General features: G+C 72.5%; 52 protein-coding genes, 1 tRNA gene, 2 pseudogenes and 1 riboswitch (2 of these 56 cut by a window edge). Of the genes and pseudogenes, 32 read left to right on the plus strand and 23 right to left on the minus strand.

All coding sequences use genetic code 11. The features are described 5' to 3' along the window. Positions 1-951, plus strand: the 3' portion of a protein-coding gene (locus ABTW95_RS00745; protein ID WP_500223443.1) for an SRPBCC family protein. It extends 147 nt beyond the left edge of the window; the window shows 951 of its 1098 coding nt (coding positions 148-1098); its start codon lies beyond the left edge, outside the window; its stop codon occupies positions 949-951. 15 nt (positions 952-966) lie between these two features. Here ABTW95_RS00745 and ABTW95_RS00750 read toward each other — a convergent pair whose 3' ends face one another. Continuing rightward, positions 967-3804 carry a helix-turn-helix transcriptional regulator gene (locus ABTW95_RS00750; protein WP_500223445.1) on the minus strand — a complete coding sequence of 946 codons (2838 nt, stop codon included), beginning with the start codon at positions 3802-3804 and terminating at the stop codon, positions 967-969. A 263-nt stretch (positions 3805-4067) separates the two neighbouring features. On the opposite strand from ABTW95_RS00750, the gene ABTW95_RS00755 reads away from it, so the two are divergent. After that, a complete protein-coding gene (locus ABTW95_RS00755; protein ID WP_500223447.1) occupies positions 4068-5330 on the plus strand; it encodes a PucR family transcriptional regulator in 1263 nt (420 codons plus the stop codon). A gap of 4 nt (positions 5331-5334) precedes the next feature. On the opposite strand, the gene bdeA is transcribed toward ABTW95_RS00755, so the two are convergent. Together bdeA and ABTW95_RS00765 are read right to left on the minus strand one after the other, a co-directional pair. Then, positions 5335-6201: a bis(hydroxyethyl) terephthalate hydrolase gene (gene bdeA / locus ABTW95_RS00760; RefSeq protein ID WP_500223878.1), complete on the minus strand. Its 867-nt coding sequence runs from the start codon at positions 6199-6201 to the stop codon at positions 5335-5337. Positions 6202-6344: 143 nt separating this feature from the next. Next, a complete protein-coding gene (locus ABTW95_RS00765; RefSeq protein ID WP_500223448.1) occupies positions 6345-7181 on the minus strand; it encodes a class I SAM-dependent methyltransferase in 837 nt (278 codons plus the stop codon). Between the two features lie 233 nt (positions 7182-7414). Between ABTW95_RS00765 and ABTW95_RS00770 the strand changes: the two genes are divergently transcribed. Further along, entirely contained in the window at positions 7415-9115 is a 1701-nt protein-coding gene (locus ABTW95_RS00770; protein WP_500223450.1) for a bis-aminopropyl spermidine synthase family protein, read from the plus strand. A gap of 8 nt (positions 9116-9123) precedes the next feature. Here ABTW95_RS00770 and ABTW95_RS00775 read toward each other — a convergent pair whose 3' ends face one another. Further along, the gene (locus ABTW95_RS00775; RefSeq protein WP_500223451.1) at positions 9124-9870 is read right to left on the minus strand and encodes an SDR family NAD(P)-dependent oxidoreductase; all 747 of its coding nucleotides are present in this window, start codon (positions 9868-9870) and stop codon (positions 9124-9126) included. Then, a complete protein-coding gene (locus ABTW95_RS00780) occupies positions 9870-10565 on the minus strand; it encodes an SDR family NAD(P)-dependent oxidoreductase (protein WP_500223453.1) in 696 nt (231 codons plus the stop codon). Before ABTW95_RS00780 ends, ABTW95_RS00775 begins: the two co-directional genes overlap by 1 nt. Before the next feature lie 192 nt (positions 10566-10757). On the opposite strand from ABTW95_RS00780, the gene ABTW95_RS00785 reads away from it, so the two are divergent. The 8 genes from ABTW95_RS00785 to hpnH all read left to right on the plus strand — a co-directional run bounded on the left by ABTW95_RS00785 (position 10758) and on the right by hpnH (position 20677). Next, entirely contained in the window at positions 10758-11825 is a 1068-nt protein-coding gene (locus tag ABTW95_RS00785) for a PucR family transcriptional regulator (protein ID WP_500223455.1), read from the plus strand. Between the two features lie 385 nt (positions 11826-12210). Beyond that, a complete protein-coding gene (gene hpnC, locus ABTW95_RS00790; RefSeq protein ID WP_396447617.1) occupies positions 12211-13068 on the plus strand; it encodes a squalene synthase HpnC in 858 nt (285 codons plus the stop codon). A 4-nt stretch (positions 13069-13072) separates the two neighbouring features. Next, positions 13073-13933 carry a presqualene diphosphate synthase HpnD gene (gene hpnD / locus ABTW95_RS00795; protein ID WP_396447616.1) on the plus strand — a complete coding sequence of 287 codons (861 nt, stop codon included), beginning with the start codon at positions 13073-13075 and terminating at the stop codon, positions 13931-13933. Next, complete coding sequence (hpnE, locus tag ABTW95_RS00800; RefSeq protein ID WP_396447615.1) at positions 13930-15291, plus strand: hydroxysqualene dehydroxylase HpnE; 1362 nt, start codon at positions 13930-13932, stop codon at positions 15289-15291. The genes hpnD and hpnE overlap by 4 nt, the downstream gene beginning before the upstream one ends. After that, complete coding sequence (locus ABTW95_RS00805; protein WP_500223458.1) at positions 15288-16298, plus strand: polyprenyl synthetase family protein; 1011 nt, start codon at positions 15288-15290, stop codon at positions 16296-16298. The genes hpnE and ABTW95_RS00805 overlap by 4 nt, the downstream gene beginning before the upstream one ends. A 28-nt stretch (positions 16299-16326) precedes the next feature. Then, entirely contained in the window at positions 16327-18195 is a 1869-nt protein-coding gene (gene shc, locus ABTW95_RS00810; protein WP_396447613.1) for a squalene--hopene cyclase, read from the plus strand. Further along, positions 18192-19676, plus strand: coding sequence for a 4-hydroxy-3-methylbut-2-enyl diphosphate reductase (gene ispH / locus ABTW95_RS00815; RefSeq protein WP_396447612.1), 1485 nt, complete (start codon positions 18192-18194; stop codon positions 19674-19676). Before shc ends, ispH begins: the two co-directional genes overlap by 4 nt. Next, on the plus strand, positions 19673-20677 hold the full coding sequence (gene hpnH / locus ABTW95_RS00820; RefSeq protein WP_500223461.1) for an adenosyl-hopene transferase HpnH: 1005 nt from the start codon (positions 19673-19675) through the stop codon (positions 20675-20677). The genes ispH and hpnH overlap by 4 nt, the downstream gene beginning before the upstream one ends. A 54-nt stretch (positions 20678-20731) precedes the next feature. On the opposite strand, the gene ABTW95_RS00825 is transcribed toward hpnH, so the two are convergent. Further along, positions 20732-21352, minus strand: coding sequence for an NlpC/P60 family protein (locus tag ABTW95_RS00825; RefSeq protein WP_396447610.1), 621 nt, complete (start codon positions 21350-21352; stop codon positions 20732-20734). An 8-nt stretch (positions 21353-21360) separates the two neighbouring features. Beyond that, positions 21361-21501, minus strand: a riboswitch (cyclic di-AMP (ydaO/yuaA leader). A 512-nt stretch (positions 21502-22013) separates the two neighbouring features. Between ABTW95_RS00825 and ABTW95_RS00830 the strand changes: the two genes are divergently transcribed. Continuing rightward, a complete protein-coding gene (locus ABTW95_RS00830) occupies positions 22014-22295 on the plus strand; it encodes a hypothetical protein (protein ID WP_500223463.1) in 282 nt (93 codons plus the stop codon). Between the two features lie 16 nt (positions 22296-22311). On the opposite strand, the gene ABTW95_RS00835 is transcribed toward ABTW95_RS00830, so the two are convergent. The 6 genes from ABTW95_RS00835 to ABTW95_RS00860 all read right to left on the minus strand — a co-directional run bounded on the left by ABTW95_RS00835 (position 22312) and on the right by ABTW95_RS00860 (position 26592). Then, complete coding sequence (locus ABTW95_RS00835) at positions 22312-23184, minus strand: NPCBM/NEW2 domain-containing protein (RefSeq protein WP_396447608.1); 873 nt, start codon at positions 23182-23184, stop codon at positions 22312-22314. 571 nt (positions 23185-23755) lie between these two features. After that, positions 23756-24442 carry a hypothetical protein gene (locus tag ABTW95_RS00840; protein ID WP_500223465.1) on the minus strand — a complete coding sequence of 229 codons (687 nt, stop codon included), beginning with the start codon at positions 24440-24442 and terminating at the stop codon, positions 23756-23758. Between the two features lie 76 nt (positions 24443-24518). Next, positions 24519-24707, minus strand: a complete 189-nt coding sequence (locus ABTW95_RS00845) for a hypothetical protein (RefSeq protein ID WP_500223467.1) — start codon at positions 24705-24707, stop codon at positions 24519-24521. Continuing rightward, complete coding sequence (locus ABTW95_RS00850; protein ID WP_500223468.1) at positions 24704-25405, minus strand: hypothetical protein; 702 nt, start codon at positions 25403-25405, stop codon at positions 24704-24706. The genes ABTW95_RS00845 and ABTW95_RS00850 overlap by 4 nt, the downstream gene beginning before the upstream one ends. Before the next feature lie 20 nt (positions 25406-25425). After that, complete coding sequence (locus ABTW95_RS00855) at positions 25426-25677, minus strand: hypothetical protein (protein WP_396447602.1); 252 nt, start codon at positions 25675-25677, stop codon at positions 25426-25428. A gap of 231 nt (positions 25678-25908) precedes the next feature. Beyond that, positions 25909-26592: a Crp/Fnr family transcriptional regulator gene (locus tag ABTW95_RS00860; RefSeq protein ID WP_396447601.1), complete on the minus strand. Its 684-nt coding sequence runs from the start codon at positions 26590-26592 to the stop codon at positions 25909-25911. 61 nt (positions 26593-26653) lie between these two features. Here ABTW95_RS00860 and ABTW95_RS00865 point away from each other — a divergent pair, with 61 nt between their 5' ends. After that, positions 26654-27961, plus strand: a complete 1308-nt coding sequence (locus ABTW95_RS00865) for a glycosyltransferase family 4 protein (protein WP_500223470.1) — start codon at positions 26654-26656, stop codon at positions 27959-27961. Positions 27962-28048: 87 nt separating this feature from the next. Here the strand turns inward: ABTW95_RS00865 and ABTW95_RS00870 are convergent, their stop codons facing one another. The 5 genes from ABTW95_RS00870 to ABTW95_RS00890 form a co-directional block, all read right to left on the minus strand. Beyond that, a complete protein-coding gene (locus ABTW95_RS00870) occupies positions 28049-30415 on the minus strand; it encodes an ATP-binding protein (RefSeq protein ID WP_500223472.1) in 2367 nt (788 codons plus the stop codon). Beyond that, the gene (locus ABTW95_RS00875; RefSeq protein ID WP_500223474.1) at positions 30402-30683 is read right to left on the minus strand and encodes a hypothetical protein; all 282 of its coding nucleotides are present in this window, start codon (positions 30681-30683) and stop codon (positions 30402-30404) included. Before ABTW95_RS00875 ends, ABTW95_RS00870 begins: the two co-directional genes overlap by 14 nt. Before the next feature lie 440 nt (positions 30684-31123). After that, positions 31124-31834 carry a Crp/Fnr family transcriptional regulator gene (locus ABTW95_RS00880; protein WP_500223476.1) on the minus strand — a complete coding sequence of 237 codons (711 nt, stop codon included), beginning with the start codon at positions 31832-31834 and terminating at the stop codon, positions 31124-31126. A gap of 72 nt (positions 31835-31906) precedes the next feature. Continuing rightward, positions 31907-32656: an SDR family oxidoreductase gene (locus ABTW95_RS00885; RefSeq protein ID WP_396447596.1), complete on the minus strand. Its 750-nt coding sequence runs from the start codon at positions 32654-32656 to the stop codon at positions 31907-31909. A gap of 207 nt (positions 32657-32863) precedes the next feature. Further along, entirely contained in the window at positions 32864-33787 is a 924-nt protein-coding gene (locus tag ABTW95_RS00890; protein ID WP_500223477.1) for an SDR family NAD(P)-dependent oxidoreductase, read from the minus strand. Positions 33788-33843: 56 nt separating this feature from the next. Between ABTW95_RS00890 and ABTW95_RS00895 the strand changes: the two genes are divergently transcribed. From ABTW95_RS00895 to ABTW95_RS00905, 3 genes and pseudogenes are all read left to right on the plus strand, one after another. Next, entirely contained in the window at positions 33844-34308 is a 465-nt protein-coding gene (locus ABTW95_RS00895) for a MerR family transcriptional regulator (protein WP_500223479.1), read from the plus strand. A 233-nt stretch (positions 34309-34541) separates the two neighbouring features. Further along, positions 34542-34729, plus strand: a pseudogene (locus ABTW95_RS00900) (helix-turn-helix domain-containing protein); the annotation flags it as partial. 447 nt (positions 34730-35176) lie between these two features. Further along, the gene (locus ABTW95_RS00905; protein ID WP_500223481.1) at positions 35177-35677 is read left to right on the plus strand and encodes a TIR domain-containing protein; all 501 of its coding nucleotides are present in this window, start codon (positions 35177-35179) and stop codon (positions 35675-35677) included. 412 nt (positions 35678-36089) lie between these two features. On the opposite strand, the pseudogene ABTW95_RS00910 reads toward ABTW95_RS00905, so the two are convergent. The 4 genes and pseudogenes from ABTW95_RS00910 to tnpC form a co-directional block, all read right to left on the minus strand. Further along, a pseudogene (locus ABTW95_RS00910) lies at positions 36090-36524 on the minus strand (HIT family protein); the annotation flags it as partial. A 1-nt stretch (position 36525) separates the two neighbouring features. Beyond that, entirely contained in the window at positions 36526-37137 is a 612-nt protein-coding gene (locus ABTW95_RS00915; RefSeq protein WP_500223483.1) for a 2'-5' RNA ligase family protein, read from the minus strand. A gap of 17 nt (positions 37138-37154) precedes the next feature. Further along, a complete protein-coding gene (locus ABTW95_RS00920) occupies positions 37155-37376 on the minus strand; it encodes a hypothetical protein (protein WP_500223485.1) in 222 nt (73 codons plus the stop codon). A 9-nt stretch (positions 37377-37385) separates the two neighbouring features. Beyond that, positions 37386-38804 (minus strand): IS66 family transposase, encoded by a 1419-nt coding sequence (gene tnpC / locus ABTW95_RS00925; protein WP_500223487.1) that lies wholly within the window; start codon positions 38802-38804, stop codon positions 37386-37388. A 279-nt stretch (positions 38805-39083) separates the two neighbouring features. On the opposite strand from tnpC, the gene ABTW95_RS00930 reads away from it, so the two are divergent. Beyond that, positions 39084-40100, plus strand: a complete 1017-nt coding sequence (locus tag ABTW95_RS00930; protein ID WP_500223489.1) for an HNH endonuclease — start codon at positions 39084-39086, stop codon at positions 40098-40100. 143 nt (positions 40101-40243) lie between these two features. On the opposite strand, the gene ABTW95_RS00935 is transcribed toward ABTW95_RS00930, so the two are convergent. Further along, positions 40244-40315, minus strand: a tRNA-Arg gene (locus tag ABTW95_RS00935). A gap of 127 nt (positions 40316-40442) precedes the next feature. Here ABTW95_RS00935 and ABTW95_RS00940 point away from each other — a divergent pair. The 13 genes from ABTW95_RS00940 to ABTW95_RS01000 all read left to right on the plus strand — a co-directional run bounded on the left by ABTW95_RS00940 (position 40443) and on the right by ABTW95_RS01000 (position 54569). Next, entirely contained in the window at positions 40443-40805 is a 363-nt protein-coding gene (locus ABTW95_RS00940) for a response regulator transcription factor (protein ID WP_396449358.1), read from the plus strand. Between the two features lie 36 nt (positions 40806-40841). After that, the gene (locus tag ABTW95_RS00945; protein WP_500223491.1) at positions 40842-41498 is read left to right on the plus strand and encodes a DALR anticodon-binding domain-containing protein; all 657 of its coding nucleotides are present in this window, start codon (positions 40842-40844) and stop codon (positions 41496-41498) included. After that, complete coding sequence (lysA, locus tag ABTW95_RS00950; RefSeq protein WP_396449324.1) at positions 41495-42886, plus strand: diaminopimelate decarboxylase; 1392 nt, start codon at positions 41495-41497, stop codon at positions 42884-42886. The genes ABTW95_RS00945 and lysA overlap by 4 nt, the downstream gene beginning before the upstream one ends. Next, a complete protein-coding gene (locus ABTW95_RS00955; protein ID WP_500223494.1) occupies positions 42883-44187 on the plus strand; it encodes a homoserine dehydrogenase in 1305 nt (434 codons plus the stop codon). The genes lysA and ABTW95_RS00955 overlap by 4 nt, the downstream gene beginning before the upstream one ends. 79 nt (positions 44188-44266) lie before the next feature. Then, entirely contained in the window at positions 44267-45334 is a 1068-nt protein-coding gene (thrC, locus tag ABTW95_RS00960) for a threonine synthase (protein WP_500223496.1), read from the plus strand. Next, on the plus strand, positions 45331-46278 hold the full coding sequence (thrB, locus tag ABTW95_RS00965) for a homoserine kinase (RefSeq protein ID WP_500223498.1): 948 nt from the start codon (positions 45331-45333) through the stop codon (positions 46276-46278). The genes thrC and thrB overlap by 4 nt, the downstream gene beginning before the upstream one ends. Positions 46279-46734: 456 nt before the next feature. Further along, positions 46735-48771 (plus strand): transcription termination factor Rho, encoded by a 2037-nt coding sequence (rho, locus tag ABTW95_RS00970; RefSeq protein WP_500223500.1) that lies wholly within the window; start codon positions 46735-46737, stop codon positions 48769-48771. A gap of 260 nt (positions 48772-49031) precedes the next feature. Then, on the plus strand, positions 49032-50435 hold the full coding sequence (locus tag ABTW95_RS00975; protein ID WP_500223502.1) for a sensor histidine kinase: 1404 nt from the start codon (positions 49032-49034) through the stop codon (positions 50433-50435). A gap of 77 nt (positions 50436-50512) precedes the next feature. Continuing rightward, complete coding sequence (locus tag ABTW95_RS00980) at positions 50513-51166, plus strand: response regulator transcription factor (RefSeq protein WP_396449330.1); 654 nt, start codon at positions 50513-50515, stop codon at positions 51164-51166. A 174-nt stretch (positions 51167-51340) separates the two neighbouring features. Further along, on the plus strand, positions 51341-51559 hold the full coding sequence (gene rpmE / locus ABTW95_RS00985) for a 50S ribosomal protein L31 (RefSeq protein ID WP_396449331.1): 219 nt from the start codon (positions 51341-51343) through the stop codon (positions 51557-51559). 117 nt (positions 51560-51676) lie between these two features. Next, entirely contained in the window at positions 51677-52741 is a 1065-nt protein-coding gene (gene prfA, locus ABTW95_RS00990) for a peptide chain release factor 1 (protein WP_396449332.1), read from the plus strand. Continuing rightward, positions 52738-53601 (plus strand): peptide chain release factor N(5)-glutamine methyltransferase, encoded by an 864-nt coding sequence (prmC, locus tag ABTW95_RS00995; protein WP_396449333.1) that lies wholly within the window; start codon positions 52738-52740, stop codon positions 53599-53601. The genes prfA and prmC overlap by 4 nt, the downstream gene beginning before the upstream one ends. Before the next feature lie 92 nt (positions 53602-53693). Then, a complete protein-coding gene (locus ABTW95_RS01000; protein WP_500223506.1) occupies positions 53694-54569 on the plus strand; it encodes an L-threonylcarbamoyladenylate synthase in 876 nt (291 codons plus the stop codon). Between the two features lie 89 nt (positions 54570-54658). Here ABTW95_RS01000 and ABTW95_RS01005 read toward each other — a convergent pair whose 3' ends face one another. Next, entirely contained in the window at positions 54659-55090 is a 432-nt protein-coding gene (locus ABTW95_RS01005; RefSeq protein WP_396449335.1) for a hypothetical protein, read from the minus strand. Positions 55091-55317: 227 nt separating this feature from the next. Here ABTW95_RS01005 and ABTW95_RS01010 point away from each other — a divergent pair, with 227 nt between their 5' ends. Together ABTW95_RS01010 and ABTW95_RS01015 are read left to right on the plus strand one after the other, a co-directional pair. Next, on the plus strand, positions 55318-56349 hold the full coding sequence (locus ABTW95_RS01010) for a DUF2207 domain-containing protein (protein WP_500223508.1): 1032 nt from the start codon (positions 55318-55320) through the stop codon (positions 56347-56349). Between the two features lie 157 nt (positions 56350-56506). Next, positions 56507-57047 carry the 5' end (the start) of an MraY family glycosyltransferase gene (locus ABTW95_RS01015; RefSeq protein ID WP_396449337.1) on the plus strand. It continues 614 nt past the right edge of the window, so 541 of the gene's 1155 nt are visible here — the first part of the coding sequence; its start codon is at positions 56507-56509; the stop codon falls past the right edge of the window.

The following is a 57047-nucleotide window of genomic DNA, read 5'->3' on the forward strand; positions in this document are numbered from 1 at the left end:
GCGGGCGGCGTCCTGCTCGGCGCCGGCGCGGCCGTCGCGGCGAGCCGGGCCCTCGGCGGGCGCGGGGGCGGGCAGGACCGGAACCCCGGCGGCAACCCCGGCGAGGAGAAGGCCGAATCTCCCGAGAAGACCGAGTCCAAGAAGCAGGACGAGGGCGGCAAGGACGAGCGCGAGAACGAGAGCAAGAACGAGAGCAAGGACAACGGGCACGGCGTGCTCGGCCAGCTCAAGAGCACGGTCGGCGGCGCCCTCCCCGGCGGCAAGGGCAAGGACGACGGCGACGGCAAGAAGGGCGGCAAGGGCGGCGGCGGCAAGAAGGTGAAGGTCACCAACATCGTCGAGCACATCGACGTGGGCGCGCCGCGCCGCCTCGTCTACGACCAGTGGACGCAGTTCCAGGACTACCCGTCCTTCATGAAGAAGGTCATCAGCGTCGACCAGGCCGACGAGACCAAGCTGAACTGGAAGGCCAAGATCTTCTGGTCCGCCCGGACCTGGGAGTCCACGATCATCGAGCAGGTCCCCGACGACCACATCGTGTGGCGCTCGAAGGGCCCGAAGGGGCACGTGGACGGGACGGTCAGCTTCCATGAGCTGTCCCCGAACCTGACCCGCGTCCTGGTCGTCCTCGAATACCACCCGCAGGGCTTCATGGAGAAGACCGGGAACCTCTGGCGCGCGCAGGGCCGCCGGGCCCGCCTCGAACTCAAGCACTTCCGCCGGTACGTGATGACGCAGTCGCTGACCCGCGCGGACGAGATCGAGGGCTGGCGCGGCGAGATCCGCGACAGCGAGGTCGTCCGGACGCACGAGGAGGCCGTGGAGGAGGAGACGTCCGCGAAGGACGGCTCCAAGGAGAGCTCGAAGTCGTCGAGCGCCTCCAAGAGCAACGCCAAGTCGTCGTCCGCCAAGAACGCCAAGGCGCGCGAGGAGGAGTACGAGGAGGTCTGACCCGCCCCGGCGGGCTCAGCGGATGAGGCGGGCCAGCTCGACGCGCGACCGGATCCCGAGCCGGGTGAAGACGTTGCGGAGATGATGGTCGATCGTCCGCGGGCTGAGCAGCAGCCGCGCCGCGATCTCCCGGTTGGTGGCGCCCTCGGCGGCCATCCGGGCGATGTGCGCCTGCTGCGCGGTCAGCTTCCCGAACCCGTTCGCGGCGCGCGGCGGCGCGGACTCCGCGCCCCGCGCGCCGCCCGTCCCCACCCCCCGCTCGGGGACGGGCGGCGCCGCGGCGGGGGGCGCGACGGTCTCGCCGGCGGCGCGCAGCTCCGCGCCGGCCTGCGCGGCCCACGGGACGGCGCCGTACCGCTCGAAGATCCGCAGCGCGGCGCGCAGGTGCCCGCGGGCGGCGCGGGGCCGCCGGCCGCGCCGCAGCCGGTGCCCGTACAGCAGCTCCGTGCGGGCGAGCTCGAACACCGCCCCGGCGGCCTCGTGCAGCCGCAGGGCCTCGGTGAAGTGCTCCTCCGCCTCGGCGTCGCGTTCCGCGAGCAGGGCGCGGCAGCGGCGGCTGAGCGCCTCCCGCCCGGGCGCCGAGCCGACGCCGTCGGTCCAGCGGCGGAAGTGCTCGTAGGCGCGCGCGGCCCGCTCGTGGTCGCCGGTGCGCACCAGCGCCTCCACCAGGTGCGGGACGGCGAACAGCCGCGACGGCGGATGGGCGAGCCCGGCCCCGCCCGGCAGCCGCAGCCGCGCGGCGGCGTCGGCGGGGCGGTCCGCGGCGAGGTCCAGGCAGGCGGGCGCCCACGTGCCGAGCGCGGCGGCGCGGGTGAGGCCGCGCCGGTCGGCGGTGCCGGTGAGCCGGGCCAGGTGCGCGTCGGCCGCCGCCGCGTCGCCGTTGAACGCGGCGGTCAGCGCGAGCGTGGCGAGCTGCTCGGTGGCGTGGCCGTGCAGCCGGGTGGCGCGGGCGAGCCGCAGCCCGTCGTGGCAGGCGGCGATGGGCGCCGGCGGGTGCCCGAGGAGCGCCTCGCACCGCCCGGCGACCAGCAGCGCGTACGACTCGGCGGGCGCGTTGCCGGCCCGCCGCGCGGACGCGACGGCCTCGGCGGCGAGGGAGCGGGTGCGCGGCCCGTCGCCCAGCGCGAACGCGGCGAGCGCCGCCCACGCCCGCGCGGCCGGGTCGGCGATGTCCGCGCCGAGCCGGGCGGCGGTGCCGAGCCGCTCCGCCGCCTCCCGGTACCGGCCGCGGACGGTGGCCGCCATGCCGCCGAGGTAGGCGAGCATCAGCTCCCCGCGCGCGTCGCCGGCGGGCGGCAGGGACGCCGCCCGGTCGGCGATCTCCAGGTAGGTGTGCGCGTCGCCGGACGCGTCGGCGGCCTCGGCGGCCCACATCAGCGCGGTCCGCGCCGCCTCCGCGTCCGACCCGGCGAGCCGCTCGGCCGCGTCCCGCAGCACGGGGACCGCCGTCGCCGGGCAGCCCGCCGCGACCTCGATCTCGCCGCGCAGCAGCGCGGCGCGGGCGGCGCGCGTCACGTCGCAGGCGGGCGGGCGGACCTGCCGGAGCATGGCGCGGGCCCGCCGGGACCGCCCGCTCGCCCACGCGTCCCCGGCGGCGCACAGGAACCGGTCGGTGCGGACGCGGTGCTCCACGGTGAGCGTCGCGGCGCGCCGCCAGAGCCGCCACGAGTCGGCGTAGCGCCCGGCGCGCTGGGCCGCGCCCGCCGCGGCCGCGAGCTCGGCGGCGACCCGGTCGTCGGGTTCGCCGGTGACGGCGGCGCGGTGCCAGATCCGGCGGGGCCGCTGCCATTCCCGGTCGAGCACCTCGGCGAGCAGCGCGTGCGCGTCCCGCCGCTCCTCCCGGGACGCGTCCGCCCACAGCGAGGACTGGACGAGCCGGTCGCGCACCGCGACGCCCTCGCCCTCGAACCGCAGCAGGCCCGACTCGCGGGCCGCGTCGAGGTCGGCCGGGTCCGCGCCGCCCCGCCGGGCGGCGCGCGCCATCGTGCCGGCGCCGATCCACTCCTCGGCCACCGCCATCAGCACGAGCCGCCGCGCACCGGCCGGCAGGTCGAGGTAGCGGCGGCGGTGCAGGGCGCGCAGGGCGCTGCCCGCGGGAAGCGCGCGCGGCGGCCGGGCGGCCCCGGACAGCTGCGCGGTCGTCAGCGCGGCGGCCAGCTCCCGGATCGCGAGGGGCCGCCCGCACGCCAGGTCGACGATCTCCTCGGCGAGGTCGCCGCCGCCGGTGCCGTCCAGGCTGCCGCCGGCGGGGCCGGAGCCGATCGCGTCCTGTAAGACGCGGCGGCTCGCCTCCTCGTCGAGCGGCGCGAGCCGCAGCCGCGGGATGCCGGCGAGCCCGCCCGCGTCGCCCGCGTCGTCGCGGGTGGCGAACAGCACGGCGATCGGCTCGTCCTGGACGCGGCGCGCCGCGAACGCCAGCACCTCCAGCGAGCCGGGGTCGAGCCACTGCACGTCGTCCGCCCAGCACAGCAGGGGGCCGCCGCGCGCGGTGAGGCTGAGCAGCTCGCACACCGCCGTGTAGAGGACGAACCGCGCGGCGCTCGGCGTGCCGTCCATGATCGTGCCGAGCGCGCCGCGGTGCGCGGGCGGCAGCTGCGCGGTCTCCGCGGCGAGCGGCCGCAGCAGCCGGTGCAGCCCCGCGTACGGGACGGACGTCTCCCCGGGGACGCCGGTGGTCCCGATCGTCCGGAAGGCGGGCCCGGCCGCGCGGACGGCCGCCTCCAGCAGCGCCGTCCGGCCGACGCCGGGGTCGCCGGCGACGGCCAGGGCTCCGCCGTGCCCGCCGCGGGCCCGGTCGAGCATCGCCTCGATCGCCCGTGTCTCGCGTTCGCGTCCGTGCAGGGGGTGGGTCATGCCGGTCCCTCCTCGACGGGGAACTGACCTCGGCCCGGGGGCCGTAGGGGGCTCCTCTATTGGACGGGGTCTCAAAAGGGAAGGGGACCATAGATCAGCACGACCACCCGCCGCGGGTCCAGAGCGAGTTTCCGTCGCGTGGCCGCGGCGCAATCCGGACCGGCCCCGGTTGTGCGCCCGCACAGTCCGGCCCCCCGAAGATGGCCCGTACGCGCCCGTGATGTCACCATGAGGCCCCCGTGTTGTGCTGGAGGTGGCCCTCGATGACGGGAGGACGGACCGAACTGGCCGGGCAGGTGGACGCCGACCGGACGATCATGCGGAAGGCGGTGCTGCGCCTCTCCGACCGGCTGCCCGACCTCGCCGACCGGCTCGCCGCCGAGATCCTGTCCGGCGACCGGGGCGGCCGCGACGACGCGTTCCGCCACGACGTGTGGGAGATGTGCCACACCGGGTTCGGGCACGGCTTCCGGACCATCCTCGATCCGAGCCGCGGCCGCGCCGACCTCGACTGGGCGCGGCGCCTCGGGCAGCGCCGGGCGCACCAGGGGCAGCCGCTCGACCAGCTGCTGCGCTCCTACCGGCTCGCCGGGCGGGTGTTCTGGGAGGCGGTCGTCGAGGTCGTCGGGCAGCACGACCCGGAGAACGTCCCGGCGCTGATCCGGCAGGCGACCCGCACGTGGGACACCATCGACCAGCAGTCCGGCGCCGCCGCGGCCGCCTACCACCGCACCGAGCTGGCGCTGGCGCGGCGCAGCGAGGAGCGGGTGCAGGCGATCGTGGACGCGCTGCTGGACGGGCAGGGCGCCGACGGCGGGCTGCTGTCGACCGCCACGTCCGTCCTCGGCCTGCCCGCGACGGGGCGGTACGCCGTCGTGATGCTGGGCGCCGAGTGCGGTTTCGGGGACGGCGTGGACCGCCGTCCCGCCGACACCGGCGGCATGCGGTTCATCTGGCGGCTGCGCACCGACGCGCAGGTCGCGCTGGTCGCGCTCGGCAGCGCCGGGCTGGACGACCTCGTCGCCGCCGTCCGCCCCTACGCGCGCTCGCACGCCGGCGTCAGCCCGGTCGTCGGGTCGCTCGCCGAGCTGGGCGGCGCGCGCTGGTTCGCCGAGCTGGCGCTGCGGACGTGCCGCGGCCCCGGCAACCAGATCGCCCGCCTGGACCGGCGCCTGCCCGACGCGCTCGTGCTGTCCCAGCCGCGCCTCGCCGGGCGGCTCGGCCATGTCGCGCTCGGCGGCCTCGGCGACGTGGACCCCGCGTTCCGGGACGTCCTGCTGACGACGCTGGAGACCTGGCTGGAGTGCGACGGCTCCGCGGCCCGCGCCGCGGACCGGCTGTTCTGCCACCGCAACACCGTCCTCAACCGGCTCCGCAAGATCGAGCAGCTGACCGGGCGCACGCTCACCCGCCCCGGCGACCTCGTCGAGCTGGCCCTCGCGCTGAGTGCGCTGCGGCTGCACGGCCCGGACGACGACGTCGAAGGGCCGCCCGTGCGGGGAGGCAGCGGGCGGCCCGGCCGGTGAGCGGCTAGGAGTTCGGGCAGGTGTCCCGGTACTCGGAGATGTTCAGGTCCCGGCCGGGGCCGGGGCACAGGAACTGGTCATAGCGGGTGTCGTTGTCGATGTACCGCTTGAGCCACGAGATGCTGTACTTCGCGATCGTCGTGTTGGAGATGTTCGGCGCGAAGTGGCTGGCGCCCGCGAGCTCCAGGTACGCCTTCTCCGACGACTCCGGGATGCTCGTGTAGAACGGCTTGGAGTGCGTGGCGACGGGCGCGATCGTGTCGGCCTGCGCACCGATGATCATGGTGGGCACGCGCACGTTCGAGAAGTTCTTCTGCAGGTCCCACGGGGTGAGCGGGATCGCCGCCTGCAGCTGCGGCCGGTCCTCGGCGGCCTCCAGCGTGCCGCCGCCGCCCATCGAGTGGCCCATCACGCCGAGCCGGGAGGCGTCGATCCGGTTGCGGACGCTGCTGCGCTGCGTGAGGTAGTCGAGCGCGGCCTCCAGCTGCCGGGCGCGGCTGTCGGGCTGGTCGAGGCGGGTGAGGGTGTCGATCGTGAAGATCACGAAGCCCTGCGAGGCGAGCCGCGGGCCGAGCCAGGCCATGCTGCTCTGGTCGGCGGTGAAGCCGGGCGCCACCGCGACCGCGCCGAACGTCCCCTCGGCGGTGCTGGTCGGGTAGTAGATCGTCCCGCCGCCGAAGCCGGAGACGCTCAGCCCGGAGACGCTCGTCTGGGACGTCGCGAACGGGCCGCGCAGCGCCTCGATGCTGCGCTCGGTCGGCGCGGGGCCGCGCTCGTAGGGGTTGTCGGCCGCCTGCGCGGCCTGCGGGACGGCGAGGGCGGTCGCGGTCAGCGCTGTGGCGAGCAGCGTTTTCGCCGCACGCCGGGGGATGGGGTGCACGTCGGTTCGCTCCTGTTCGGGGGGAGGAGCCGGGAGCCGGCTCCCCGGAAACGGGGGCGGAGCCGGGGGCCGGCTCCAGGACGCGCACATTGTCCGCACGCGGGCCGGCCCCCGGGCATCGGCGAAATCGCCGGTCATCCCGCGACGACGGCCCTCACCAGGCGGAAGTAGTCGAACGGGCGCAGGGCGTCGGCCCGCCGCCACGTCTCGGGCGGGACGGCGCGCTCCAGCGTCACGTTCTCGGCGACCTCGAAGCCGTGGTCCTTGAGCAGCGCGTCGATCTCCTCGGGGGAGAAGTGCGACCTGTAGGGCTCGGCGTTCTCCCCGACGACCTGCGCGGCGATCTCCGCGTAGGCGTCGCCCTCGGCGTCGCGCAGTCCCTCCGGGAGGGCGTAGTCCATGACGAGCTCGGTGCCGGGGGCGAGCCGGCCGATCTCGCCGAGGGTCGCCGCCACGGCGTCGCGGCTGAGGTAGAAGCTGACGCCGAGCCAGCTCACCAGGGCGGGCTTCGCCGGGTCGAACCCGGCTGCGGCGAGCTTGCGGAACGGTTCCTCCGCCTCGAAGTCGGCGGGGACGAGGGCGACCCGCTCGGGCACCTCGATGCCGGCCGCCGCCAGCAGCCCCTTCTTCCATTCCTGCGTCGCCGGGTGGTCGACCTCGAACACGTCGATGCCCGGTTCCGCGCGGTACCCGTAGGTGTCGAGGCCCGCGCCGAGGATCACGTACTGCGCGTGCCCGGCGAGCCGCTCCTCGGCGTACCGGGCCCGGACGGTGGTGATCGCCCTGGTCCCGGCCAGGATGATGTGCTCCCCCTGCGCCCGGTGGTACCCGATCATCTCGTCCGCGAGGCCGCCGAGCAGCGGCCCCGCGACCGTGTCCGTGAAGATCTTCGGCGTGCCGTCCGCCGTCAGGTGGGCCGCCCGCGCCGCCGCCGAAGCGAGCGCCGTCATGCTGGCCCGTCCCTCGTCCATCGACCCGTTCCCCTTTCGCCGACGAATTTCGTCGGCAAGGAACATACCGGCCGATAACGCAAGCATAACAGAACAAAATAAATTACCGATAAACGTGGCATCACATTCTCGGCGTCGGCGGGTATGCGCGGCCGGCGCCGGCGGCGCTGGCGTGATGCGCGCGCCGCCCTCGCGGGCCGGGTGAGCCTAGGATCGGTCCGTCAACCGTCCACTCCGAGCGAAGCAGGCGACCGATGACGAATGGCGAGCCGCCGCAGCGGCGAACGCCGGTGGAGGCCGTCCGCGCGGTGCGGGACGAATTCGGGATCGATGCCCGCCGCATCGACCAGATCGGCCGCCTGCTGGCCGCCGGAGAATTCCGCACCGTCGAAGACGTCGTCTCCCTTACCGGAACGTCGCGGCGGACGGTGGAGGCGGTTTTCCGGGCCCTGGAGCCGCATCTCGAATCGTCCGGGGACGGAAGGCGCATCGGGAAGCGGCACGTCGGGGAATACCGCGGCGTGTTCGGCGCCGGGGAGCCGTTCGGCGTCCGGGACCCGTGGGCGGAGCCCGCGCGCCGCGACCCGGCCGTCCTCGCCGCGATGGACGGGCTGATCGGCGCCGCGCCGCCGCCGGTGCAGGCGCTCGACCACGTGCCCGCCACCGCCGAGACCGTGGTCAAGCGGGCCCGGTTCATGCTCGACGGCTTCGACCTGACCGGCGCGCAGGTGCTCTTCGCCGGCGACCACGACCTGACCTCGCTGGGCCTGTTCCTCGCCGGCGGGGCGCCCGGCCTGCGGGCGAGCGTCGTGGACGTCGACGAGCGGCTGCTCGAATTCATCGACGCGGAGGCCGCGCGGCGCGGCTGGGAGGTGCGCTGCCTGTTCGCCGACCTGCGGCTGGGGCTGCCCGCCGCGCTGGGGGAGTCCGCCGACCTGGTGTTCACCGACCCGCCGTACACGCCGGAGGGCGTCCGGCTCTTCGTCGCGCGCGGCCTGCAGGGGCTGCGCGACCACCGCAACGGGCGGGTCCTGCTCGCCTACGGGTTCGGGGAGCGGCAGCCGGCGCTCGGGCTGGCCGTCCAGAAGGCGCTGAACCCGCTGCACCTCGTGTACGAGGCGGTGCTTCCGAACTTCAACCGGTACGCGGGCGCGCAGGCCGTCGGCAGCGCGGCGGCGCTCTACGTGCTGCGCCCCACCCGGCGGACGGCCGCCGCCGCCAGGGCCGCCGCCGACGACCCGAGGGCGGCCCTGTACACCCACGGCGCCCAGTCGGTGGAGGCGGTCGCGGGCCTGGACGGCGAGGCCGCCGCCCGGGTCGTCGAACTCGGCGCCGGCCCCGGGGAGCAGCCGCTGCTGGTCGGCGACGACTGGCCCGCGGGCGCCCCCGGCCGGCGGATCGGGCTGCCCGCGTTCCTGGGCGCGCCGCTGCCCCGGCCCCTGCGGGACCACGGCACCGTCCTGGTCAACCTGTATCCGGGCTTCGGGGCGTCGGCGGTCCGGGCGCTGCTCGCCGCGAACGCGCGCCGCGCCGCCCTCGTGTGCCGCAACGACCTGCCCTTCCTGAAGGACGCGGAGGGGCAGCGGGAGTTCGCCCGGCTCATCGGGCCCAAGTACCGCATCGCCCGGTTCCTGCGCGGCACGCCGGGCCCCGGCCAGGCCGTCGTCCTCGCGGAGAGGACGGCGCCGGACGACGAACCGCCGGGCGCCGGCCGCGTCCTCGGGCACATCTACGCGCGGGCGCACGGCAAGCTCGGCAACGGCTGGCGGGAGGGGCTCATCGCGCTCCAGAAGGCCGCCGGCCGGGCGCTCACCAAGAGCGAGGCCCGCGCCGCCGTCGCCTCCGCCGCGAGCCGCCCCGACATGCTGGAGCTGTCCCCGATGGACCTGCCCCGGCACCTGTTCGCCGTCCTCGAAGAGGACGTCGCGCGCTCGGTGGCGGCCCTGCCCGGCTGACCGCCGCCTCAGGCGCGGGCCCTGGTGGTGCCGCCGTTGGCGTGCAGGATCTGCCCGACGAGCGTCGGCATCCGCTCGTCGGCGAGGAACGCCACCGCCGCCGCGATCTCGTCCGGCGCCGCGATGCGCCCGAGCGGCACCCGCGCGGTCTGCGCGGCGCGGAACTCCGCGGGCGGCACCCCGGCCGCCTCCGCCTGCGCCGCCAGCCGCGGCGTGTCGATCACGCTCGGCGCGATCGCGTTCACCGCGATGCCGAGCGGCGCCAGCTCCCGGCCGAGCGACTTGGCGAGCGTGGCGATCCCGGCCTTGGCCGCCGAGCAGGCGGTCGCCCCCGGCCGGCCGATCAGCCCGCCCTCGGACGCGACCAGGACCATCCGGCCGCCGCCGCGCTCCACCATCCCGGGCATGACGGCCTGCGCGCACGCGAACGTGCCGCCGAGGTCGACGTCGATGACCCGCCACCAGTCGTCCAGGTCGTGCTCGCCGAACGGTGCCGTGGTCAGCCGGGTGGCGCCGGCGACGAGGATCCCGATGTGCCCGCCGGTCCGCTGCTCGATCTCCGCGACCATCGCGGCCACCGCGTCCGGGTCGGCGACGTCCGCGGGCACGGCCAGCCCGTCCAGCTCCCCGGCGAGGGCGGACAGGTCCAGGCCCGGGCGGTCGTTCAGCGCGACCCGGTGGCCCTCCGCGGCGAGCCGCCGCGAGACCGCGGTGCCGAGGCCGCCGCCGGCCCCGGTGACCAGCGCGACCGCCATCAGATCACCGCCCCGGAGTTGGGGGAGAGGACCTCCCCGGCGCAGAACGTCGCCTCCTCCACCAGGTACGCGGTGGCGAACGCGACCTCCTCCGGGGACGTCAGCCGCCCGGTGGGCAGCGTCTGCAGGTACGCGGGCCGCCGCCACGGCGAGTCCGGCGGCAGCATGGACGTGTCGGTCGGGCCGGGCGCCACCGCGTTCACCCGCACCCCGGACGGCGCCAGCTCGGCCGCCAGCGACCGGACGAGCCCGATCACCGCGCCCTTGGCCGCCGAGTAGTGCGCCTCGCCGTCCCCGCCGCCGATGGCGAGGTCGGACGAGACCGCGACCACGGTGCCCCGGCCGCGCTCCACCATGCCGGGCGCCACGGCCCGGCACACGTTCACGGCCCCGCCCAGGTGCACGCGCAGCATCCGGACCCAGTCCGCCCAGGCGATGTCGGACACCGGGACGATGCTGTAGTGCCCGGCCGCGCACACCGCCGCCTCGATCGGCCCCATCTCCCGCTCGATCCGCCGGACGGCGGCGGTCACCTGCTCCGGGACGGCCACGTCCACGCCCACCGTGTGGTGGGCGTCCGCCGCCGGGAGGAGGTCGAGGCCGGCCGTCGTCCAGCCGCGCCCGGCCAGCTCGCGCACCATCGCGGCGCCGATCCCGCTCGCCGCGCCGGTGACGAGTGCGACTCGCTCGCGCATCCGATCACCCCGAAGATAGCTCCGAAGTTCCAGGCAAACCCGACATAACCGCAGGCGGCAAGGGGCGCGGCGGTTTGTTGGCCGAACGCACCGCGCCGCGCCCGGACCGTCGTGCCCTTCTCCAACGCACGGTTCTGCCAAATCACGGTCACGTGCGCCGACCCCGCCGCCCCGGGGTGAGAGGGTGAGGCTGTGACCAGCGATTCCGCGGTGCCGCAGCACACCGTCCGGCAGCTCCTCGCGGTGCCGCGCTTCCGGCTCCGGCTGGTCGCCGGCGAGAGCGGCCTCGACCGGCCGCTGCGCTGGGCGCACTCGACCGAGCTGCGCGATCCCGGGCCCCACCTGCGCGGCCACGAGATCGTCCTGACGGTCGGCGCGTCGCTGCGGGAGCCGGGCGCCTGCACGGCGTTCGCCGAGTCGGTGAAGGCCGGCCGGGCGAGCGCGATCGGCTACGGGACCGGGGACGTGACCGCCGAGTCGCCGGCGGAGCTGCGCGAGGCGTGCGAGCGCCTCGGGCTGCCGCTGCTGGAGGTGCCGGCCGAGGTCCCGTTCCTCGGCTTCACCGAGTTCTTCGCCGAGTTCTTCGCCGAGCGGCTCGCGTCCACCCGGGACGAGCGGCGCGAACGGGAGGAGACCGGGCGGCTGCTGCGCATGGTCCAGCAGGGCGTCGCGTCCCCCGAGGCGCTCCGCGCCCGGATCGACGACGCCGGGCTCGACCCGGCCGCGCTGCTCGTGATCGCGATGGAGGGCGTCGAGGAGGAGCTGCCGGGCGTCCTCGGCGTGGACGGCGACACCGCGCTGCTCATCACCAACGACTCGCACGCCTGGTCCGAGCCCGCCGGCGTCGGCAGCCCCGGCCCGCTCGACCACCTGCCGGTGTCGCTCGCCGAGAGCCTCGCCGCCCTCGACTCCGCGCGCCGCCGCGGCGGCGGCGTCGTGCTCGCCTCGGACCTCGCCACCTTCCAGGCGCTGCTCGGCCGGCTCGACCAGGACCAGCTGGCGCCGTTCGTCCAGCAGATCGCCCGCCCGCTGGACGAGTACGACAGCGCGCACGGGACCCGGCTGGCCGAGACGCTCCGCACGTTCCTCGACATGGGCGGCGCGGTCGGCGCGACGTCCCGCGCCCTCTTCCTGCACCCGAACACGCTCCGCCACCGCCTGGCCCGCATCGAGGCCCTCACCGGCCGCGACCCGCTCCAGTTCGAGGACCGGGTGGCCCTCGCCATCGCCGTCTGGGCCGGCGGCCGGCGCGGCGGGTGACTCCGCCGCGGCGCACCCGGGGCGGAGTCACCCGCCCGGCGCCTGCCGAATTTTTACCACCGGCTCCGGCCGCAGGAATGAGACTCGCGTCTCGCATAAATGAGCCTTGGGGTTAGACGCGAGACTCACCTTGAGTCCAATATCACGGAACGGGAAAATCCGCTGACCAGCAGTGGTCGCCGGTCCGGCCATGACATATTCCCGCGTGACCACTTCCGGCCGGGTTCGACAAATTCCGAATATTCTGGAGGGTTCCCGGGGCTGTTCGGGGACGTACGTCACAGGGGCCTCATGATGGACCATGTTTACCGGGCCATCGCCCGGATATCGGGCATCGATGAACGCCCCAGCCGCCGCCCCGCAGGAACGTCGTCGAAGGAACGCCATGTCCGTCAGCGAGCGTTTGTGGAACGAGGCCGAGGAGCGCCGCACCCGGTTCGAACTGCAGTCCAGGGAGAACTTCCCGGTCGCGACTCGGCTGCTCCCCGCCCGGCATCGCGAGCACCTGCTGAACGTCTACGGCTACGCCCGGCTCGTGGACGACATCGGTGACGAGGCGCCGCCGGACGAGCGCGCCGGCCTGCTCGACCTGGTCGAACGCGACCTCGACCGCGTCTACGCGAGCGAGACCCCGGAGCTGCCCGTCCTGCGCGACCTGTCCCGCACCATCGCCGCGTGCCGGATCCCGGCGGAGCCGTTCCGCCGCCTCCTGGAGGCCAACCGGCGCGACCAGGAGGTCACCCGGTACGCGTCCTTCGACGACCTGGTCGGCTACTGCGCCTACTCGGCCGACCCGGTCGGGCACATCGTCCTGCACGTGTTCGGCGCCGCCACCCCCGACCGGCTCGCCCTGTCGGACAAGGTGTGCACCGCGCTGCAGATCATCGAGCACTGCCAGGACGTCGGCGAGGACTACCGCAACGGCCGGATCTACCTGCCGGCCGACGACCTCCGGCGGTTCGGCTGCGCCGAGGACGACCTGGCCGCGCGGACCACGCCCACGCGGCTGCGCGGCGTCGTCGCCCTGCAGGCCAAGCGCGCGGGAGCGCTGCTGGACGAGGGCGCCGCCCTCACCGGCCGGCTCCGCGGATTCGCCCGCGTCGCCGTCGCCGGGTACGTCGCGGGCGGCCTCGCCGCCCTCGCCGCCCTGGAACGCGGCGCCTACGACGTCCTGGGGAGCCCGCCACGGCCGAGGAAGACGCGACTGCTCGCCGAGTGGTCGCGGACATTGGGAAGGAGATGAGGGGATGGACGCTCCCAGTGCCTACCGGCACTGCGAGGACATCGTGCGCTCCCAGGCGCGCAACTTCTCGTACGGGATCCGGCTGCTTCCCGCCCCGAAGCGGCGCGCGCTGAGCGCCGTCTACGCGTTCGCCCGCCGCATCGACGACATCGGCGACGACCACGGCGCGCCGCCCGCGGCCCGGCTCGCGAGGCTCGCGGAGGAGCGCGAGCGCCTGGCCGAGGCGGACGCCCACCCGTCCGACCCGGTCCTCGTCGCGCTGTCGGACGCCGCGCGCCGCCACCCGATCCCGCTGGAGGCGTTCGGCGAGCTGATCGACGGCTGCGAGGCCGACGTCCGCGGCGAGACCTACGACACCTTCGACGACCTGCTCTGGTACTGCCGCTGCGTCGCCGGGTCCATCGGCCGGCTGTCGCTCGGCGTGTTCGGCACGTCCGACCCCGGGACGGCCGTGCCCCGCGCCGACGCGCTCGGCGTCGCGCTCCAGCTGACGAACATCCTGCGGGACGTCCGGGAGGACGGGCTGAGCGGCCGCGTCTACCTGCCCGCCAAGGACCTCGCCCGGTTCGGCTGCACGCTGGAGCGGGACGAGGCCGGCCGGCTCACCGACGACCCGGAGCGGCTGGCGGCCCTCATCCGGTTCGAGGCGGGCCGCGCCGAGGAGTGGTACGCGACCGGGCTGCGGCTGCTGCCCATGCTGGACCGGCGCAGCGCCGCGTGCGCCGGGGCGATGGCCGGCATCTACCGGCAGCTGCTGAAACGCATCAAGGCCGACCCGCTGACCGCGCTGGACACCCGCACCTCCCTGCCGACATGGGAGAAGGCCGCCGTGTCCGCGATGGCCATGTCCGGGGTGCGCCGGTGAGCGGGGCGGACGTCGCCATCGTCGGCGGCGGCCTCGCCGGGATCACCACCGCGCTGGCGCTCCAGGAGACGGGCATACGCACGACGATCTACGAGGCGCGCCCCCGGCTCGGCGGCGCCACGCACTCCTTCACCCGCGGCGGGCTGACCGTCGACAACGGGCAGCACATCTTCCTGAAGTGCTGCTCGGCCTACCGGGGGCTGCTCCAGCGGCTGGGCGCGACGGACCGGGTCCGCGTGCAGGACCGCTTCGACGTCCCCGTCCTCACGCCGGACGGCGGCGGCGGGCGGCTCCGCCGCGCCAAGGCCCCCGGCCCGCTGCACCTGCTGCCCGCGCTCGCCGGCTACCGGCTGCTGCCGCCCGCCGACCGGCTGCGCGCGGTCCGCGCGTCGCTCGCGCTCGACCGGCTCGACCCGGACGACCCGGCGCTCGACCGGTTCGGCATGGGCGGCTGGCTCGCCGCCCATGGCCAGCGGCCGCGGGCGCGCGAGGCGCTGTGGGAGCTGTTCGTCACGGCCGCGCTCAACATCCGGCTGGACGAGGCCGCGCTCGGGCCCGCCGCGATGGTGTGCCAGACCGCGCTGCTCGGCCGCTCGGACGCCGCCGACATCGGCGTGCCCGCCATCCCGCTCGGCGACCTGCACGGCACGGTCGCCGCCGCCGAGATCAAGCGGGGCGGCGGGCGGATCGAGCTGGGCGCGAAGGTCCAGGCGATCGACGCCGGGCCGAAGCTCGTCGTCAACGGCGCCCCGGTGACCGCGGACGCCGTCGTCGTCGCGGTGCCGCACCGGGTGGCGTCGTCGCTCGTCCCCGAGGAGGCGTCCCCGGAACGGGCGAAGTGGGACGGCCTCGGCTCCAGCCCCATCGTCAACGTCCACGTCGTCTACGACCGGCCCGTCCTGCGGGTCGACGGCAGGGACGAGCCGTTCGCCGCGGCCGTCGGCTCGCCCGTGCAGTGGGTGTTCGACCGCACCGAGGTGAGCGGCCTGTCCGGCGGCGGCCAGTACATCGCGGTCTCGGTCTCGGCGGCCGACCGCTGGATCGACACGCCCACCGCCGAACTGCGCGAGGTGTACCTCGCCGAGCTGGAGCGGCTGTTCCCGGCCGCCCGCCGCGCCCGCGTCACCGACTTCTTCGTGACGCGGGAACGGCACGCCACATTCCGCCAGAGCCCCGGCAGCGGCGCGCTGCGCCCCGCGTCCGCGACGCGGCTGCCGTGGCTCTACCTCGCCGGCGCGTGGACGGACACGGGCTGGCCCGACACGATGGAGGGAGCCGTGCGAAGCGGCCTTACCGCCGCCCGCCTCGTCCGGCGGCACCTGCGGCAGGTGCGGACCGACGAGGTGAGCGGCCGATGACCACCATTCCCCACTCGATCACCGACGGGCGCGCGCTCGTCGACGAGGCGATGCGCACGGCCGCGGACCGGCTGGACCCCTGGACCCGCCGCGTCGTCGCCTACCACCTCGGCTGGACCGACGAGAACGGGCACCCGGCCGAGGCGGGCGGGAAGGCGCTGCGCCCCGCGCTGGCGCTGCTGTCCGCCCGCGCCGCCGGCGCGTCCTACGAGACGGCGCTGCCCGGCGCGGTCGCCGTCGAGTTCGTGCACGCGTTCTCGCTGCTGCACGACGACATCATGGACGGCGACCGGACCCGCCGGCACCGCCCCGCCGCGTGGACGGTGTTCGGCCCGTCCGCCGCCATCCTCGGCGGCGACGCGCTGCTCGCGCTGTCGGAGGAGCTGCTGCTCGACCAGCACACGCGGGGCGCGCACTGGGCGGCGCGCGCCCTGACCGCCGCCACGCAGCGGCTCATCTCCGGGCAGGCGTCCGACCTCGGGTTCGAGCAGCGCGACGACGTGACGCTGGACGAGTGCGTCGCGATGGCCGCCGACAAGACCGGCGCGCTGCTGGCCTGCGCCTCCTCGATCGGCGCGATGCTCGGCGAGGGGCCCACCCGGCTCGTCACCGCGCTGACCGGGTTCGGCGCCGAGATGGGCCTCGCGTTCCAGCTCGTGGACGACCTGCTCGGCATCTGGGGCAGCCCGGAGACGACCGGCAAGCCCGTCCTGTCCGACCTGCGGGCCCGCAAGAAGTCGCTGCCGGTGGTGTACGCGCTGACCGCCGGGACGCCGGAGTCGGCGCGGCTCGCCGAGCTGTACGGCAAGCCCGACCAGCCGTCCGAGGACGTCCTGCACGAGATGGCGCGGCTGGTCGAGGCCGCCGGCGGCCGGGACTGGGCCTCCGCCGAGGCGGACCGGCGCATCGCGGCGGCCGAGCGGCACCTCGACGAGTCCGGGATGGACGACCTCGTCGCCGCGGAGTTCCGCGACATCGCCCTGTTCGTCACCGCCCGGGACCACTGACCCGGGCGCGCGAGAAGGAGACCGCTGAATGACCACGACGGAAGAGGCTCCGGGGCTCACCCGTGCGGCGGCCGCCGCCGTCGAGGCGGCCCGCGAGCACCTGCTCGGCCTGCAGTCCCCCGAGGGCTGGTGGAAGGGCGAGCTGGAGACCAACGTCACCATGGACGCCGAGGACCTGCTGCTGCGCCAGTTCCTCGGCATCCGCACCGCGGAGGAGACCGAGGAGGCGGCGCGCTGGATCCGCTCGCAGCAGCGCCCCGACGGGACGTGGGCGAACTTCCGCGGCGGCCCCGCCGACCTGTCCACCACGATCGAGGCGTACCTCGCGCTGCGGCTCGCCGGCGACCCCGCCGACGCCGACCACATGCTCGCCGCGGCCAAGTACGCGCGGGACGCGGGCGGCATCGAGGGCAGCCGGGTCTTCACCCGGATCTGGCTGGCGCTGTTCGGGCAGTGGTCGTGGGACGACCTGCCGGTCATGCCGCCCGAGCTGATGTTCCTGCCGAGCCGGGTGCCGCTGAACGTCTACGACTGGGCGTGCTGGGCGCGGCAGACGATCGTCCCGCTGACGGTCCTCGGTTCGCTGCGGCCCGTCCGGCCGCTGCCCGTCGACCTGGCGGAGCTGCGCACCGGCGTCGCCCCGCCGGACGACGCGAAGGGCTGGGGGCGCGTCTTCAACGCGCTCGACCGCGTCCTGCACGTGTACGAGAAGGCGCCGGTGCGCCCGCTGCGCCGGGCCGCGATGCGCCGCGCCGCCGACTGGATCATCGCCCGGCAGGAGGCGGACGGCTGCTGGGGCGGGATCCAGCCGCCCTGGGTGTACTCGCTGATGGCGCTGAACGTCCTCGGCTACGACCTCGGCCACCCGGTCGTCGAGCGCGGGCTCGCCGGTCTGGAGCGGTTCACGATCCGGGACGAGAGGGGCCGCCGGCTGGAGGCGTGCCAGTCGCCGGTCTGGGACACCGTCCTCGCGATGAACGCGCTCGCCGACGCCGGCGCCGCCCCCGACGACCCGGCGCTGGTGCGCGCGGCGCGCTGGGTCATCGGCGAGGAGGTCCGGGGCCCGGGGGACTGGTCGGTGCGCCGGCCCGGCCTCCCGCCGGGCGGATGGGCGTTCGAGTTCGACAACGACGTCTACCCCGACACCGACGACACCGCCGAGGCGATCATGGCGCTGCGCCGGGTGTCGCTGCCGGAGGCGGAGGCGCCCATCGAGCGGGCCGTCCGGTGGCTGGAGGGCATGGCGTCGAAGGACGGCGGCTACGGCGCGTTCGACGCCGACAACACCCGCGAGCTGTGCACCAAGCTGCCGTTCTGCGACTTCGGCGCCGTCATCGACCCGCCGTCCGCGGACGTCACCGCGCACGTCGTCGAGGCGCTCGCCAAGGAGGGCCTCGCCGAGTCGACCGTGGTCAAGCGCGCCGTCGTCTGGCTGCTGAAGGCGCAGGAGGCGGACGGCTCGTGGTTCGGGCGCTGGGGCGCCAACCACGTGTACGGGACGGGCGGCGTGGTGCCCGCGCTCATCGCCGCCGGGGTCCGCCCGGAGAAGCCCGCGATCCGCCGCGCCGTGGCCTGGCTGGAGGAGCACCAGAACCCCGACGGCGGCTGGGGCGAGGACCTGCGCTCCTACGACGACCCCGCGTGGATCGGGCGCGGCGAGTCGACCGCGTCGCAGACGGCGTGGGCGCTGCTGGCGCTGCTGGCCGCCGGGGAGCGCTCCGCCGCGGTGGACGCCGGCGTGCGCTGGCTCGTGGAGAACCAGCGCCCGGACGGGAACTGGGACGAGGACCAGTTCACCGGCACCGGGTTCCCCGGCGACTTCTACATCAACTACCACCTCTACCGGCTGGTGTTCCCGATCAGCGCCCTGGGCCGCTACCTGAGGGGAGCCACATGAGCGGGCTCGTGGTTTGCGCGGCGCTCGGTGTCGAGGCCCGCGCCGTCGCCCGCGGCGGCCTGCGCGTCGTCCGCACCGGGATGGGGCCGGCGAAGGCGCGGGCCGCCGCCGCGGGCCTCCCGGAGCACGACGCGCTCGCCGTCGCCGGCTGCGGCGGCGCGCTGGACGAGCGGCTCCGCCCCGGCGACCTGTTCGTCGCCACCGAGGTGCGGGGCCCGTCCGGGACGGTGCCGTGCCGGACGGCGGAGGCGCTCGCCGGGCTGCTGGAGCGGACGACCGGCGCCACCGTCCACCGGGGGCCGCTGGTCACCGTGGACCACATCGTCTCCGGGGCGGAACGCGCCCGCCTCGCCGCCGGCGGGGCGATGGTCGCCGACATGGAGTCGGCGGAGCTGGCCGCCGCGGCGGGGGACCGGCCGTTCGCGGTGGTGCGCGCCATCGTCGACACGCCCGGCCGCCCGCTGGTCAGCCCCGCCACGCTCACCGGCGGGACGGCCGCGCTGCGCCGGCTGCGCACCGTCGGCCCGGCGCTGCGCGAGTGGGCGGCCGCCGCCGGCCCGCGCCGGCTGCTGCTCGCCGGGCCGCGCTCGTTCTGCGCCGGTGTGGAACGGGCCATCGAGATCGTGGAGCGCGCGCTCGACCTGCACGGCCCGCCCGTCTACGTGCGGAAGCAGATCGTCCACAACACCCATGTGGTGGACGACCTCGCCCGCCGCGGCGCCGTCTTCGTCGACGAGCTCGACGAGGTGCCGCCCGGCTCGGTGACGGTGTTCTCGGCGCACGGCGTCGCGCCCGCCGTCCGGGACGAGGCCGGGCGGCGCGGGCTGCGGGTCATCGACGCGACCTGCCCGCTCGTGTCCAAGGTGCACGCGGAGGCCCGGCGGTTCGCCGCCTCCGGTCACCTGGTCGCGCTGATCGGGCACGCCGGGCACGAGGAGGTCGAGGGCACCCTCGGCGAGGCGCCGTCCTCGACCGTCCTGGTCGAGACGCCGGACGACGTGGCGTCCCTGCCGGCCGGCCGGCCCGTCGCCTACCTCACCCAGACCACCCTCGCCGCCGACGAGGCGGGCGAGGTGGCGGCCGCCATCACCGGCCGGTTCCCGGACGCGGTCGGCCCGCACACCGACGACATCTGCTACGCCACCACCAATCGGCAGCGGGCCGTCGCCGGCGTCGCCCGCGACAGCGACCTCGTGCTCGTCGTCGGCTCGGCGAACTCGTCCAACTCCCGCCGCCTCGTCGAGGTGGCCGAGAGCCGGGGCACGCCCGCCGTCCTCGTCGACGGTCCCGCGGACGTCCCGCTCGGGCGGCTCAGGGGCGCCCGCGTCGTCGGCCTGACCGCGGGCGCGTCCGCCCCGCCGGCCGTGCTGGACGCGGTCGTCGACGTCCTGCGCGGGCTCGGGCCGGTCGAGATCAAGGAGCACACGGTCACGGTGGAGACGACCGAATTCACCTTGCCAAAGGAGGTCCGAACACAATGAGCATGCCGCTTCGCCAGAGCCTTCGCATCGGGACCTACATCCTCCGCAACAAGCTCCGCGGCCGGGAGAAGTTCCCCCTGATCGTCGAGCTGGAACCGCTGTTCGCGTGCAACCTCGCCTGCGCGGGATGCGGGAAGATCCAGCATCCGGCCGACGTCCTGAAAAGGCGCATGCCGGTCGAGCAGGCGGTCGCCGCCATCGAGGAGTGCGGCGCGCCGATGGTGTCCATCGCCGGCGGTGAACCGCTCATGCACCCGAAGATCCACGAGATCGTGGACGAGCTCGTGAAGCGCAAGAAGTTCGTCTTCCTGTGCACCAACGCGGTGCTCATTCCCCGCCACATCGACAAGTTCAAGCCGTCGCCGTACTTCGCGTGGGCGGTGCACATCGACGGGCTGCGGGAGCGGCACGACGAGTCCGTCTGCAAGGAGGGCGTCTTCGACGCCGCCGTCGCCGCCGTGAAGGAGTGCAAGCGGCGCGGGTTCCGGGTCACCACCAACACGACGATCTTCAACACGGACACGCCGCAGAGCGTCATCGACGTGATGAACTACCTGAACGACGACCTGCAGGTCGACGAGATGATGATCTCGCCGGGGTACGCCTACGACAAGGCGCCCGACCAGGAGCACTTCCTCGGCGTCCAGGAGACCCGCGAGCTGTTCAGCAAGGCGTTCGCCGACGGGAACCGCAAGCGCTGGCGGCTCAACCACTCGCCGCTCTTCCTGGACTTCCTGGAGGGCAAGGTCGACTTCCCCTGCACGGCGTGGGCGATCCCGTCCTACTCCCTCTTCGGCTGGCAGCGCCCCTGCTACCTGATGTCGGACGGCTACGCCCAGACCTACCAGGAACTCCTCGACGAGACCGACTGGGACGCCTACGGCCGGGGCCGGGACCCGCGCTGCGCCAACTGCATGGCGCACTGCGGCTACGAGCCGACCGCGGTCATGGCCACCGTCGGCTCCCTGAAGGAGTCCATCAGGGCGATACGCGACACCTGACCGGACCGCCCGGAGAGCGGGGGATCGGCCCCACTCTCCGGGCCGGGACGCTCGTCAGGCGTCCTTGAGCTTGACCGGCCGGTAGGCCTTGTACTCGCTGCCGGGGTCCAGGCCGTAGTCGCGCGTCCGGTGGTCGGTGCCGTACCGTCCCCGCTGCTCGTACGCCCAGTACTCCGTGTGCTCCTTGTCGGCCCACTTCTCGAAGATGACGACGTGCCGCGTGGTGTTGGTGCCCTGGGCGTCCATGACGAGGTCGCCCTTCTTGAGCTCCGACATCTTGATGCGCTCGGTGTACCGCGACGACGTCAGCCCGACCGTGTTCGGCCCCGGCTTCGGCAGCCGCAGGGCCATGGAGACGAATCCCGAGCAGTCCCTCCGGTAGCCGTCGCGGTAGCCGGTCTGGCTGTAGGGCACCCGGTCCGCGGAGTGCGGGTTCCACGTCTTGGCCCGCTCGATGACCCGCGACCGCTCGTCCTTCTCCCGTTCGACGGGCGCGGCCTTGCGCGGTTTCGGAACCGTGTGGACGGCGGCGACCGCGGCGCTGCCGTCGTCCGGTGCGTCCGCCGCGTGCACGGTCGTGGCCGCCACACCGAACACGGCGAGGCCGACCAGTGCGCCGTTGGCGCTGGGGCTCAGGCCGCGACGGCCCGAACGTTTGCTGTGCTTGCCTTTCAAAGGGGGGCTCCTTCTTCCATGAGCCGCCTACCGGGTTAGCTGACGGGTTCGGGCGTGGAAGTCGCCCTACGGCCATGGGAGAGGCCGATTCACCCCAGTGAGGGTGGGTCCCCGGCTCCGCGCGACGGCGGACTCGGCGGTTGCCGCTGCGATCCTGAGGGCACGTCGGCCCCGTGCACGGGACCCCTGTCCCATGCGGCGAAAGAGCGGCGCTGATGTTGTAAGGCCCTTCCGAGGCGACCGCCTCAGGGCCGCGCGACACGTGGATCGTGTCGCCCGTCCATCCGTGTGCCGGACGGGACAAGAACGCCTGGTGAGCGCCTTGCCGGGCGCCAAGCTAACGCAGATCGCCAAGCCAAGGCAAACTCCCGCAAAATCAAACCCCCAGCTCAACCCCCTGACGCACCTGTCCGCCAACGCCTCCAAGCCCCTCGCGGCGGGCGTTCCCGGCCGCTCCCGGCTCGGCTCCGTGATCTACGCCACGGCGGGGAGCCGGACCTGCGGGACATTCAGCGGATTCCAGAGGTGTCCAGCCTTTCGTTCATAGGGAGCGGCCTCCTGGTGGGCTGGTCAGGTCCCGCCGGCCGGGACCTGAACGCCCGGGCCGGTGCCGCGTTCGGCGGCGAGAAGGGCACCTCACCCACCGATGAATGGAGCAGCCGTGGCCCATGACGACGGCAGGCAGTACCAGACGGGTGGCCGGCCGGTCCACCCGCCCGGCCCCGGTGCGCCCGCGTCCCGGCCCGCCACCACCTACATGGGGTTCTACTTCTGGTACTGGTGCGGCGTGACCGTGCTCCTCCTCATGGGGAGCCTGTTCTTCCTCGCCCACGACCTGGTCGGCACCGGTCTGCTCGGGCTCCTGATCGCCGGGCTCTCCGCCCTCTACGCCCGCTACCTCTACCGGGGCGGCCGCTACCGGATGATGTTCATCATCTTCTGAGGGGGCGGCGCCGGGCTCAGCCCGTGCTCAGGCAGCCGTCGGTCGTGCCGCCGGACGGCACGAGCTGCGCGTCGCCCCAGACCGCGTCGTGCGACTTGTCCGGCGGCTCGGTGCCGTTCTCCGCCGCGATCAGGGCGGTTCGCAGGTTGAGCGTGGTGTAGGGGGAGATGTCCTCGTCGAAGACCGCGGGCTTGCGCGGGCCGGCGTTCCTCGTCGCCACGACCTTGTCGTCGCCCAGCAGGGTGAATTCGATGGTCACGTTGGGCGGATCCTCGTCCGGGACGCCCGCCAGCGCCTTGAAGCGCGAGTATTTCGCGGCGGTCGTCAGAGTGATGGTGGCGGGTCGGCCGATCACACTGAGCGCGACGTAGACGCTCCTGGCGCAGGGCCGGCCGGTGATGCGCGCGCCGCGGCGCCTGAACCAGCCGGTCTGGGGCTCGTGCAGCTGGCTGCTCGGCAGGTCGCGCAAAAAGACCGGCGCGCGCGCCGTGGCCGGAGCGCCGACCGCCTGCACCGGTTCGGACGGCTCGTAGAACCGTCCCCCGGGAACCTGCGTCGAGACGTGCGCCACGAGCAGGCCGTCGACGACGACGATGAGCACCGCCCCCAGGACGGCGGTCACCCCGCCCGTGTTGATGTTGAGGCGGGTTTTGCGCACGTTGGTGGTGTTGATGTCGCGGCCCGCCGCGTTGACCGTTGTCTGCACCGAGGGACGGCGCGCACCGCGCCCCACGATCGCCGCGATCAGCACCATGGCGCCGGCGAACCCGCCCCAGTACCAGTCGCCGCCCAGCACCCGTCCCGCCGCGCAGGCCCCCGCGCACGCGAGCACGATGAAAGCCGCCTTCGCCATCGTGCGGCGCGGCCCGCCGCTCTTCCGACCGCTCATCGGCGCGCCCCCGTTTCTCCTCGGCTCGCACGGCCGCCGTTCCCCAGGGTCCGATCGGCCGGTGATCTCCGCGCGCGTGCGCGTCCGCTCCGCCGTGCTCGGCCGAGCAGGGGTCAACCCTGCTCAAGACCGCCGCGGGCGGTCAACGCGGAAAGGAGCCGGCGTCGACCCCGCCTCCGCACTCGGGAGTGAGCCCTTCAGCTGGAATTCACCGCGAATGCGCAGGTCAGCGGGAAATGTGCACCGCCGCACCAATGAGAGAGGCCCTGGGCGGACGTTCTGGGAGAGCCGGAACGGCGTTGCACATTACTTGCCGGTATGGCGCACGTGCGCCATTGCGGCTCTACGAGCAGACCTTCGCGGCGACGGCGGCCTCGGCCTCCGTCAGGGAGCGGAGAACGGCCGGATCGAAGCCGCCCGTCGGAAAGCCGGTCGTGCCGACGGAATGGAACATCTTCTCCCGGCCTCTCTGATCGTGGGCGGCCCGGCCGGACGCGGCCTGGCGCGGCGAGATGACGAGGCCATCGGAGCCCGGGGCTCCCGGCGGTCCGGCGGACGCGGCGCGGCACGGTCAGAACTGGCCGCGGAACCTGGCGATGACGTCGCCGACCTTCGCGTCCGGCTCGCTGCTGCAGCTGTAGCGGATCGCGGGCGGGGCCAGCGGGCTGCCCGCGCCGGAGACGCCCTTCTCCCGGGCGATGTCGATGATCGCGTGCTGCTGGGTCTCGGAGTCCGCGTCGAGGAACTCCGCGCACGTCGAGTCGGCGGTGATGGCGTCGGAGGTCGCGGCCTTGACGATGAAGACGAAGACGAACAGCGCGGCGATCGCCCCCGCGGCCAGGAGCACCAGCCCGCCCGTGTTGATGGTCGTCTTCTTCTCGTTGGTGGTGGTGATGTCGCGGCCCGCGGCGGTGATGCCCCTCCCGGTGACGTTGCTCAGGGTGACGCGGCTCGACCAGGACGAGGCCGGGGCGGCCGACCGCGCGCGTCCCACGGCGTCCCGCAGCGCCGCGGCGAAGGCGGCGTCGGTCTCGGCCGCGTGCCGGAGCAGGTCCTGGACGAGCGAGCTGTTGCCCGGGTCCGTGGTGTACGCCGTGAACGCCGCCTGCCGCCCGTCCCGGACGAGCCGCCCCCGGACCAGGTCGTACAGGTCGGCGAGTGCCGGGTCGCCGTCGGCGCGGACGGAGCCGTCGGAGATGCCGGGGAGTCGCGCGGCGAGGACCTCGACCGCCGTCGTCGCCAGTTCGTTCGCGTGCACGGAATCACCTTTCGAGTTCGGACGGGGATCCGTCCCGCGGCGCGCGGGCGTCCCTCCGGATGCGGGTCCTCGGGAATCAGCCGCCCTCGCCGCGGCATTCGGCCGCGACCGGCGCGGTGGTGGTCTCGGCCTCGACCATGTTGAAGGAGTCGGATTCGCCAGCCGCGCACAGCTCCTTGCGGTCGGTGGGGCCGCTGCCGGCGCAGCCCGCGGCCAGCGGCAGCAGGGCGGCGGCGCAGGCGGCCGCGATGGACGGGCCGTTCATCGGAGGTCCCTCCCGGCGATCTCGGAGTCGGTGACGGTGACGTTGCGCCCCTGGATGCGGACGCCGCCCGGCACCGGCCCGGGCGGCATGCCGGGAGGCGTGTCGGGCGATGGGCCGGACGGCGGGCGGAACGCGTCGGCCGCGAGCCGCGCGGCGTCCCCGTCGTCGCCCGGGACGTACAGCCAGGCGCGCACCCGCGTCTCCTTCACCGCCACGCCGACGGGGCGGAACGCCTCCGGGTCGACGGCGGGGTCCCCGTAGCGGACGATGCCGCGGTGGACCTGCTCGGACACCAGGTAGGCGACCGGGCCGCGGGCCCGCTTGAGCGCCGCCTTCAGCACGGGCGCCTCGTTCAGCCGGAACGCCTCGTTGACGTCGCCGCCCACGAAGCCCCGCGGGTCGCGGTAGACGTCGCCGGCGTGCAGGACGACGCGCAGCCGCGGCGGCTCCGCCGGGGCGGCCTCGGCCAGGCGCAGGACGGCGGCGACGATCACCGGGCGCGGGACGTCCGCCGGCCAGAGCATCAGCACGGCGTCGCCGCGGTCCTCGTGGACGCAGCGCCCCCACAGCGCGCCGAGCGCACCGGACAGCCACGTGTACAGCGCGTCGCGGGCCCGCCGCTGCTCCAGGTCGTTGCGGCGGGCGAAGCCCTCGATGTCGGCGATCGCCAGGGTCGCGGGCGCGGGGTACTCGTTCACGGTCGTGCCTCCCATCGGGGTCACCGGCCGCCGAGAAGCGCGGCCAGGCCGATCGCGGCGAGCAGCAGGACCGCGAAGACCCCCACGGCCGCCGCCGCGGCGGCGGCCGGCCGGACGCGGCGGGCGAACCGGTGGATCGCGCCGCCCGCCCGCGCCGCACCGCCGTGCACGGTCAGGTCGCGGCCGGCGATGCGCGCGTCGCGGATGGTCAGGTCGTTGTCGGCGTGGACGTGGACCGACCACTGCTCGCCGGTCGCCGGATCGTGTTCCATGGCCGGGCCCCCTTGTTCACGGCGGAACGGCTCAACAGTGCGGAGTCGGGTTGCGGCAGGTCAACGCGATTGCGCGAGGTCGCCGCGGGCGCCATCCGGGCGGATGCGGCCCGGGTCCGGCGGGTCATCCCGTCGCCGCTGGTCAGCGGTGCCGTCCCGGGATTCCGGTACGTATCGGGAACGGCCGGGACGGATCCGGTGAGAGGCCGCGGAATGGCGCACGTGCGCCATTCAGCCGTCCGGTTCGGGAGACTCCGAGCCGTTCCCGTCGAACCGGGAGAGGAAGGCCGACAGGCGCTCGTCGCTGACGACCTCGACCGTCCCGTGCCCCGTCGCCACGATGCCCTGCTCGCGCAGCCGGCCGAGCGCCCGCACCACCGAGCTGCGCGCCACCCCGAGCATCTCGGCGATCTGGTGCTGATACCGGAACGGGGCCGCGTCGCCGCGCCGCGTCCGCTCCAGCAGCCGGGCCACCCGCACGACGGTCGGCTCGGCCCTGCCGTCGCCGTTCAGGTCGGCGCACCGCAGCCGGTGCACGAGCACGCGGAGCAGCGCGTTCCGGACGCCGTCGTGCCTGCGCATCACCCGGTCGAACGCCTCATGGGAGAGCACGGCGACGGCGCCCGCCCGGACGATCTGGACCGTGGCCGAGTGCGGCCGCCCGTCGATGAGGGACAGCTCGCCGAGGATGTCGCCGGGCCCGCGGTAGGCGACCCACGCGCCGTCGCGGAGGACGCGCGCGTGCGCGGTCAGCAGGATCACGATCTTCGCGGAGCGGCGGCCCTGCGCGTAGAGCTGCGCGCCGTCCGCCACCTGGTGGCGCGTCCCGGCGTCGATCAGGTCGCGCCGCTCGTCCGCGCGCAGCAGGGACAGGAATGGGGCGCCGTACTGCGCCCTGGGCCGGTGCTGGGTCATGATTGCCTCGTAGGGGATCGGGGCGTTGGCGGCTGAAGCCCGCCGGGGAGCGAGCCACGGCATGAGCGGTGATGCGGCGGACGGCTGGAACCTCGTCTACGACGAGGAGGGGGCGCCTCCCGGACGGATCGCGGGCACGGCCGCACGCGTCCTGGCGGTCGCCGACGAGTGGTTCCCGGCGCGCGGCGGCCTCAGCTCGCTGAACCGCTACCTGTGCGGGGCGCTCGCCGCGGCGGGCGCGGAGACGTACTGCCTGGTGCCGGGCGCGTCCCCCGCCGAGCTGGCGGACGCCGAGCGGGCCGGGGTGCGGCTGGTCGCCGCCCGCCGGTCGCCCGGGACCACCGAGCGGGAGGCGCTGATGCGCCGGCCGCCGCTGCCGCGCGGCGCCGTCCCCGACCTGGTGATCGGGCACGGCCGCGTCACCGGGCAGATCGCCAGGGCCCTGGTCGAGGACCACTTCCCGGACGCCGCCCGGCTGCACCTCGTCCACATGGACCCCGACGACATCGAGTGGTTCAAGCTCGACCACGAGGACGACGCCGGCGTGCGCGCCGAGGAGCGCGGCAGGCTCGAACTCGCGCTCGCGCGGGACGCGGCGGCGGTCATGCCGGTCGGCCCGCGGCTGCACGCGAAGCTGCTGCGCGACCTGCCGGACGGGCCCCGGCTGCTCCGCCTCGACCCCGGGTTCGACGCCGGGTTCGACACCGGGTCCGCCGTCGGCTCCGACGCCGGGGAGCCCGGTGAGCGCACCGCCCCGGCGGGCCGCCCGCTCGTCATGATCATGGGGCGGCTGGAGGACGCACGGCTCAAGGGCCTCGAACTCGCCGCGAAGGCGATCGGGCACGCCTGGGCGCTGGATCCGCGCGCCGCGGACTGGGAACTGCTGGTCCGCGGGGCGCCGGCGGGCGGCGAGCACCGGCTGCGCGAGCACGTCCTCGACCTGATCGGCCACCGGTCCGCGAACGTGACGGTGCGCGCCTACTCCCCGGAGACGTCCGTGATCCGGGACGACCTGCGCCGCGCCAGCCTGCTGCTCATGCCGTCCCTGGTGGAGGGGTACGGGCTGGTCGGGCACGAGGCGATCGCCATGGGGATCCCGGCGCTGGTCAGCGCCCGCAGCGGGCTCGGCGAGCTGATCACGGAGGTCGCCCCGGAGATGGCGCCGGACCTCGTCGTCCCCGTCCGGCACGACGACGCGCTCGACGTCCCGGTCTGGGGCCACCGCATCGCGGCGATCATGACGGACCGGACGGGGGCGTACGCCAGGGCGGAGGCGGCGCGCAGCGTCCTCGCCCGGCGGCGGACCTGGGCGATGGCGGCGGCGGAACTGCTCGGCCTCGTGCGCGCGGGCGGCCGCTCCGGCGGGTGAAGGCACGGCCGACAGGCCACCACGGCGGCCCGTCCGGGGACCGGCGCGGCTGGAGAACGCTGGACGGGGCTGGACGCGGCCGGGACGCTACCCGGCGTCCGCCGCCAGCTTCGCCCGGACCGCCCGCGCCGCGGGATGGCGCATCGCCTCGAACAGCGCGAGCGATTCGGCCCGCCGCGCCCGTGCCCGCGCCGGATCGCCGGCCTCCCGATGCGCGTCGGCGAGGTCGTCCAGGACGTGCGCGGCCCAGAACCGGTCGCCGAGGCGCCGGTCCAGCTCCAGCGACTGCTCGAACCGGACGATCGCCCGCTCCGGCGTGCCGAGCCGCCGTTCGATGCGCCCGATGGTGCGCAGCGCGTCGGCCTCCCCCTCCGCGTAGCCGGCGCGGCGGTAGAGGCCGAGCGCCCGGCGGCCGAGGGGGAGCGCGTCACCGTACCGGCCGAGGCGTTCCCGCTGCCGGGTCACCGAGGTCAGCGCGTCCGCGCGGGCCAGCAGGCTCCCGACCTCGGCCGATCCGCTCAGCGCCTCCTCGGCGTGCGCGAGGGCCTCGGCGTGCGCGCCCGCCGCGTCGTGCAGCCGGGTGAGGGACAGGTGCGCCTGGAACGTCCCCCGGGCGTCGCCGATGGCGCGGCACTCGGCGAGCGATGTCTCCAGCAGCTCCCGGGCCTCCGCCCGCTCGCCGATCCTCGCCAGGCCGTCGGCGAGCAGCCGCATCGAGACGGCCTGCACCAGCCGGTCCCCGGTGCGCCGGGCGGCGGCGAGCCCGGCGCGGTGGACCGCGACGCGCTCGGCGCGCCGGCCCGTCCGGCGCAGGAACACCGTCGCCGCCCAGGCGAGCCGCCACACGTGCCCGTCCAGGCCCTCGGCGGCGGCCTGCCGCATCGTCGCCTGCAGCACGGGAAGCTCGGCGGTGAACCAGGCCAGCGCGCCGGCGGGGCCGTCGATCGGCGGGACGGGCGACGCGGACCCGGCGTCCGGCAGCTCGCCGGCCCGGCACGGTTCCAGCCGCGCGGCGGCCCGGACCGCCGCGGCCAGGTAGAAGTCGGCGGCCCGCCGGACCGCGGCGCGCCTGCCCGCCTCGTCCTCGCGGGCGGCCAGCCGCCGGGCGAACGCGCGCAGCAGGTCGTGCGCCGAGTACCGGCCGCCGGCCTGCTCTTCGAGCATGTGCGCGGCGGTCAGCGCGTCCAGCTCGGCGCGCGGCGGGCGGTCCGCGCCGAGCAGCGCCGCGCAGGCGTGCGCGTCGATGTCGGGCCCGGCGTGCGCGCCGAGCAGCCGGAACAGCCGGGCGGCCGGGGCGGGCAGCAGCGCGTAGGACGACTCGAACACCTTGCCGAGGTCCAGGTCGGCGGCGCCGGCGCCGAGCGCGTCGAGCCGGTCCGGGAGGTCGCGGAGCCGGGCCGCCAGCTCCGCCAGGGAGGACTCCGGGCGGCGGGCCGCGCGGGCCGCGACGATGCTCAGCGCGAGCGGCAGCCGCGCGCACAGCGCCGCCAGCTCCCCGGCCGCCGCCCGCTGCCCCGCGACGCGGTCCTCGCCGAGCCACCGCTCCAGCAGGAGCCGCGCCTCGCCCGGCGGCAGGACGTCCAGCGTCACGCGGTGCGCGCCCTCCCGGACGACCAGGCTGTCCAGCCGGTCCCTGCTGGTCACCACCGCGATGCAGGACGGGGTGCCGGGCAGCAGGGGGCGGACGCCCTCGGCCGACGCGGCGTTGTCGAGGACGACCAGCATGCGCCGGTCGGCCAGCATGCTCCGGTACAGCGCGGCCTTGGCGTCCAGCCCGTCCGGGATCGACTCCGGCGCCGCGCCGAGGGCCTGCAGGAACCCGTGCAGGACCTCGCCGGGATCCACCGGCCCGCGCGGGTCGAAGCCCCGCAGGTTCACGTGCAGCTGGCCGTCCGGGCAGCGCCGCCGGATCCGGTGCGCCCAGTGCAGCGCCAGCGTCGTCTTGCCGATCCCGGCGGTGCCGTCGATCGCGACGATGAGCGGTGCGCCGCCGCCCGCCGCGTCCAGCAGCCCGGCGAGCCGCCCGAGCTCGGCGGCCCGCCCGGCGAACCGTCCGGTGGCGGGCGGCAGCTGGCACGGTGCCGGCACGCCGCCCGCGCGCCGAGGCGCCCGCTGCTGCGCCACCTCGATCGCGTCCCGCAGCGTGCTCAGCTCGCGCATCTCCGCCGGGGCGGCGCCCAGCTCGGCCAGCAGCCGGTCGAACACGTCCGCGCGGGGCAGCGTCGTCCCGTTCAGGTAGGCGTACAGGCTGCTCTTGGAGACGCTGATGCGCCTGGCCAGCTCCTCCCGGCCGAGCGCGCGGCCGAGCCGCCGCTCCCGCCGGCAGACCAGCAATGCCAGCCGCTCGGCCAGCCTCGCCTTCGGCGGCCCGGGGGCGTCCCCGGACCACGCGGACGACTCGTGGGCCACCGTCTCCTCCGCGCGTCCCGGTGCCTGCCCGTCAGTCGCGGGCATTCTCCCGCGAATCGTCCTTCGTCCACCACGAATAGACCTGGATCGCCAGGTAGCCGAGCGCGATGACCGGGACGACGAAGATGATGACCGGGAACTCGAAGGTGCCGGACGTCTGGTTGGCGACGAAGAAGCCGTAGGCGACGAACGCGCCCCCGGTGCCGCTGATGCTCAGCCGCTCGCGCAATTTCGTGTCGGGCATGACGACCCCTGCGATCGCCATGATGACGCCGGAGATCACGGAGAAGACCTCCCAGACGGACCAGTTCATCGAGCACCTCTCAGTGGTGGGACGGGTCGGCGGGCCGCTCGGCCCTTCCGACAGGTTGTCCAGCGGGCCGAGATGGGGGCGGAAACAGAAACGCCGTCCTTGATCAGTCGGGCGCCCCGGCATGCGGAGACCGGTGCGCCGATCCATTGATTCGCCGACGCGGCTCCCGGACGAGATATGCCGTCCATATCGAGGGCTCCCCCCTGGCCGTCTGGACGGCCCAACTTTCGAGAAGCCCTCCGCGTCGGTCAACGCGGCGGATTCCGGCGACGGAACCGTGATGATCTGAACCGCCTCGAGGAAACGATCTCCAATTCTTCGTAACCCCAGGTCAGCCGGTACATGAATTGGATTCGCCCCGCTCCCGTGCTGGGCCGGTCATCCGTTGCGCGGCGATTTCAGGCGCGGAAAGTACCGGCGAGTATGGCGCACGTGCGCCATCACTCCCGCAGGAACAGGCTCAGCCCCGCCGGGTCCAGGACGGTGATGGAACCGTGCCGCGTGGAGACGATCCCGCTCGCCCGCAGCTTCGTGAGCGCCCGGACCACCGACGCGCGGGACACCCCGAGCAGCTCCGCGATCTCGTGCTGGAACCTGGGCGGCGCCGCCCCCGCCGGCCGCTCGCCCGGTCCCGGCCCGCCCAGCAGCCGCGCGACCCGGGACAGCACGCTCTGCTCCGCGGCGCTGCGCTCGTCGTCCGCGCTGCGCAGCCGCTCGGCCGTGACGCGCAGCAGGGCCCGCTGCAGCCCGGCGTGCCGTCGCGCCAACGCGTCGAACGCGCTTTGCGGCAGCACCAGGACCCGCCCGCCGCGGACGGCGGCGACGGTCGCCGAATGCGGCCTGTTCAGCACCAGGGACATCTCCCCGATGATGTCGCCGGGCCCCCGGCAGGCGAGCCATCTCGGCCCGCCCGCGGTCCGGCGCGTGACCTTGACGTGGGTGTCAAAAAGGACCATGACCGTTTCCGATCGGCGTCCCTCGGTGCACAACTCGGCGGCATCCGGGAAAACACGGACCCGGCCCGCCCGGCACAACTCCCGCCGCTCCTCGCCGTCAATCAATGACCAGAAGGCGTCCAAAGAATCCCTCCCCCGTCGGGGGGAACTCTTCCCGATTGGACGCCTCCTCCGCTCCCTTTTCCCCGTCCGCATGCGGCCGTTCCCTGACCGTTTCCGGCAGGCCGCCGCACGCACCGGACCCGGTGCCCGCGGCGGCCGGCGCGTCTAGAACATCGCGCCGTTGGCGCGTACGGTCTGGCCCGACACCCAGCCGGCGTTGTCGCTGATCAGCCAGCCGACGACCGGGGCGATGTCCGCGGGGTCGCCCAGCCGGCCCCGCGGGCTGTGGTGCCTGGCGGCCTCGATGGACTCGGGGGTCTCGGCCGCCCGGTAGAACGAGTCGTCGATAGGACCGGGGGCCACGGCGTTGACCGTGATGCCGCGGTCTCCGAGTTCCTTGGCGGCGGCGAGCACCATCCGCTCCACGGCGGCCTTGGAGCCGGAGTACAGCCCGTACGGTCCGGTCATGACCGAGGTGAGCGTGGTGGACAGCACCACGTACCGGCCTCCGTCGGACAGGTGCCGGGCGGCGGCGCGCAGCGTGTTGAAGGCCGACCGGACGTTGAGGTCGATCAGATGGTCGAATTCGTCATCGGTGAACTCGGCCAGCGGCTTCTTGATGACCGCTCCCGGGGTGTGCACGACGATGTCCAACCTGCCATGGCGGGCCATCACTCCCTCGAACAGCTCGTCGACTTCCGCGGATATCCGTGCGTCGGAACGGACCGCCTCCGCCGTCACCTCGTACTTTTGCAGCACCGCCGGCGTCTCCTGGGCCGCCGCCTCCTGATCGGCATAACTGATCACCGTGGTCGCGCCTCGCGAGGCGATGTTCTCGGCGAACGCCGCCCCCTGATTGCGGCTCCCACCGACCACCAACGCCACGGCGCCTTCGAGATCCCGTGCGTTGGGCATTACCTGCCTCCTGTCGTGTTCGTGCTAGTGCCAGTCGAAGGCGAGGCGCCTTCGACCTCTTGCGTGCCGATGGACCCCGTCCGCTACGAGCTGGGGGAGAAACCGGACGGGGCAACGCACGTCGTCAATGGCGGTTTCGATGCGGTACTGCTAGAGCCCCGCCCGGATCAGCCCGCGCCGGGTGAGGACTCGGCTGTGGGCCACGCCTCAAGAAATGAGGTCGAGACCGGTCAGCTCCGTCGAGACCGCCCACAAAGACGCGGCCTCATCGCTGTCAGGCGGCCCCTCCGTGATGCGGCAGTCGGCGCAGTAGGCGCCGCCATGGTCGTCGAGTTGATGAGACGTGGCCGCCCACACCACCGTCGCGGCCCCCTGCTCGGGGGACTTGAACAGTTCCGGTTTGGGGGTGCCGTCGTCGTCGAGCCAGCCCGCGGCGGTCATCTCGGCGACGGTGAGATGCCGCTGCAGGGACGTCATGATCCATCCGGGGTTGACCGAGAAGGCGTGGACGCCGGACCGAGCGCCCAGCCCGTCGAGATGGCGGGCGAAGAGAATGTTCGCGAGCTTGGACTGTCCGTACGCCGCCCACTTGTCGTACCCCTGGGCGAATTGCATGTCGTCCCAGCGAATCTTCCAGTCCGAGTTGTAGCCGGAACTGACCGCCACGACGCGGGCGTTGCCGGCGGCCGTGAGGGTCGGCCACAGCAACTGCGTCAGCGCGAAGTGCCCGAGGTGGTTGGTGGCGAACTGCGCTTCCCAGCCGGGGCCGACGCGCGTTTCCGGGCAGGCCATGATGGCCGCACCGGCGATCAGAACATCGATCGCAGCATGGCGGCGCTGGAACCTTTCAGAAAAGGCCCGGACGGAATCCAGATCGGCCAAGTCGAGTTCCTCGACCTCCACGCCTTCGATCCCGGCGAGTGCCCCGCGCGCGACGTCGGGCCTGCGAGCCGGGACGACGACGCGGGCCCCGGCCGCGGCGAGCGCACGACTCGCCGCGAGACCCAGACCGGAATAGCCGCCGGTGACCATGATCGTCCTGCCGGTGAGATCGATTCCCGCGAGAACCTCGTCGGCGGTACTGGCCGCCCCGAATGCGTCGCGTCCTGCCTGACCTGTGCTGTCTGTCATGCCGCGGACGCTAGATGCTAGACGAAGGTCTAGGTCAAACGTCTACGATCGGTGGAATGAAGGCCGCGGGTGTGAGCATCGGCGAAGTGGTGAGACGCACAGGGTTGAGCGTCCATACCCTGCGCATGTACGAACGTGAGGGGCTCCTGATCGGAGAGGTGCGGCGGGACGATCAGGGCCGCCGGGTGTACACCGCGTGGGACATCGAGTGGCTGGGCAACTGCGTGAAGTTCCGTGCCTCCGGTATGCCGCTGGCCACGATCCGCCAACTGGCCCAACTCGTCCGCGAGGGCACCGGCAACGAAGCGCAAAGACTGGAACTGCTGCGCGAGCACCGTCGCCGCGTCACCGAGCAGATTGCGCAACTGCACGACTGCCTCGCCCTAGTCGACAGCAAGGTGGCCGCGTACGAACAACACCTCGCCGCCGGCGGCGCCGGCGACCCCTGGCAGCCCCCAGCGCAGGCACCCGCCACCACACCCCGCCCCGACACGGACGACCGACAAACAATCAAGCAATAGATGCCCCGCACCGCAGAGGCCGCCCCCTCCGTGACGAGGCTCCAAGCCATGACCGCGACCCCCCGGCCCACCGACGCGCCGACCCCAATGCACCGCCCTGACCCTGTCGCCTAGCTGTACTGACCACAGAGGTTGTGGACGTGGCGACATGCAGCCGATGACCTTGGCGTGAGGGAGGGCCTCCGGGTTCGGTGTGGATTGCGAGATCTACGCCCAGCCCCCAGGAGGCCCTCATGCCCCACCGCAACGCCCCGCTGACCGAGACCGGACGCCTGCGCCTGGCCCGCTGCGTGGTCGATGACCACTGGCCGCTGCGGCGGGCGGCCGAACGCTTCCAGGTCTCACCCACCACGCCCGCCAGTGGGCGCACCGGTACCGGCAGTCGGGCGAGGCGGTGATAGCAGACCGGTCCAGCCGCCCGTCCCGCGTCCGGGAACCGTGACGTCCGGCGGCACGCCGCCGCGTACGCAACAAACCCCGGCGCCTGGCCAAGTGCCTGGTCAACCGGGGTTTTTCGAGATCATGTGAGGCGCCCCCTGCAGGATTCGAACCTGCGCACACGGCTCCGGAGGCCGTGTCGTGAGGCGACCAACAAGTACCCATGACCTGCAGGAATGCGTGTGTGAACGTAAGGGTCAGCGACTGTCTCTCGCGAGACTCTCGTCAGGCATGGTGGGCAACGCAAGCGACTCCTAACCTACTCGCACCATGTGTGATCAGATACCTACTTAGAGTCGCCATTATCGCGAGTGATCGGACCATCGGCCTGAAGTGGACACGTCGGCGACGGAAGCACTCAGCACCGGTCGAGATGCTGGGCGCTAGGATCGTGGCGCCGATACGTTCCAGGAGTTGCGGGGGAGCAATTATGGGGTTCCGTGCGTTCTACAGCTTTCACTATGTGCCCGATGGATGGCGGGCGGCGCAAGTCCGCAACATGGGCATAGTGGAAGGAAATCAGTCGATAGCGGATAATGCATGGGAATCACTTAAGCGTACCGGAGATGTTGCAGTAAAGCGCTGGATCAATTCTCAGTTGCAAGGCCGCTCATGTGCCATTGTGCTGATCGGCCAGAACACGGCTAACCGAAAGTGGATCAACTATGAGATAGAAACAGCTTGGGCGGCCGGTAAGGGTGTCGTAGGGGTCTATATCCACAACCTCCTGGATCGAAATAAGCTTCAGTCTTCCAAGGGGGCGAACCCGTTCGACTACGTCTCACTTCCGAGCGGGGTGAGGATGTCGCAAGTCGTGCAGGCTTACGACCCGCCGTTTAAGACTAGCGGATATGTCTACAGTGACATACAGGAGAAGCTTGAGAGCCTCGTTTCTGCAGCTATCGCCGTTCGTAACAGGTATCCGAGGTGAGCGAATTCCCTGCCGAGGGTCAAGTAAAACATCTTGAATTCATTCAAGCTGCTATTGCGAGGCTCGCCGGTCATTCTTTTCTCGCGAAAGGGTGGGCCCTGACAGCCTCGGCCGCACTCTATGGGCTAGCGGCCAGCAAGGACAGTCCGTGGCTTGCCCTTGCCGCAATGGGACTTAACGTCGCATTCTGGTGGCTCGATAGCTTCTTCCTTCGGCAGGAGCGTTTGTATCGATGTCTCTACGATGATGCTCGTGCGCGAAATAGCACCGTCGAACTCTTCTCGATGGACACTCGACCATATCAAGGTGACCCATATACGGCCAAATGGAAGGTGTTGAGATCTCACACGCTAATAGTCTTCTACGGGTCGCTGTTGCTGGTTGGGCTGGGTATAAGCGTTGGTACTTTCATTCATGATTCCAAACCTGAGAAGGAATCTTTGAGGGCCGCGATCACATCAGGATCTTCTCTATAGCCTGTTGAGGGTGGCCATATATCGCCGAACTGATCGTCGGCCCAACGCGGAACAAGATGGAAATGAATGTGGAAGACAGTCTGTGAAGCAGCCTGTCCACTGGAATTGATAAAGTTCAGTCCCTCGGGGTGAAGAGTGTCCTTCAGTATGTGACTTGCCTGCAACGCTGCAGCCATGATGTGGGTGGCTAGTTCTGGAGACAAGGACCAAATATCTCTAACATGCTCCTTGGGGACAATGAGAATGTGTCCCCGAGTTGCTGGAGATAGTGGAGAAAAGACGATCACCTCGCGGGTTCTGCCGACTATGTCAGCTCGCTCAACTCCCGCGATGATTTTGCAAAATGCGCAAGACTGCATTGTGGATGTTCTCCTACTCGGTTCCGAGTTCGGCTACCCCGATGGGTTGCCAATCCCAATCACGCTCCGGTCCCCATTGGGTTACTAGTGTTAGGGTCTTGATGGTTATCTCACAGCTTGAAGTAGTAGTCCCTAGGGTATCGATTAGCGGCTTTGCTGGCTGCTTGGCTGTGCTGTAGCAGAGAGTCATGTGTGGAATCCAGGAACCGGAGCCACTCGTTGTGACGCCGTCCCGACCGATGACCGCTTGGGTAGCAGTTCTTGCAGCGTGGAGTATCGGAGCTAGGCTCTCGCTCGCCTCTACTCCAAGCATGATGGCTTCTGGGTGATAGAGCACGTGCCCCAACGAGACCTTGATGGGCGACACCTTCGCAAGTGACTGTGAGGCGATTCCTAGCATTCTCTGCATCTGGGCCGACGTGATCTCGTTGGCGCTTCCAGCAACGAGGGTTGTCATATGAAGACGATCCAAGGGCGTCATATGAAGCCCAGAGAATTGCGCTAGTTGCTTCTGGATGTGCTCGGCCAGTGAGCGAACTTCCGGATAGCCGCCCATCAGGATATGCCAGTAGACAGTTCCGTTACCTGGCGGTGTGTCGGCCCGTTTTTGCCACCGGTCTCGCATCTGCGTGGGTAGTGGGCTCACTGTGCCTCCGAGTCTTCATCGCCCTTGAGGGCGTTCGAGTTGAACGCTTGGATATCTTCGCGCAGTTGGGCTGCAGCGGGACTACCTTGGAAGCGTTGATGTCCTAGCCGACGGTAGAGCTTTTCTAGGTAGCGGGTCACGGTTGACATGCGGAACTGCGGGTCAAGGTCGAGCATTGGCGTAACCTCGCCGATCGCTGCCTCAAGTGATCCGTTCATGGTAACTATTCAGGTCGTGGTGTAACCGGTCGGCATCCAGGGGTTGCCGAGCAGGGCGTTGCGGAGTGCGTCGGCGGCGCGTAGGCCGTTCTTGCGGATGGTGGAGATGTAGCCGCGGATGGCCAGGAACGTCTGGGCGCCGGGCAGGGTACGGAACCCGCCGGATACCTTGGTCTTGACCTTGATCATGCGGATGGCCTGCTCGGCGGTGTTGTTACTGAAGGCCACGGCGAAGTCGGTGGTGAAGTGCAGGAACTCGGTGCGGCGGTCGCGTAGCCGCAGTGCCAGGTTGCGGGCGGGAGCCTGTTTCCCGGGCCGGGGCGGATGGACCGCCAGCGCCCGTTCGAGCGTGTGATCCCAGCGTGTTCGCAGGTCTTCGGCTTTGAAGTCGGGGAGCCGGTGGTGTCCGTCGCGGCGGTAGGCGGCGACCCAGCGGTGCGCGTCGCCGAGCAGGTCGATCATCTGCTGGGCCCAGCCGTCGTCGCGGGCGGCGGCGTCGAACTCGCCGATCCCGGCCAGTTCCCGGACCGCGTGGGCGTTGCACAGGGCGTGCGTGCAGGTGGTGAAGGTGTCGTATCCCTTGTAGGCGTCGTGCACGGCGACCCCGGTGAAGCGGGGCAGGATCCCGAACGCTTTGATCGCCTCGGTGGCACGGCCGTGGGCGTCGATGTGGAAGGCCGTCAGCGTGGCGGTGGCGGCGGTGTGCATCCAGTGGTTGCGGCCGGCCACGCGGGTCACGCTCTCGTCGAAGTGCGCCACGCCCGCCTGGGCGATCGCGTCCTTGATGGCCTGGTTCGCCGCGGCGACGGCCAGCTCGGCCCGCTTGCACGCGTCGGTGACCCACCCGGTGGAGACCTCGATCCCGCAGGTGTCGGCCAGCACCTCGACGATCCGGCCGACCGGGATGTGGTGCTGCGCCGACAGGTAGGCCGCCAGCGCGGTGACGTTCGGGCCGTACACCGCCGGGGCCGTCGCCTCCACCGGGGCGTCCGCACGCGACACCCGCCCGCACCGGCACGACAGCGCATACAGTTCGTGCTCGGTCACCTGGACCGTCATCTCCGGCACGTCGAACACCTGCCGCCGGACCGGTTCACCAGCCCGGGCCGACCGGCGCAGCCTGCGCGAACACCCGGCACATGCCTTCGGGAAGTGCTTCACCCGCCGGTCCGGCCGCTCCACCCGCGACAACGCGGCACCCGGCGCGCCCGGCTGCTTGCCCGCACGCCGCCCGCTCTTGCCGCGCATCGACCGCGGCGGCGGCTTGGCCAGCCCGTCCGAGGACGGCGGCTTGGAGGAGTTCGAGGAGTTCTTGCCCACCCGGGCCTCAAGCTCGGCCACCCGCGCCCCAAGCTCCTCGATCAACTGGGCCTGGACGGTGACCAGCGCAAGCAGCTCCTCGCGCGACATCTCCTCCAGCCCAGCCACACCAAGATCATCCCATGACAGCGATCACGCTCGGGCCGAATCAGACCAGCAGACCTGAATAGTCACGCCTGGACGGCCAGGAGGACGCCATCAATAGGCGTATTGAACGGATGCTCTCCGACGACTGACCGGCTCGTGGGAACCACCCGGCCTGTGTACCTGCAGGCCGGGTGCTACCGTCCTCAAACATCGTGCCCGATCAAGCTTGCAAGCTCATGCCCGTAACAGATTGCTGGTCATTCGGACATCTAGGGCATGTGGGGCGTATCCTCTGGGGCTGTGGCGTTGACAGAGATAACACGTGAGGCTGTACTCAAGGCGGTCGATGAGTACCGGAACCTGGGGCGCCAGGAGTTTCTGAGCAGGTACGGCTTTGGTGAGGCCCGCTCCTACCTTCTGGTTTGGGAAGACGGATTCTATGACTCCAAAGCCATCGCAGGAGTGGCGCACAAGTTTAGCCATGGGGCAGCTCTTGGAGCGGGAGATTTCTCGGGTGGAGAGCGCCACGCGGTACAGGTCCTGCAACGTCTAGGCTTTGAGGTGAGAAGCTCACGGAATCCTCCGTGGGCATGGGACGAACTTGTACTTGCGTGCGACCTGGTCGCAGACAACGGCTGGAAGGACCTGTATCCGCCGGATCCCCGCGTTATGGAACTGTCGGACCTTCTGCAGCGCTTGCCCATCCATCCGATGGCCGAACGTGGCGCTAAGTTTCGTAATCCGAACGGAGTTGGACGAAAAACGGCCGACATTGCTACTCGGCATCCGGACTACACGGGTAAGCCGACAAACGGTGGCGCGCTTGACCGTGAAGTATTGCATGCATTTCTCGAAGATCCTGAGCGCATGAAAGCCACTGCCGAACTTATACGCGCAGGGGTTGCCTCTGGTGTCCTTCTAGATCTTCCGCCGGTCGAGGACTCACGCGGTGACGAAGGGGGCAGCGTGCTGGAGGGCCGCTTGCTTCTGCGTCGGCACCTTGTGCGTGAGCGTGATCCTAAGCTGCGCGCAAGGAAGATCGATCAAGCTCGCAAGTTGAGGGACGGACTCGCCTGCGAGGTTTGTGGATTCAGCTTTGAGCGCACCTATGGCTCGCGTGGCGCTGACTACATCGAATGCCATCATGTTGTTCCGCTTCACGTCTCTGGTGAGACGAAAACGCGCCTGCAGGACTTGGCTCTACTATGCGCCAACTGCCATCGGATGATCCATCGAGCATCCCCGTGGCCGACGCCGGAGCAGTTGCGCGCTCTTGTGGCGGAGCATCGGGACGGCATCCGCGCTGGCGAGTCCTGAGCGGCAACGAGAGGGTCTCTCGTAGGTCTCTCGTGGGTGGTGCTAGACAGTGAGAACGGGCGGGACTCAGTTGGACTGAGGTCCCGCCCGATCTTGTGGCGTCTGTGCTGGTCAGCGGCTTGATTCCGCTGGTCCGGTGGAGGCGCCCCCTGCAGGATTCGAACCTGCGCACACGGCTCCGGAGGCCGTTGCTCTATCCCCTGAGCTAAGGGGGCCCTGCGCCCTCTGGTGGCGCGGTAGAAGGTTACCAGGGTTGACGGGGTGACGCGCACCTGGGATTTCGCCGTGCGTCCGGGGGTGGGAGTGGGCTAACTTCGAGCCGTGACCGAGCCACTGGGACGCGTGCTGGTCGTCGATGATGACGAGGTGATCCGCCAGCTCATCGCCGTGAACCTGCAACTGGAGGGGTTCGAGGTGGAGACCGCGGTGGACGGTCAGGACTGCCTGGAGAGGGTCGGCGAGGTCCGGCCGGACGTGATCACGCTGGACGTGATGATGCCCAGGCTGGACGGGTGGGTCACCGCGGTGAAGCTCCGGGAGGACCCCGGCACCGCGCACATCAGGGTCGTGATGATCACGGCCAGGGCGCAGGAGCACGATGTGCGGCGGGGGCACGAGATCGGTGTGGACGCGTACGTGACCAAGCCGTTCGACCCGAACCAGCTGATCCAGACGGTGCGGAAACTCGCTGCCGTGTCCAAATAGTGGTCGGATAGTCTCACCAGGGTGACTCCAGCCGGTGTGAGCGATGCCCTCGTGGGCGCGGTGCGGGACGCCGTGGCCGAGGGGGAGATCGACGTCCCGGTGCCGGAAAGCGTCGTGATCTTCGGGCGGGGGCGCGGGGTCTTCGAGAGTCCGGTGGCCCTGAGGCTCGGGGTCGATCCCGAGGTGATCGCGCGGCGGGTCGGGGGGGTCGTCTCCGGGCCCGGTTTCGTGCGGGTCGTGATCGGGGTCCAGGAGCTGGTCGAGGGGATTCTGCGCGATCCCCGGTACGGGGTGGCCCGGGTGCCGTCCATGACGTGGGACGAGTGGCCTCGGACGTTCGAGAACCCCGGGTTCGCGGTGCGTTACGCCTATGCGCGGGCCTGCTGGGCGGGGCGGTGGGCGCGCGGGGACGGGCGTCTCCAGGCGGGCGATCTCGAGGCTGAGCTCGTGTGGGCGATGGGGGACGTGCCGGGGCGCGCGAAACAGGCGGAGCGGGAACGGGATGCCAGGCCGCTGATGTTGTGTTTGGAGAGAGTGGCCTGGGCGTACCACGACGTGCACGAGACGTGCCCCGCGGTCCCGAAGGGCGACGAGGAGCCCGTTCCGGGACGGGTGGACCTGGCGCGGGCGGTGAAGGTCGTCCTCGGCAACGGGCTGAACATGATCGGTGAAATCCCTAGAGAGCGAATATGAGTCGAGTACACCCTGCTGGGCCGCGGCACGCCGACGTCCTTCCCGAGGACCATCCCGTCGGGCCGGCGGAGGACCTCAATGCCCTGGAGCCCGCCGTGTGGCCGCGCAGCGCCCGGCGGGAGGACGGTGTCCTGACCGTCGGCGGCGTCGACGTCAGGGACCTCGCCAAGGAGTACGGGACGCCCCTGTACGTCTATGACGAGGAGGACGTCCGGAGCCGGGCGAGGGAGTACGTGACGGCGTTCCACGACGGGGACGTCCACTACGCGGGCAAGGCCTTTCTATGTACTGCCGTCGCCAGGTGGCTCAACGAAGAGGGCCTCGGGCTGGACGTGTGCAGCGGGGGTGAGCTCGCCGTGGCGTTGGCGGCGGGCTTCCCTACGGAGCGCATCACGCTGCATGGGAGCAACAAGGCGTCCTGGGAGATCGAGAAGGCCCTTGAGGTCGGGGTCGGACGGATCGTGCTCGATTCGTTCGAGGAGATCGCCCGGGTGGCCTACATCGCCCAGGAGAAGGGTGTCCGGCCCAAGGTGATGGTGCGCGTCACCACGGGCGTCGAGGCGCACACCCATGAGTTCATCGCGACCGCCCATGACGACCAGAAGTTCGGGTTCTCGCGCAACTCCGGGGCCGCCTTGGAGGCGGTGCGGAGGGTCCTGGAGCTCAAGCAGCTCGAACTGGTCGGGCTGCACAGCCACATCGGGTCGCAGATCTTCGACGTGGACGGGTTCGAGGTCGCCGCGCACCGGCTCGCGGAGCTGCTGGTGGCGATCCGGGACGAGCACGGCATCGAGCTCCCGGAGCTCGACCTGGGCGGCGGCTACGGGATCGCGTACGTGCCGGGGGAGGAGCCGCACGACCCCAAGGCGATCGCGGACGGGCTCAGGGACATCGTGGCCCGCGAGTGCAGGGCGTACGACCTGGCCATGCCGCGGCTGACCGTGGAGCCGGGGCGGGCGATCATCGGCCCGGGCGGCGTCACGCTGTACGAGGTCGGGACGGTCAAGGACGTCGAGGGCCTGCGCACCTACGTCTCCGTGGACGGCGGCATGAGCGACAACCTGCGCACCGCGCTGTACGGCGCCGAGTACACCGGCGTGCTCGCGAGCAGGTCGTCCGACGCATCGCCCATGCTCAGTAGGCTTGTCGGCAAGCACTGCGAAAGCGGCGACATTGTGGTGCGGGACCTGTGGTTCCCCGAAGATCTTGCGGCGGGGGACCTGGTGGCGGTGGCGGCGACCGGTGCGTACTGTCGGTCGATGGCCAGCAATTACAACTACGTCCCGAAGCCCGCCGTGGTGGCGGTGAGGGACGGCAGGTCGCGCGTGATCGTCCGCCGGGAGGACGCGGCCGACCTGCTGCGGCTCGATGCGGAGGTCGAAGCGTGAAACCCGGACTGCGCGTGGCGCTGCTCGGTTGCGGCGTGGTCGGCACGGAGGTCGTCCGGCTGCTGAACGAGCAGGCCGACGACCTGGCCGCGCGCGTCGGGGCGCCGCTGGAACTGGCCGGGATCGCCGTCCGCAGGCCGGACCGGGTGCGCGAGGGCGTGCCCGGGGAACTGCTGACGACGGACGTGCAGGGCCTGGTCACCAGGGACGACGTCGACATCGTCATCGAGGTCATCGGCGGCATCGAGCCGGCCCGGACGCTGATGCTGGAGGCGATGAAGTCCGGCAAGTCGGTGATCACGGCGAACAAGGCGCTGCTCGCCGAGGACGGCGCGACGCTGTTCGCGGCGGCCCGCGAGTACGGCGCCGACCTCTACTACGAGGCGTCCGTCGCGGGCGCGATCCCGCTGCTGCGGCCGCTCAGGGATTCGCTGGTCGGCGACCACGTGCACCGGGTGCTCGGCATCGTGAACGGCACCACGAACTACATCCTCGACAAGATGGACGCGCACGGCGCGGGCTTCAACGACGCGCTGGAGGAGGCGCAGGCGCTCGGCTACGCGGAGGCCGACCCGACGGCGGACGTGGAGGGCTTCGACGCGGCGGCCAAGGCGGCGATCCTGGCGCAGCTCGCCTTCCACACGCCGGTCACGGCGGCGGACGTCCATCGCGAGGGCATCACCGAGGTCAGCGCCGCGGACGTCGCCGGCGCCCAGGGGATGGACTGCGTCGTCAAGCTGCTGGCGATCTGCGAGCGCATCCCCTCGGAGGACGGGCGGAACGGCCGCGGCGTGTCCGTCCGCGTGTATCCGGCGATGATCCCGAGGTCGCATCCGCTGGCGAGCGTCCGCGAGGCGTACAACGCGGTCTTCGTCGAGGCGGAGTCCGCGGGCTCGCTCATGTTCTACGGCGCCGGGGCGGGGGGCGCCCCCACGGCGTCCGCCATCCTGGGCGACCTGGTCGCGGTCGCGCGGAACGTGGCCGGCGGCACCCCGGGTCCCGTCGAGGTCACGTACGCGAAACTCCCCGTCCTGCCGATGGGGGAGACCGTCACGCGCTACTACATCCAGGTGGACGTGACCGACCAGGCCGGCGTCCTCGCCACGGTCGCCGAGGAGTTCGCCAGGCACGGGGTGTCGATACAGGCCGTCCGGCAGGTCGGGCTGGGCGAGGAGGCGCAGCTCGTCGTCGTGACGCACCGGGCGCCGGACGCCGCGCTCACCGCGACGGTGGAGGGCCTGCGCGGGCTGGAGATCGTGCGGGCGGTGACGAGCGTGATGCGCGTCGAGGGCGACGAGTAGGCCCCGCCCGCGCATCGAGACGGCGGGGCCCGTCCCGGTAGACTCCGGGCAACATCCCAGGTCATTCCAGGAGACCGACGTGAATCCGAACGCCCGCGCGTGGCGCGGCCTCATCGAGGAGTACCGCGACCGGCTTCCGGTGACGGACAGGACACCGGTCGTCACCCTGCTGGAGGGCCGCACCCCGCTGGTGCCCGCCCACCGCCTGTCCCAGCTGACCGGCTGCGACGTGCACCTCAAGGTCGAGGGGGCCAACCCGACCGGCTCGTTCAAGGACCGCGGCATGACGGTGGCGATCAGCAAGGCCGCCGAGGACGGGGCGAAGGCGGTGATCTGCGCGTCCACCGGCAACACCTCGGCGTCCGCCGCCGCCTACGCGGTGCGGGCCGGGATGACCTGCGCGGTCCTCGTCCCCAACGGCAAGATCGCGATGGGCAAGCTGGCGCAGGCGCTGGTGCACGGCGCGCGGCTGCTGCAGGTGGACGGCAACTTCGACGACTGCCTGGAACTGGCCCGGAAACTGTCGGTCGACTACCCGGTCGCGCTGGTCAACTCGGTCAACAAGTACCGGCTGCAGGGGCAGAAGACGGCGGCGTTCGAGATCGTGGACGCGCTCGGCGACGCGCCCGACGTCCACTGCCTGCCCGTCGGGAACGCCGGGAACATCTCCGCGTACTGGATGGGGTACAAGGAGTACGCCGCCGACAAGGAGGCGTCGAAGACCCCGCGAATGCTGGGCTTCCAGGCCAGCGGCGCGGCGCCGTTCGTGAAGGGCGAGCCCGTGCTGAAGCCGCAGACGATCGCGACCGCGATCCGGATCGGCAACCCCGCCTCCTGGGACCTGGCCGCCGCGGCGCGGGACGAGTCCGGCGGCGCGATCGACTCCGTCACCGACCGGCAGATCCTCGCCGCCTACCGCCTCCTCGCGCGGGAGGAGGGCGTGTTCGTCGAGCCCGCCTCCGCGGCGAGCGTCGCCGGGCTGCTGCAGGCGAGCGAGCAGGGCGCCGTCCAACCGGGCTCGAAGGTCGTGTGCACGGTCACCGGCAACGGCCTGAAAGACCCGGACTGGGCCATCTCCGGCGCCCCCGCGCCCACCACCATCAAGGTGGACGCGCACGCCGCCGCCTCCGAACTCGGCCTCGCGTGAGCGTGGGCTGGACCGAAGGCCCGGTGCTGGTGCGGACCCCCGCCACGAGCGCCAACCTGGGCCCTGGCTTCGACTCGCTCGGCCTCGCGCTGGCCCTCCACGACGACGTCGAAGTCGAGGTGACCGGCGGCGGGGTGTCCATCGAGGTGGACGGCGAGGGCGCCGAGGTCGCCGAGCGGGGGGAGCGCCACCTGATCGTGAAGGTGCTCCGCCGCACCTTCGGCGTCCTCGATGACCTGGCCGGATCCGGCCCCGCCCGGCCGCCCGGCATCCGGCTGCGCTGCCGCAACCGGATCCCGCACAGCCGCGGCCTCGGCTCGTCGTCCGCCGCGATCGTCGCCGCGATCGTCGCGGCCCGCGCGCTGCACCCCGCCGGGAAGCTGCTGGACGACGACGCCGCGCTGCGCCTCGCCACCGAGATCGAGGGCCATCCCGACAACGTCGCGCCGTGCCTCGCGGGCGGCCTGACCGTCGCCTGGACGGGGCCGGGCGGCCCCCGCCTCGTCCGGCTGGAGTCGCGGGTCGCGCAGGTCACCGCGGTCGTCCCGGAGCACCGGCTGGCGACCGAGCGGGCCCGCGGCCTGCTGCCCGCGACCGTCCCGCACGCGGACGCCGCGGCCAACGCCGGGCGCGCCGCGCTGCTCATCGCGGCGCTCACCGCCGGGCTGCCCGCGGACGTGCTGCTGGACGCGACGGAGGACCGGCTCCACCAGGACTACCGGGCGCCCGCCATGCCCGAGTCCGCCGCGCTCGTCAAGGCGCTGCGCGACGTCGGCGTGCCGGCGGTGATTTCCGGGGCGGGCCCGACTGTCCTGGCCTTCACAAACGCATCACGAGTTGATTCAGTGGTCCCCGAAGTGGGTAAAGGGTGGCACATACACCCGTTGGACGTCGCGACCCGCGGCGCACGCGTCATGACCGGAGAACCCGAGGTCCGGGCTTGATCGCGGCACCGTGGGCGGGGTCGCCGCGGCGCTCCGGCCGGCCCCGGCCGCGGCCGGATCCCGCTAGGTAAAATGCGAAGACATCGACCTCTGGGGAATAGCAGTGTGCCCTGGTGATGTTAGGCTGAATGCCGCACCAGATGCCCCGTTCGGGGCAGCGTGCTCGTCAGCCGCGCGTCGCCTGTTCGGCCCTCCGGTCGTGTCGGTCCCGCGTACTAGGCTCCCCGACACCGTGACATCCCGTTGTCAGGCATACCAGCGAAACAACTTCGGACGAAGCGGTACCGGGGATACGCACGAGCGGAACGTCCCGTCCACCATCTGGCTGTGCCCAGAACACGCAGATCCCGGTTCCATCGTGATCAGCGGAGCCCGTCCCGGCGCCCCCGCCGGGCCGCACCACCGGGTCGACTGGCCGAACGCCGGCCAACGCCCGCTCCCTGGGAAGGACCCTTAGTGAGCGAATCCAGCGAACTCCTTACGGACGCACCCAGCACGGAGCCCGCCGACGCCGCCCAGGCCGGCGCGGAGCCCGCCACCCCCCGGCGCCGCCGGTCGGGCACCGGCCTCTCGGCCATGGTGCTGCCCGAGCTCAAGGCGCTCGCGTCCAGCCTCGGCATCACCGGCGTGACCGGGATGCGCAAGAGCCAGCTCATCGCCGCCATCCAGGAGAAGCAGGGCGGCGGCCAGGAGCAGGGCTCGGCGGGGGGCGAGCAGGGAGCCGCTGCTCCGGCGAAGACCGAGCGCCCCCGGCGCACCCGCACCGCGGCCGCCAAGCGCGAGGTCTCCGACGACCAGGTCACCATCGCCGAAGCCGCCGAGCAGGCCGGCGGGCAGGCCGACAGGGCCGCCGAGAAGCAGGCCGGCGGCGGCGCCGAGAAGAACGGCGCCGAGAAGAACGGCGCCGAGAAGGCGGAGAAGGCCGACAGGCAGGACAAGGCCGAGCGGGCGGACCGGCAGGGCGGCCGCCAGCGCGGCGACAGGCAGGACCGGGGGGCCGGCGAGGGACGCGGCGAGCGGCAGGGCCGTGAGCAGGGCCGTGAGCAGGGCCGCGACCAGAACGGCGAGGACGGCGAGTCCCAGGGCGGCGGCCGCGACGGCGGCCGCGAGCAGGGCCGCGAGGGCCGCGAGGGCGGCGGACGCCAGCGGCAGCGCGGCGGCCGGGAGCGCGGCGAGGGCCGCGACCGCAACGACCGCAACGACCAGGGCGGCGGCCGCCAGCGCGGCGGCCAGAACCAGGGCGGCGGCCAGCACGACGACGACGAGGGCGGCGGCCGGGGCCGCCGCGGGCGCCGGTTCCGCGAGCGCAACCGGGGCCGCGGCCGCGACCGCTACGAGGAGCCGGTGATCACCGAGGACGACGTCCTCATCCCGGTCGCGGGCATCCTCGACATCCTCGACAACTACGCCTTCGTCCGGACGACCGGCTACCTGCCCGGCCCGAACGACGTGTACGTATCGCTGGCGCAGGTCCGCAAGAACGGCCTCCGCAAGGGCGACGTCATCACCGGCGCGGTCCGGCAGGCGCGCGAGGGCGAGCGGCGCGAGAAGTTCAACGCGCTGGTCCGCCTCGACACCGTCAACGGGATGGAGCCGGAGCAGGCCAAGTCCCGCGTCGACTTCACCAAGCTGACCCCGCTGTACCCGCAGGAGCGGCTGCGGCTGGAGACCGACCCCGGCATCCTGACGACGCGGATCATCGACCTGGTGTCGCCGATCGGCAAGGGGCAGCGCGGCCTGATCGTGTCGCCGCCCAAGGCCGGCAAGACCATGGTGCTCCAGGCGATCGCCAACGCGATCACCAAGAACAACCCGGAGTGCCACCTGATGGTCGTCCTGGTGGACGAGCGTCCGGAAGAGGTCACCGACATGCAGCGGACGGTGAAGGGCGAGGTCATCCACTCGACCTTCGACCGCCCCGCCGAGGACCACACCACGGTCGCGGAGCTGGCGATCGAGCGCGCCAAGCGGCTCGTCGAGCTGGGCCACGACGTCGTCGTGCTGCTCGACTCGATCACCCGCCTGGGCCGGGCCTACAACCTGGCTGCTCCGGCGTCCGGCCGGATCCTGTCCGGCGGTGTCGACTCGACCGCGCTGTACCCGCCGAAGCGGTTCTTCGGCGCGGCGCGCAACATCGAGAACGGCGGCTCGCTGACGATCCTCGCCACCGCCCTGGTGGAGACCGGGTCCCGCATGGACGAGGTCATCTTCGAGGAGTTCAAGGGCACCGGCAACATGGAGCTGAAGCTCAACCGGTCGCTCGCGGACAAGCGGATCTTCCCCGCGGTGGACGTCGACCAGTCGTCCACCCGCAAGGAGGAGATCCTCATGGCTCCGGAGGAGCTGCGGGTCGTCTGGCAGCTGCGCCGGGTGCTGCACGCGCTCGACACGCAGCAGGCGCTGGAGCTGCTCATCGAGAAGATGAAGGAGACCAAGTCCAACGCCGAGTTCCTGCTCCAGGTGCAGAAGACCACGGTCTCCGACGACCGCTGACGCGCGCGGCTCGAAGTACGCGAACCGGCGCACCGTGTGCTGAGGCACGAGCGTGGACGCCCCCGTCCGGGTCACCCGGGCGGGGGCGTTGTCGTGTCCGCTGCCCCCCGGAGCCTCCGGGAGGACGACTTCGCGTGCCCGCTCGGCCGGAATCGCGGGCGAGGACGAAGCTCATGGTGGGGTTAGCCCCACTCCCCATTCGGCGGTCCGCGCCATGGTGCCCGGCCCTCCGGCTCGGCACGCTGGGACCGTAGGTTGGAATGGGCACGGAGGACGATGTGGGCGAGCTGACCAGAGAATCCGGCACGGGCGGCGGCGCCGTCGGGTGGGCCGCGGCGCGGTGGGCCGCGGCGACGCGCGGCGGCGGGGACGCGCCGTCGGTCCTGAACGGCTCCTGGGCGCCGCTCGAGATGGTGCGGTCGTCGGTGACCTGGCGTTCCGCGCTCTACCTGGCCGCCAGCATGGCGTTCGGGCTCGGCTGGTTCATCGTGCTCGCCGTCGGGCTGTCGCTGTCCGTCGCGCTGCTGATCATCTGGGTGGGGCTGCCGCTGCTGGCGCTGCTGATGATCGCGTGGCGGTTCGGGGCGATGCTGGAGCGGCTGCTCGTCCGGGCGGCGTTCGGCGTCGGCGTGCCGAACCCCTACCGGCCGCTGCCCGAGGGCGGCAACCCGCTGGCCAAGCTCAAGACCATGGCGGTGGACGCGGCCACCTGGAAGGACCTCGTCTACCTCATCGTCCTGTTCCCGGTGTCGGTGGCCGAGTTCGTCGTCTCGACGGCGGTGTGGGGGGCGACGGCCATGACGCTGTTCCTGCCCCTGATCGTCGCGGTGAACGGCGGCGCCGAGATCAACTTCGCGTTCGTGTCGTACTGGGCGGGCAACCCGCTGGAGGCCGTCCCGGTGATGGCCCTGGGCGCGGTGTTCCTCGCCGTCGCGATGTACACGACGCGGGCGATGGCGATCGGCCACGCCTTCCTCGCCGCGCTGCTGCTCGGGCCGAGCCCCGCGCAGGCCGAGAACGTGGAGCTGCGCAGGCGCACCGAGCACCTGCGCGCCAGCCGCGCCCGCGGGGTGGACGCCGCCGAGTTCGAGCGGCGCCGCATCGAGCGGGACCTGCACGACGGCGCGCAGCAGCGGCTGCTGGCCGTGGCGATGGACATCGGCCGCGCCCGCGCCAAGCTCGACGAGGACCCGGAGGGCGCGCGGGCGCTGATCGAGCAGGCCCACGCCGGCACCAAGGAGGCGATCTCCGAGCTGCGCGACCTGGCCCGCGGGATCTACCCGGCGATCCTCACCGACCGCGGCCTGGACCCGGCGCTGTCGGGCCTCGCCGCCCGCGCGCCCGTGCCCGTCGAGGTGACCGTCGACCTGCCGGAGCGGCCCCCGGCGGCGGTGGAGAGCATCGCCTACTTCATCGTCGCCGAGTCGCTGGCGAACGTCGCGAAGTACGCCCGCGCCACGCAGGTGTCGGTCCGGGTGGCGCGCGAGGACGGCTGGGTCGTCGTCGAGGTGATCGACAACGGGGTGGGCGGCGCCGTCGCCCGGACCGAGGGCGGCCTCGCCGGCCTCGCCGACCGGGCCGCGACGATCGACGGGATGCTGATCGTGGACAGCCCGCCCGGCGGCCCCACCATCATCCGCGCGGACCTGCCCTGCACCTGGTGACCGGCGCCGCCCCCGCCCGGCGCGACCGCGCGCCGCACGGCGGCGCGCGGCGCGGCGGCGCCCAACATAATGGGTGGATGCGGGTTGTGATCGCCGAGGACTCGGTGCTGCTGCGCGAAGGGCTCGTCCGGCTGCTCGCCGACGCCGGGATCGACACGGTCGCCACGGTCGGGGACGGGCCGGGCCTGCTCGGCACCGTCGAGGAGCACGCCCCCGACCTCGCCATCGTGGACGTCCGGATGCCGCCCTCGTTCACCGACGAGGGGCTGCGCGCGGCGCTCGCGGTGCGGGAGCGGCGGCCGGGCACGCCGATCCTCGTCCTGTCGCAGTACGTGGAGGAGCGGTACGCGACGGATCTGCTCGGCGGCGGCGCGGAGGGCGTCGGCTACCTGCTGAAGGAGCGGGTGTCGGACGTCGCCGAGTTCATCGACGCGGTCCGCCGCATCGCGGCCGGCGGGACGGTCATCGACCCGGAGGTGATCGGCCAGCTGCTCGGCCGGCGCCGCACCGGCGACCCGCTGGAGTCGCTGACGCCGCGCGAGCGCGAGGTGCTCGGGCTGATGGCGCAGGGGCGCTCCAACGGGGCTATCGCGGAGGACCTCGTGGTCACCGAGGGCGCCGTGGAGAAGCACATCTCCAACATCTTCATGAAGCTCGGCCTGCAGCCCGCGCAGGGCGGTCACCGCCGCGTGATGGCGGTGCTGGCGTACCTGGGGCGCACCGGCGGGTGACGTCCGGCGGCCGCCGTCCAAGATCGGGAATGACCGGTGACCTCGCCACGTTCAGGTATCTGGCACACTTGAGGTGCAACCGCTGCGGTACCGGTTCACGCTTCCCACATCTCCCATGGGCTTCACCGTGGGCGCGCGGAGGCGCCCGGCGACCGCCCTAGGCGAGGAGAACCGATGAAGCCCGACATCCACCCGAAGTACGTCGTCACGACCGTGACGTGTACGTGCGGCAACACCTTCGAGACCCGCAGCACCGCCGAGAACGGCGTGATCCACGCGGACGTCTGCTCGAACTGCCACCCGTTCTACACGGGCAAGCAGAAGATCCTCGACACCGGTGGCCGGGTGGCGCGCTTCGAGCAGCGCTTCGGCAAGAAGAAGGCCGGCAAGTAGGGCGAGCGCCGCACACATGCCAGGAACGGCCCGGGGACACTCGAGGTCCCCGGGCCTTTCGAAGTCGGCAACCGGGGACGGCCGCCGTCTCCGGGCCCGGACGGGTCAGGACACAGCGTGAATCTCGACGATCTGATCAGTGAGTACGCGAGCATCGAGGAACGGCTCGCCGACCCGTCCGTCCATGCCGACCAGGCGCTGGCGCGCAAGCTCGGCAAGCGCTACGCGGAGCTGCGGCCCATCGTCGAGACGCACCGGGAGCTGGCGTCCACCGAGGACGACCTGGCCGCCGCCCGGGAGCTGGCCGGCGAGGACGCGGCGTTCGCCGCCGAGGCCGACGACCTGGAGAAGCGCCGCGCGGAACTGGAGGAGCGGCTGCGCCGCCTGCTCGTCCCGCGCGACCCCAACGACTCCAAGGACGTCATCCTCCAGGTGAAGGCCGGGGAGGGCGGCGAGGAGTCCGCGCTGTTCGCGGGCGACCTGCTGCGCATGTACCTCCGGTACGCCGAGCGCGTCGGCTGGAAGACCGAGATCATCGACTCCCACCCGTCCGATCTCGGCGGCTACAAGGACGTCACGGTCGCGGTGAAGGCCAAGGGCGGCGCCGAAGAAGGCGTCTGGACGCGGCTGAAGTGGGAGGGCGGCGTGCACCGCGTGCAGCGGGTGCCCGCGACCGAGTCGCAGGGGCGCATCCACACCAGCGCGGTCGGCGTCCTCGTCACCCCCGAGGCCGAGGACGTCGACGTCCACATCGACCCCAACGACCTGCGCATCGACGTGTACCGCTCGTCCGGTCCGGGCGGGCAGAGCGTCAACACCACCGACTCCGCGGTCCGCATCACGCACCTGCCGACCGGTGTCGTCGTCTCGTGCCAGAACGAGAAGAGCCAGCTCCAGAACAAGGAGCAGGCGCTCCGCATCCTGCGGTCCCGGCTGCTGGCGATGGCGCAGGAGGAGGCCGACGCCGCCGCGGCCGCCGAGCGCAAGAGCCAAGTCCGCACGGTCGACCGCTCCGAGCGCGTCCGCACCTACAACTATCCGGAGAACCGGATCTCCGACCACCGGGTCGGCTACAAGGCCTACAACCTCGACCAGGTGCTGGACGGGGACCTCCACAACGTCACGCAGGCGCTCGTCGACGCGGACATGGAGCGGCGCCTGGCCGAAGCCCAGAAATCATGAGAAACCTGCTGCTCGACGAGATCGCCAGGGCCACCGCCCGCCTCGCCGACGCGGGCGCCGCCTCGCCGCGCGCCGACGCCGAGGAGCTGGCGGCGGCCGTGCACCAGGTGCGCCGCTCGGAGCTGCACTGCGTCCCCGACAGCGCGTTCGACGCCCGCTTCTGGGAGTACGTCGCCCGGCGCGAGGCGGGCGAGCCCCTGCAGCACATCACCGGACGCGCCTACTTCCGCTACCTCGAACTGAAGGTCGGGCCCGGCGTGTTCGTGCCGCGCCCCGAGACCGAGGTGATGGCCGGCTGGGCGCTGGAGACCCTCCGCGACATGGACGTCCGCGACCCGCTCGTCGTCGACCTCGGCACCGGCTCCGCCGCGATCGCCCTCTCGATCGCCCTGGAGGCCCCGCGCGCCCGCGTCCACGCCGTCGAGAAGGACCCGACGGCCTTCGTGCACGCGACCCGCAACGTCGAGGAGCTGGACGAGCGCGGCCGCGTCCGCCTCCACCTGGACGACTTCGCCACCGCCCTCCCCGAGCTGAACGGCACCGTCGACCTGGTCGTCAGCAACCCCCCGTACATCCCGATGAGCGAGTGGGAGCACGTCCCGCCGGACGTCCGCGACCACGACCCGGCCGACGCGCTGTGGGGCGGCGGCGAGGACGGCCTGGACGCGATCCGCGTCATCGAGCGCACCGCGCGCCGCCTGCTCCGCCCCGGCGGCTACGCGGCCGTCGAGCACAGCGACCTGCAGGGCAACGGCGTCTACTGGATCTTCGCCGAGGAGAACGGCTGGCGGGACGTGCGCAACCGCCGCGACCTCACCGACCGGGACCGCTTCGTGACGGCCCGGCTCGCCGCGGATTAGCCCCGCTATCCTGGTCGGTGCCGAGATCGATGAGCGCCGCGCAGATGGGAAGACGGGCGACCGTGAGCCGACGTTATGACTGCTCTGAACCGATGGAGCGCACTCGCGGGATCGCCGAGGCCGTGTCGGCCGTGCGGCGCGGCGAGCTGATCGTCCTGCCGACCGACACCGTGTACGGGGTGGGCGCGGACGCGTTCGTGGCGCCCGCCGTGGCGGCCCTGCTGGAGGCCAAGGGCCGCGGCCGGGAGATGCCCCCGCCGGTGCTCGTCGGGTCCGTGCGGGCCGCGACGGCCCTCGTGGAGGACCTCGGCACCTACGGGCAGGACCTCATCGACGAGTTCTGGCCGGGCGCGCTCACCCTCGTCTGCCGCGCCAACCCCAACCTCATCTGGGACCTCGGCGAGACCAAGGGCACCGTCGCGGTCCGCATGCCGATGCACGAGCTGGCGGTGGAGGTCCTCAAGGAGACCGGCCCGCTGGCGGTGAGCAGCGCGAACCTGAGCGGGCAGCCGCCGGCCCGCAGCGCCGAGGAGGCCGAGAAGATGCTCGGCGACTCGGTCTCGGTCTACCTGGACGGCGGCGTGTCGGGGCACGCCGACCCGTCCACGATCCTCGACCTCACCGGCCCCGTCCCGCGCGTCCTCCGCGAAGGGGCCATCCCGCTGGACAAGCTGCGGTCCGTGGTGGGCGTCCTGCTGACCGACGAGGACGAGCCCGCAGAACCCGCCTCTGCGCCCGCACCGTCCAAGCCCTCCCTTACCAAGGACGCGCCCGCGGAAGCGCAGGAAGAGCCTGCTGAGGCCCCCGCAGCCCCCGCTGAGCCCGCCGCCGACCTCCCCGAGCCCGCCGCCGAGTCGGCCGAGCCCGCCGAGCCCGCCGAGCCCGCCGCCGAGCCTGCCGAGCCGGCCGGGTCCGCCGCCAAGCCCGCCGCCAAGCCCTCTCGGCAGGAGAACGATCAGGCGAGCTGACCCGCGGGCGGGGCCGCGCCCGCCGCCGGACGGCGCAAAGGCCCCGCCGGGCCGGGCGGGGCCTGTGTCGACAGGCGTTACTCCGTGGCTCAGAAGAGCTTCTTGCCCTTGCCGTAGTAGTACTTGCCGGTCTTCTTGTTCCGGCCGCACTCCTGCACCCACAGGTGGCTGCTGTAGCTGGAGCTCACGCTGATCTTGACGGTCGCCTTGCCGTCGAAGTTGTACTTCGTGCCGCCCGAGGTCACGCCGATGATCTTGAAGCGCGACCAGTACTGCTTCTTGCCCTCGGTGAACAGGAACCGGACGCAGGCGGTCCAGCCGTTCTTCTTGGTGTCGCGGAGGTAGCCCTTCACGTAGGTCTTGCCACCGCTGCGGGTGTAGGTGCCCCACGCGTCGATGCCGCTGTAGGAGTTGTAGGGCTTCCAGCTCTTGGCGGCCGCGGCTTCGGCGGGGGCGCCCGCGACGGCCATGCCGGCCATCACGGTGCCGGCGGCCAGGGCTACTGCAGCGATTCGCCGCATAGGTCCCTCCAGGCTCGTGTGTTTCGGGGGGTTAGCAGCCGATAACTTAGCAGTGCCCGCATGGTCACCCTTATGGTGGGCTTACAGGCTGACCAGGGATGGACGATGTTCGCGGTACCGCGAACCGATCGGGGTCCGGGCGCGTCCAAGGGTCCAGGACCGGGTTCGCACGGCCGCCGGAACGTTACGCCGACACGATCATGGCAACTAGTGGAACCATGCCTGGCGTGCGTGGCCGTGTCCAGGGGCCCGCGATCCTCGCGGGCCTCCTGCTGCCGATCCTCGTGCTCGTGCTGCCCGCGCACGCCGCCGGTCCCGCGCACCCCGTCGAGCCCGCGCACTCCGCCGAGCCGGCGCCCGGCGTCTCCGGGACCGTCCCGCCGGCCGGGCCGGCGGTCGGCGAGAGCATCGCCACCTACGACATCGTGCTCACGCTCGGCTCCGACGGCGTCCTGTACGTCCGGGAGACGATCACCTACGACTTCGACCGGAGCGGCGAGCACGGGATCGTCCGGCACGTGCCGTTCCGCGTCGGCGACCGGGTCTACGACGTGCGGAACGTGCGCACCAGCTCCTCCACCGGCGCGCCGTCCCGGGCCCGGACGACGCGGTTCTGGCACGACGTGCGGATCAGCGTCGGCGACCGGCGCCGCGAGGTCCGCGGCCGCCAGGCGTACGTGATCGAGTACGAGGTCGGGCGGGCGTTCACCCCCCGCGCCCGCTACGACGAGCTGGTCTGGGACGCGATCGGGAGGGCGTGGGACGTCCCGATCGGGAACGCGGCGGTGCGGGTGGAGGCGCCGGTCCCGCTGCGGCACGCGACCTGCCGGGCGGGAACCCCGGGCGCGACGACCCGGTGCGTGCGCGACCGCGACGGCCCGTACGCGGTCGACTTCATGCAGAGCATGCTCGCCCCGCACGAGGGCATGAAGATCCGGGTGCGGCTGCCCAAGCACGCGATCGCGGTCGCCCCGCCGCGCTACGTCCCGCCGCGCTGGACGGGCGACTGGCCGGGCACGGCGGCGCTGGCCCTGGCCCTCGCGGCGGTGGCGCTGGTGGCGCGGCGCCCCGCCCCGCGCCGGCGGGCCGGGATCGGGCTGATCGCGGGCGGGCTGCTGCTGATCGCCGCGGACGCGGGGGAGGAGGTGGCGGCCCGGGGACTGTGGGCGTTCTCGCTCGGCGACCGGTGCCTCGCCGGCCTCGCGCTGGTGATCGTCGGCGCGGGGATCATGTGCGCGCACCGCGCCCGGGCGGGCTGATCGGCAGCGGGCGGCCGCCGGGTGGGTCTACAGTTGGTCGGTCGCGGTGCGAACAGATCGCCGCGGCCGGTCGTCTAACGGGAGGACGGCCCGGTGGTCGGGACGCGCCGGACGGGGCACCGCGGCGGCGGCGATCGGTGAGAGGAGGCGCAGGGGAGTGCGGGAGTACCTGCTCACGATCCTCGTCGCCGCCCTCGTCGCCTACCTGCTGACCCCCTCGGTGCGCCGGTTCGCCGTCTGGTTCGGGGCGCAGGCCGTCCCGCGCGACCGCGACGTCCACGTCATCCCGACGCCCCGGCTGGGCGGTCTCGCGATGTTCGGCGGGATGGTGGCGGCGCTGGTGGTCGCGACCGGTCTGCCGGAGATGCGCAAGGTCCTCGACGACGGCGACATCAGCGTCGCCAAGGCGCTGCTGCTGTCGGGCGGGCTGATCGTGCTGATCGGCATCGCCGACGACCGGTGGGAGGTGGACGCGCTCACCAAGTTCGCCGGGCAGGTCGCGGCCGCCGGGATCTTCATCATGCAGGGCATCCAGATCTACGTGATCCCGCTGCCGACGGGCGAGTCGCTGTCCCTGCCGCCCGCCTACGGGGTGCCGCTGACCGTCTTCATCGTCGTCGCCACGATCAACGCGGTGAACTTCATCGACGGCCTGGACGGCCTCGCCGCGGGCGTCGTCGGGATCGCCGCGCTCGCGC

It is taken from the genome of Spirillospora sp. NPDC127506 (assembly GCF_040302145.1).
In the GTDB taxonomy this organism is placed as follows: Bacteria; Actinomycetota; Actinomycetes; order Streptosporangiales; family Streptosporangiaceae; genus Spirillospora.

Bases quoted from the DNA above. Each gene is read 5' to 3' on its own strand.
- ABTW95_RS00750 (WP_500223445.1), bottom strand. From the start codon at position 3,804: ATGACCCACCCCCTGCACGGACGCGAACGCGAGACACGGGCGATCGAG.
- ABTW95_RS00755 (WP_500223447.1), top strand. From the start codon at position 4,068: ATGACGGGAGGACGGACCGAACTGGCCGGGCAGGTGGACGCCGACCGG.
- ABTW95_RS00765 (WP_500223448.1), bottom strand. From the start codon at position 7,181: ATGGACGAGGGACGGGCCAGCATGACGGCGCTCGCTTCGGCGGCGGCG.
- ABTW95_RS00770 (WP_500223450.1), top strand. From the start codon at position 7,415: ATGACGAATGGCGAGCCGCCGCAGCGGCGAACGCCGGTGGAGGCCGTC.
- ABTW95_RS00775 (WP_500223451.1), bottom strand. From the start codon at position 9,870: ATGGCGGTCGCGCTGGTCACCGGGGCCGGCGGCGGCCTCGGCACCGCG.
- ABTW95_RS00780 (WP_500223453.1), bottom strand. From the start codon at position 10,565: ATGCGCGAGCGAGTCGCACTCGTCACCGGCGCGGCGAGCGGGATCGGC.
- hpnC (WP_396447617.1), top strand. From the start codon at position 12,211: ATGTCCGTCAGCGAGCGTTTGTGGAACGAGGCCGAGGAGCGCCGCACC.
- hpnD (WP_396447616.1), top strand. From the start codon at position 13,073: ATGGACGCTCCCAGTGCCTACCGGCACTGCGAGGACATCGTGCGCTCC.
- ABTW95_RS00805 (WP_500223458.1), top strand. From the start codon at position 15,288: ATGACCACCATTCCCCACTCGATCACCGACGGGCGCGCGCTCGTCGAC.
- shc (WP_396447613.1), top strand. From the start codon at position 16,327: ATGACCACGACGGAAGAGGCTCCGGGGCTCACCCGTGCGGCGGCCGCC.
- ispH (WP_396447612.1), top strand. From the start codon at position 18,192: ATGAGCGGGCTCGTGGTTTGCGCGGCGCTCGGTGTCGAGGCCCGCGCC.
- hpnH (WP_500223461.1), top strand. From the start codon at position 19,673: ATGAGCATGCCGCTTCGCCAGAGCCTTCGCATCGGGACCTACATCCTC.
- ABTW95_RS00835 (WP_396447608.1), bottom strand. From the start codon at position 23,184: ATGAGCGGTCGGAAGAGCGGCGGGCCGCGCCGCACGATGGCGAAGGCG.
- ABTW95_RS00845 (WP_500223467.1), bottom strand. From the start codon at position 24,707: ATGAACGGCCCGTCCATCGCGGCCGCCTGCGCCGCCGCCCTGCTGCCG.
- ABTW95_RS00855 (WP_396447602.1), bottom strand. From the start codon at position 25,677: ATGGAACACGATCCGGCGACCGGCGAGCAGTGGTCGGTCCACGTCCAC.
- ABTW95_RS00860 (WP_396447601.1), bottom strand. From the start codon at position 26,592: ATGACCCAGCACCGGCCCAGGGCGCAGTACGGCGCCCCATTCCTGTCC.
- ABTW95_RS00865 (WP_500223470.1), top strand. From the start codon at position 26,654: ATGAGCGGTGATGCGGCGGACGGCTGGAACCTCGTCTACGACGAGGAG.
- ABTW95_RS00870 (WP_500223472.1), bottom strand. From the start codon at position 30,415: ATGCCCGCGACTGACGGGCAGGCACCGGGACGCGCGGAGGAGACGGTG.
- ABTW95_RS00875 (WP_500223474.1), bottom strand. From the start codon at position 30,683: ATGAACTGGTCCGTCTGGGAGGTCTTCTCCGTGATCTCCGGCGTCATC.
- ABTW95_RS00880 (WP_500223476.1), bottom strand. From the start codon at position 31,834: ATGCGGACGGGGAAAAGGGAGCGGAGGAGGCGTCCAATCGGGAAGAGT.
- ABTW95_RS00885 (WP_396447596.1), bottom strand. From the start codon at position 32,656: ATGCCCAACGCACGGGATCTCGAAGGCGCCGTGGCGTTGGTGGTCGGT.
- ABTW95_RS00890 (WP_500223477.1), bottom strand. From the start codon at position 33,787: ATGACAGACAGCACAGGTCAGGCAGGACGCGACGCATTCGGGGCGGCC.
- ABTW95_RS00895 (WP_500223479.1), top strand. From the start codon at position 33,844: ATGAAGGCCGCGGGTGTGAGCATCGGCGAAGTGGTGAGACGCACAGGG.
- ABTW95_RS00905 (WP_500223481.1), top strand. From the start codon at position 35,177: ATGGGGTTCCGTGCGTTCTACAGCTTTCACTATGTGCCCGATGGATGG.
- ABTW95_RS00915 (WP_500223483.1), bottom strand. From the start codon at position 37,137: ATGCGAGACCGGTGGCAAAAACGGGCCGACACACCGCCAGGTAACGGA.
- ABTW95_RS00920 (WP_500223485.1), bottom strand. From the start codon at position 37,376: ATGAACGGATCACTTGAGGCAGCGATCGGCGAGGTTACGCCAATGCTC.
- lysA (WP_396449324.1), top strand. From the start codon at position 41,495: ATGAGTCGAGTACACCCTGCTGGGCCGCGGCACGCCGACGTCCTTCCC.
- ABTW95_RS00975 (WP_500223502.1), top strand. From the start codon at position 49,032: ATGGGCACGGAGGACGATGTGGGCGAGCTGACCAGAGAATCCGGCACG.
- ABTW95_RS00980 (WP_396449330.1), top strand. From the start codon at position 50,513: ATGCGGGTTGTGATCGCCGAGGACTCGGTGCTGCTGCGCGAAGGGCTC.
- rpmE (WP_396449331.1), top strand. From the start codon at position 51,341: ATGAAGCCCGACATCCACCCGAAGTACGTCGTCACGACCGTGACGTGT.
- prmC (WP_396449333.1), top strand. From the start codon at position 52,738: ATGAGAAACCTGCTGCTCGACGAGATCGCCAGGGCCACCGCCCGCCTC.
- ABTW95_RS01000 (WP_500223506.1), top strand. From the start codon at position 53,694: ATGGAGCGCACTCGCGGGATCGCCGAGGCCGTGTCGGCCGTGCGGCGC.
- ABTW95_RS01005 (WP_396449335.1), bottom strand. From the start codon at position 55,090: ATGCGGCGAATCGCTGCAGTAGCCCTGGCCGCCGGCACCGTGATGGCC.